Source organism: Micromonospora sp. NPDC053740, assembly GCF_040677775.1.
Classification (GTDB): Bacteria; Actinomycetota; Actinomycetes; order Mycobacteriales; family Micromonosporaceae; genus Micromonospora; species Micromonospora alfalfae.
This window is the reverse complement of sequence record NZ_JBFASO010000011.1, coordinates 1-57671: the sequence shown is the minus strand read 5'-3', so window position 1 is coordinate 57671 and position 57671 is coordinate 1. Positions and strand designations below refer to the sequence as shown.

General features: G+C 67.5%; 37 protein-coding genes and 3 pseudogenes (1 of these 40 running past the window's edge). 25 read left to right on the top strand and 15 right to left on the bottom strand.

Going from position 1 to position 57671, the window contains the following annotated elements; translation table 11 throughout:
• Together AB0K35_RS26240 and AB0K35_RS26235 are read right to left on the bottom strand one after the other, a co-directional pair.
• Positions 1–2251, bottom strand: the 5' portion of a protein-coding gene (locus tag AB0K35_RS26240) for a DUF262 domain-containing protein (RefSeq protein ID WP_363888399.1). 23 nt of this gene lie to the left of the window's left edge; the window shows 2251 of its 2274 coding nt (coding positions 1–2251); its start codon is at positions 2249–2251; the stop codon falls past the left edge of the window.
• 1003 nt (positions 2252–3254) lie between these two features.
• Positions 3255–4019: a hypothetical protein gene (locus AB0K35_RS26235; RefSeq protein WP_363888396.1), complete on the bottom strand. Its 765-nt coding sequence runs from the start codon at positions 4017–4019 to the stop codon at positions 3255–3257.
• A gap of 679 nt (positions 4020–4698) precedes the next feature.
• Here AB0K35_RS26235 and AB0K35_RS26230 point away from each other — a divergent pair.
• Positions 4699–4989, top strand: coding sequence for a hypothetical protein (locus AB0K35_RS26230; RefSeq protein WP_363888394.1), 291 nt, complete (start codon positions 4699–4701; stop codon positions 4987–4989).
• Positions 4990–5172: 183 nt separating this feature from the next.
• Complete coding sequence (locus AB0K35_RS26225; protein WP_363888392.1) at positions 5173–6438, top strand: hypothetical protein; 1266 nt, start codon at positions 5173–5175, stop codon at positions 6436–6438.
• 317 nt (positions 6439–6755) lie between these two features.
• Here the strand turns inward: AB0K35_RS26225 and AB0K35_RS26220 are convergent, their stop codons facing one another.
• Together AB0K35_RS26220 and AB0K35_RS26215 are read right to left on the bottom strand one after the other, a co-directional pair.
• A complete protein-coding gene (locus AB0K35_RS26220) occupies positions 6756–7190 on the bottom strand; it encodes a hypothetical protein (RefSeq protein WP_363888628.1) in 435 nt (144 codons plus the stop codon).
• A gap of 171 nt (positions 7191–7361) precedes the next feature.
• The gene (locus tag AB0K35_RS26215; protein WP_363888390.1) at positions 7362–7955 is read right to left on the bottom strand and encodes a DNA-binding response regulator; all 594 of its coding nucleotides are present in this window, start codon (positions 7953–7955) and stop codon (positions 7362–7364) included.
• A 104-nt stretch (positions 7956–8059) separates the two neighbouring features.
• Between AB0K35_RS26215 and AB0K35_RS26210 the strand changes: the two genes are divergently transcribed.
• The 6 genes from AB0K35_RS26210 to AB0K35_RS26185 all read left to right on the top strand — a co-directional run bounded on the left by AB0K35_RS26210 (position 8060) and on the right by AB0K35_RS26185 (position 20800).
• A complete protein-coding gene (locus AB0K35_RS26210) occupies positions 8060–8347 on the top strand; it encodes a hypothetical protein (RefSeq protein WP_363888388.1) in 288 nt (95 codons plus the stop codon).
• Positions 8348–8458: 111 nt separating this feature from the next.
• A complete protein-coding gene (locus AB0K35_RS26205) occupies positions 8459–11050 on the top strand; it encodes an AAA family ATPase (RefSeq protein ID WP_363888387.1) in 2592 nt (863 codons plus the stop codon).
• Positions 11051–11810: 760 nt separating this feature from the next.
• Positions 11811–13352: a DUF2397 family protein gene (locus tag AB0K35_RS26200; protein ID WP_363888385.1), complete on the top strand. Its 1542-nt coding sequence runs from the start codon at positions 11811–11813 to the stop codon at positions 13350–13352.
• The gene (locus AB0K35_RS26195; protein ID WP_363888382.1) at positions 13349–14653 is read left to right on the top strand and encodes a DUF2398 family protein; all 1305 of its coding nucleotides are present in this window, start codon (positions 13349–13351) and stop codon (positions 14651–14653) included. Before AB0K35_RS26200 ends, AB0K35_RS26195 begins: the two co-directional genes overlap by 4 nt.
• A gap of 137 nt (positions 14654–14790) precedes the next feature.
• Complete coding sequence (locus AB0K35_RS26190; protein ID WP_363888380.1) at positions 14791–19617, top strand: SbcC/MukB-like Walker B domain-containing protein; 4827 nt, start codon at positions 14791–14793, stop codon at positions 19615–19617.
• Positions 19618–19621: 4 nt separating this feature from the next.
• Positions 19622–20800, top strand: coding sequence for a TIGR02679 domain-containing protein (locus AB0K35_RS26185; RefSeq protein ID WP_363888378.1), 1179 nt, complete (start codon positions 19622–19624; stop codon positions 20798–20800).
• Positions 20801–21170: 370 nt separating this feature from the next.
• Here the strand turns inward: AB0K35_RS26185 and AB0K35_RS26180 are convergent, their stop codons facing one another.
• Both AB0K35_RS26180 and AB0K35_RS26175 read right to left on the bottom strand, forming a co-directional pair.
• Entirely contained in the window at positions 21171–23492 is a 2322-nt protein-coding gene (locus AB0K35_RS26180; RefSeq protein WP_363888625.1) for a zinc-ribbon domain-containing protein, read from the bottom strand.
• 48 nt (positions 23493–23540) lie between these two features.
• Positions 23541–23705: pseudogene (locus tag AB0K35_RS26175) on the bottom strand (zinc-ribbon domain-containing protein); the annotation flags it as partial.
• Positions 23706–24068: 363 nt separating this feature from the next.
• On the opposite strand from AB0K35_RS26175, the gene AB0K35_RS26170 reads away from it, so the two are divergent.
• The 4 genes from AB0K35_RS26170 to AB0K35_RS26155 all read left to right on the top strand — a co-directional run bounded on the left by AB0K35_RS26170 (position 24069) and on the right by AB0K35_RS26155 (position 29896).
• Positions 24069–24311: a hypothetical protein gene (locus AB0K35_RS26170; RefSeq protein ID WP_363888376.1), complete on the top strand. Its 243-nt coding sequence runs from the start codon at positions 24069–24071 to the stop codon at positions 24309–24311.
• A gap of 226 nt (positions 24312–24537) precedes the next feature.
• Entirely contained in the window at positions 24538–28107 is a 3570-nt protein-coding gene (locus AB0K35_RS26165) for an AAA family ATPase (protein ID WP_363888373.1), read from the top strand.
• A 350-nt stretch (positions 28108–28457) separates the two neighbouring features.
• Positions 28458–28934, top strand: coding sequence for a hypothetical protein (locus AB0K35_RS26160; protein WP_363888370.1), 477 nt, complete (start codon positions 28458–28460; stop codon positions 28932–28934).
• A complete protein-coding gene (locus AB0K35_RS26155; RefSeq protein ID WP_363888368.1) occupies positions 28931–29896 on the top strand; it encodes a tyrosine-type recombinase/integrase in 966 nt (321 codons plus the stop codon). Before AB0K35_RS26160 ends, AB0K35_RS26155 begins: the two co-directional genes overlap by 4 nt.
• Before the next feature lie 276 nt (positions 29897–30172).
• On the opposite strand, the gene AB0K35_RS26150 is transcribed toward AB0K35_RS26155, so the two are convergent.
• From AB0K35_RS26150 to AB0K35_RS26140, 3 genes are read right to left on the bottom strand one after another with little or no spacing between them, the layout of a single operon-like run.
• Positions 30173–30499, bottom strand: a complete 327-nt coding sequence (locus AB0K35_RS26150; protein WP_363888622.1) for a YnfA family protein — start codon at positions 30497–30499, stop codon at positions 30173–30175.
• A gap of 51 nt (positions 30500–30550) precedes the next feature.
• The gene (locus tag AB0K35_RS26145; RefSeq protein ID WP_363888365.1) at positions 30551–30841 is read right to left on the bottom strand and encodes a hypothetical protein; all 291 of its coding nucleotides are present in this window, start codon (positions 30839–30841) and stop codon (positions 30551–30553) included.
• Positions 30825–31271 (bottom strand): MerR family transcriptional regulator, encoded by a 447-nt coding sequence (locus AB0K35_RS26140; protein ID WP_363888363.1) that lies wholly within the window; start codon positions 31269–31271, stop codon positions 30825–30827. The genes AB0K35_RS26145 and AB0K35_RS26140 overlap by 17 nt, the downstream gene beginning before the upstream one ends.
• Positions 31272–31502: 231 nt before the next feature.
• Between AB0K35_RS26140 and AB0K35_RS26135 the strand changes: the two genes are divergently transcribed.
• The 9 genes and pseudogenes from AB0K35_RS26135 to AB0K35_RS26095 all read left to right on the top strand — a co-directional run bounded on the left by AB0K35_RS26135 (position 31503) and on the right by AB0K35_RS26095 (position 44789).
• Entirely contained in the window at positions 31503–32111 is a 609-nt protein-coding gene (locus tag AB0K35_RS26135; protein WP_363888361.1) for a hypothetical protein, read from the top strand.
• Positions 32112–32799: 688 nt separating this feature from the next.
• Complete coding sequence (locus AB0K35_RS26130; RefSeq protein ID WP_363888358.1) at positions 32800–33390, top strand: hypothetical protein; 591 nt, start codon at positions 32800–32802, stop codon at positions 33388–33390.
• Positions 33391–34545: 1155 nt separating this feature from the next.
• The gene (locus AB0K35_RS26125; protein ID WP_363888355.1) at positions 34546–37368 is read left to right on the top strand and encodes a condensation domain-containing protein; all 2823 of its coding nucleotides are present in this window, start codon (positions 34546–34548) and stop codon (positions 37366–37368) included.
• Positions 37355–38170 (top strand): thioesterase domain-containing protein, encoded by an 816-nt coding sequence (locus tag AB0K35_RS26120; RefSeq protein WP_363888353.1) that lies wholly within the window; start codon positions 37355–37357, stop codon positions 38168–38170. The genes AB0K35_RS26125 and AB0K35_RS26120 overlap by 14 nt, the downstream gene beginning before the upstream one ends.
• On the top strand, positions 38167–40110 hold the full coding sequence (locus AB0K35_RS26115) for an amino acid adenylation domain-containing protein (protein WP_363888351.1): 1944 nt from the start codon (positions 38167–38169) through the stop codon (positions 40108–40110). Before AB0K35_RS26120 ends, AB0K35_RS26115 begins: the two co-directional genes overlap by 4 nt.
• A 95-nt stretch (positions 40111–40205) precedes the next feature.
• Complete coding sequence (locus AB0K35_RS26110) at positions 40206–41360, top strand: cytochrome P450 (RefSeq protein WP_363888349.1); 1155 nt, start codon at positions 40206–40208, stop codon at positions 41358–41360.
• 131 nt (positions 41361–41491) lie between these two features.
• Positions 41492–42565, top strand: a complete 1074-nt coding sequence (locus AB0K35_RS26105; RefSeq protein WP_363888347.1) for a hypothetical protein — start codon at positions 41492–41494, stop codon at positions 42563–42565.
• A gap of 296 nt (positions 42566–42861) precedes the next feature.
• Positions 42862–43605 (top strand): annotated as a pseudogene (locus AB0K35_RS26100) (IS3 family transposase); the annotation flags it as partial.
• Between the two features lie 245 nt (positions 43606–43850).
• Complete coding sequence (locus AB0K35_RS26095) at positions 43851–44789, top strand: TauD/TfdA family dioxygenase (RefSeq protein WP_363888344.1); 939 nt, start codon at positions 43851–43853, stop codon at positions 44787–44789.
• A 79-nt stretch (positions 44790–44868) separates the two neighbouring features.
• On the opposite strand, the gene AB0K35_RS26090 is transcribed toward AB0K35_RS26095, so the two are convergent.
• Genes AB0K35_RS26090 through AB0K35_RS26070 form a run of 5 tightly spaced genes read right to left on the bottom strand, consistent with a single transcriptional unit; the run spans position 44869 to position 52848 of the window.
• Positions 44869–45783 carry a kinase gene (locus AB0K35_RS26090; RefSeq protein ID WP_363888342.1) on the bottom strand — a complete coding sequence of 305 codons (915 nt, stop codon included), beginning with the start codon at positions 45781–45783 and terminating at the stop codon, positions 44869–44871.
• Between the two features lie 9 nt (positions 45784–45792).
• Positions 45793–49029 (bottom strand): amino acid adenylation domain-containing protein, encoded by a 3237-nt coding sequence (locus AB0K35_RS26085; protein ID WP_363888340.1) that lies wholly within the window; start codon positions 49027–49029, stop codon positions 45793–45795.
• The gene (locus AB0K35_RS26080) at positions 49026–50294 is read right to left on the bottom strand and encodes an ATP-grasp domain-containing protein (RefSeq protein ID WP_363888338.1); all 1269 of its coding nucleotides are present in this window, start codon (positions 50292–50294) and stop codon (positions 49026–49028) included. The genes AB0K35_RS26085 and AB0K35_RS26080 overlap by 4 nt, the downstream gene beginning before the upstream one ends.
• A gap of 53 nt (positions 50295–50347) precedes the next feature.
• Entirely contained in the window at positions 50348–51820 is a 1473-nt protein-coding gene (argH, locus tag AB0K35_RS26075) for an argininosuccinate lyase (protein ID WP_363888335.1), read from the bottom strand.
• Positions 51817–52848 (bottom strand): cysteine synthase family protein, encoded by a 1032-nt coding sequence (locus tag AB0K35_RS26070; RefSeq protein WP_363888332.1) that lies wholly within the window; start codon positions 52846–52848, stop codon positions 51817–51819. The genes argH and AB0K35_RS26070 overlap by 4 nt, the downstream gene beginning before the upstream one ends.
• A gap of 1055 nt (positions 52849–53903) precedes the next feature.
• On the opposite strand from AB0K35_RS26070, the gene AB0K35_RS26065 reads away from it, so the two are divergent.
• The 4 genes from AB0K35_RS26065 to AB0K35_RS26050 all read left to right on the top strand — a co-directional run bounded on the left by AB0K35_RS26065 (position 53904) and on the right by AB0K35_RS26050 (position 57512).
• Positions 53904–55844, top strand: coding sequence for a non-ribosomal peptide synthetase (locus tag AB0K35_RS26065; RefSeq protein ID WP_363888329.1), 1941 nt, complete (start codon positions 53904–53906; stop codon positions 55842–55844).
• 33 nt (positions 55845–55877) lie between these two features.
• Positions 55878–56099 carry a phosphopantetheine-binding protein gene (locus AB0K35_RS26060; protein WP_363888327.1) on the top strand — a complete coding sequence of 74 codons (222 nt, stop codon included), beginning with the start codon at positions 55878–55880 and terminating at the stop codon, positions 56097–56099.
• 151 nt (positions 56100–56250) lie between these two features.
• Positions 56251–57387: an IS256 family transposase gene (locus tag AB0K35_RS26055; protein WP_363888324.1), complete on the top strand. Its 1137-nt coding sequence runs from the start codon at positions 56251–56253 to the stop codon at positions 57385–57387.
• Positions 57384–57512: a hypothetical protein gene (locus AB0K35_RS26050; protein ID WP_357236143.1), complete on the top strand. Its 129-nt coding sequence runs from the start codon at positions 57384–57386 to the stop codon at positions 57510–57512. Before AB0K35_RS26055 ends, AB0K35_RS26050 begins: the two co-directional genes overlap by 4 nt.
• 66 nt (positions 57513–57578) lie before the next feature.
• On the opposite strand, the pseudogene AB0K35_RS26045 reads toward AB0K35_RS26050, so the two are convergent.
• Positions 57579–57671: pseudogene (locus AB0K35_RS26045) on the bottom strand (DDE transposase family protein); the annotation flags it as partial.

Genomic DNA, 57671 nt, shown 5'->3' with positions numbered 1-57671 from the left:
ACTTGACGAGGTCGTCGCCGTGAAGCTGTTTGGTCGCGTTGCCGACGCGGACCCAGAAATCCGACGCGTCGGCGCCGCCCTTGGCGGGTCTGGCGAAGACGGGCCGGCCGGACGCCGCGACGCTGACCTGGCAGATCATCTTTCCTTCGACCTGGGGGAACCGGATGCGCACGGTGGGGGCGGTAGGGGCGGACAGGTTGTGGTCGAGCAACTGCCGGAGGAACAGCTCGTAGCCGTCGGCGTTCTGCTTTGTGCCGAGCGTGGTGAAGTCGCTCTCGATGCCTAGCACCTTGCCGTCGTCCTCGACGCCGATGAGCAGGACGCCGCCCTCGGCATTGAGGAAGCCGCACACCGCTTTGACGAGGATCTGCCCGAGTTTCGGGTCGTGCTGCTGGGTGTGGACGTTCCATCGGCCGCTGGACTTGAACTCCGTTGTCTGCGACTCGCCCGCCGCGATCAGATCCTGCGCGGTCGTCGGCACGTACCTCTTGCGCTCGCCGGCGAGCGTGTTGAAGGCGTCCCGGACGACCCGTGCGATGAGTTGGCGGCGGCGATCGAGGAAGGTTGGGTAGTCCAGTTGCTCCCAGCCAACCGGAAGCGCGTGCCAGCGGGACTGCCGGGCGAGGGTCTCCGGGTCGATCGTCTCCGCGATGCGGGGCAGATAGTCGCGCGGGGCGTCGGCGTTGGTGCGCTCGGCCGGTGGCCAGTCGACGTACGCCATGTTCGCAATCGCGTTGGTTTGTCGGGTGCCGGAGATGCCAAGGGATTCGAGGTGCCTGCGATGGAACAGCCGGTCGCGTTCGATGGAGCGGGGCGCGGCACCCGAGGGATCCAGTAGGTCCTTGACGCGCAGGTCGCTGAAGAGCACTTCGGCGTCGAGGATGTTGAGCGCGGCGAGGTAGGCGAAGAGCGCGGGGGAGCGGGACGAGGACGTGTCGAGCCGGTTCGGCAGTGAGATGTCCCAGTAGTCGCCGGTGAAGTTCGCGGCGACGATGCGGTCCAGCTCGGCGACGAAGGCGGTGCCGTCACCGGCGGTAAGGCCCGCGATCCGACCGAGATCCGACTCGAGCTGAGACTCCGGCGAGCCGGTATAACGACCGGTGGTGTGCGCCATGAAGAACCACCGCCCGATGACCGGGCGTAGCGCTGGCACTTCGAGGCCGAAGTCGTGTCGGCCGATGAGCCAGAGCGTGTAGCTGAACAGCAGGGCGTTGTCTGACGTGATCATTTTTCGGCTCCGGAAGCCGGCGGTGGCCAGGCACTTGAGGAATTCGTGCCAGCTGGTCAGGTCGAGCGCCTTCTCCTGCGCTGCGGCCAGCCGCTCGAACTGTTCCTGACGGCGCTCCGCGCTGACCCGGCCGGTCTCGAGGTCCTTGCCGCGAAGGATGTTGTAGACGTGCTGCAGGCGGGCGCGCCGGAAAGCGACCGCAACGGCGACCCGCAACAGCTGGTCCGGACTCGGGTCCAGGAACGGGTTCCGGGGGCTTGGCCCGGTCACCGTGGGGTCGACGGCGGCGCGGCTAAAGTCCTCGAGTTGCCGTCGGCCCTTTTCCGCGTGGACGGACATGAGGGTGAGGATGAAGTCCGACTGGTTGAGTTGGACGCCCTCGGAGTTGATTCTGACGAAGATCTCGGCCACCTGCTCCTCGTCGGCGGCCGCCCCCAGCTCGACCACCTGGAACCGGAAGTCACGCAGGTCGCGGACGCGGTCGATGCGCTCTTCAAGCTCATCCTTTGCGGCGTCCGGCATGTCCTCGGCGGTTACCTGGCTCAGCCGGTCGAAGAACTGGCGCACTGTGGTCTTGTAGCCGCTCGACCACAACGCGGTGATGTCCGGGATGAAGTGTGCATCTCGCTCGATGGCAGCGTCGGCCACCTCGAAGGTCTGATCATCGGGACGGAAGGCGATCCGGATGCGGCGCTGCTCGAAAGATTTGGTCAGCACCCGTCGACCGGTGAGCACGGCGAACAGAGAGGTCAGGCGCTGCTGACCGTCGACGATGAGCAACTGCGGCGACCGGCTGGCGGACTCCATGCCGATCTGGCGGGTGCCGACCTCCGCGCCCGTCTCCCAGAACATCAACGTGCCGATGGGGTAGCCGCGGTACATCGAGTCGAACAGGTCCCGCGTCTTAGCGGCTGACCAGACGAACGGGCGCTGGATATCCGGGAGGCCGATGCGCCCGACCTTGATGTCCTCGATCAGGTGATTCAGGGAATACCCGGTATCGCGATACAGAGTGGGCGGCACGGCCGATGCTCCTTGGGCGGACTGTCTCAGGTGGACGTGAGGCGCTTCGCGGTGGTCACTACTTCTACCATGCGTCATCCAGCATCGAGGTCCCTCGAGCCTCTGCGGACCGATACCTGGGTACCCAGCTGTAGCGGCACCCTCCGCTGGATCTCATCGCCCGCTGCCGCACGTGAGTTCGTCGCCCGTTGCAGGGCGGAGATCCAATTTCATCGACTGTCAGCGATGGATTGGTCGTGCGGCGAGTGTGGTCGTCTTGTGAGGGATCGGCTGCGACAATCCGGGGATGGGTGACAGCGATCAGGGCGCCGATCGTGCCGTTGCCGGCGCGGCCGGACGGATGCACGGCGAGCCGCGTCGGACCCAGTCGATCGCCTGAGCGGGCCGGCCGGCCTCGGCGAGTACCCGCACGATCCGCCGTACTGGTCGGTGCTGACCCGGGTCCTGCGCCAGCATTGTCATGTGCCGGTCCACCTCGCCGGAGACCTCCGTCAACTGTTCCCGCAGGTACCGCACCGCCCACCGCTGATGCCGATCGTCGGGCTCCGCCTCAGCGGCACGCGCGTCAACCAGCCGCGCTACCTCGGCCAAGCTCTTCGGCCCCAGCGCCGGGGCTCAGTCGCGCAGCACCACGTCCGACCAGCCGGGGCCCTCGCACACCAGGTTAACCAGCCAGGCCGCCAGCCCGGGCAGGCCGCGGCGGCGCGGCCCGGCAGGCCCGGGCGTGCAGGTCCATCAGGTACGCGAGGGTCGTCGCCAAGCCTCCCGGAGGAGCTATCCATGTACATCAGGGCGGCCGTCATCCGGTCGACCGCCTTCCGCAGTACTGGCACCGCGACTGTCGCCTCACCGGCGTCGAGCAGCTTCGCGCAGCGATCCGCGAGTAGGCATGGCCGCCAGCGTACGGCTCGCGACGGCGATCCCGCCGCATCCGGTCCAGTAGTACGGTCAACTTGCGCTCGTTACGAGCCATCTCCGCGACATCACATCAGAACGGCCGGAGCTACTCAGGTGAGCTGAGCAGCAGGACGAGGCCGCAGTCGAGCAACGCCGCCAGACGCTGAATCCGACGTATCGGAGACACGTTGATCGCTCTGGCGGATCCACGCCCTAGCATCTCGGCGCTCACCATCAGCTCCTCCTCCAATACGCGGACGCTCATCCTCTGACGGGGTCGCCCCTCCGTCGCCGCGACGGCATGCTCCTGCGCCATGGCTACCAGCCCTTCCCAGGAGACCCGGCGCTGCGGCGCTCGCGGGGTGGACAGGATCTGGCTGTTGCCATTCAAGTCCGTGACGAAGTGGTGTACGCCCGAGTCACCGCGGAACTCGCTCGGGCTCACCAGGCTCGACCTGTCGAGCACCTCACCCGTTGAGTAACAGGCGTCAAACTGCCGATCCTCATGGAAGGTCGGCGCAGCGTAGAAGACCTCGCCGATCTCGACGCCGGTCCGTAACCGCTGCTCGAGGTGAAGCAGCGCGCGGTGCTGGTGGCCGTCGGTGTCGATCGCGAACCGATAGTGGGGTCCGCCGACATGCGGCCACGTAGGCGACGCCGGATGCCGGCGGCTCACGTACTGGGCCCGCTTGAACTGGAGGAAAAGTGCATACTCCACGAATGGGATCTGGGCGTCCCATCCGAGCTGCTCCTCTGCCACCAGAGAGGGCAGGATAGGAGCCCCGCGCGATCGGTATACCTGCGCCAGCTCCGACTCCGCCTCGCGGATCGCCGCGTATCCATAGGAGAACTCCGAGAACGAGCATTCCATCCGTCGATCCTATTTGGTGCGGCACTGCGACGAACAGATGGCACCTGGTTGCTGCCGGCCCCTACGACGCCAGTCACCCACGCCCAGGTCGCACAAGTCAGCGGGGGAGAGCGCCGGTGTGATCACCCCGAAGTGCAACGGGTCACGCCGAAGCGCGATCATTGTGCAGCAACATGGGGACCACCCGACGTGTTCGCCGCATGGGCGGTTGGGTGCGAAGGTTGTGGGCCGGTGATCGTTTCCGATCGCTCGATAGGTGCCCGCGTCGAGATGCCGGGCGCCCGCCTCACTATCGGCACCTACCGGAAACGCATGACCGCCGCCTGGGGTGATCGGCCATTGGACGCAGCCGTCGCCGGTGACATCGAGGCCCGGCCGACGCTCTCGGCGAGGTGGGCGACGGCCTCGGAATGCAGCCACAGATCATCGCGACGCCCAATCGCCGCGCCAGCCGCAGCGGGCCGCCATCACCGGTCAACCACATCTGCTCGCCATCGCCGCGGGCAGCGCCAGCAGGACGCCGCCGACGGGTGCGTCATGGCCTCAGCCTTGAAAGTCCGTACCCGTGCGCGGTTGCCGGGCAACGGTAACGTCGTAGCGGCGCGAGACCTGCCGACGCTTCCGGCGGTCCGCCGCAGGCGGCAAGGCGAAACGTGGACACGACAACTGGGGGTAGTTGGTGCCGATACTCGTCTACGAGGGAGAAGAGTCGAACCTCAAGGTGCTGGCCGACGATCTGGCTGCCCACCCTGATCTGGCCGGCGTCTGCACTGTCACGATCACTCCGGCCGATGCGTCTGGCCAGGGAGTGCTTCGTCACGGGGCTTTGGCGGAAATCGCCATCACCATCGCGTCCGGCGTCGTGACCTCCGCCGTCTACGACACGATCCGCCTGCTGGCCGACCGTGCCCGCGATCGTGGCAAGGTGGTCGAGAAGACTGACCGGCCAGACGACGAACAGGACAGGTAGCGTCCAGCATTGAGCCGTCTCCGGTCTCCCTTCGGGGCGGAGCTGAACCTGCGGAGTCAGCTGCTGTTCCTGGACTCTCCACCCGGGCAGCCTCGGGACCTCGTGACAGCCGCTCTGTCCTGGCACTACCGCTACCTGCACGAGAGCAGCCACTGGGCGCGATACCACGGATCCTCCGTCGGGGTGCTGCTGACATTGCTGCGGCGCACCCGTGACTCACTCGCCACATACCTGCTGAGCCAACTGAGTCCGGCGGAGCAGGCCGCGGCCGCGGCGGCCCGTGCGGGCGGCGAGGCTCTGCTCTCGCTCCAGGGCGGTGCCCTCGCCGGGACGGACCTTGACTCGCTCAGCCAGGACTGGATCGACCTGCTGTCCACGTACCAAATGCTGATCGACCCTGGCCCATCCGTCGTGGAAACGATGACGCGAGAGGGCATGGCTCGGGCGCTCACCGTCACCTGGCAACAGTCCGCCGGCGAAGGAATGTTTCCCGGCACCGTGCCGGACGTGATCGTGACCGGGCCGGGGACGTGCGTTCATGTCGATGGTGCGCTTTTGACCACGCGTCTCCTGTTCGAATGCGCCGCGGTCCTCGATGAGCTCTACCCTCAGGCGCTGGGCGCCCTGCGACCCTTCACTGATCCGTCGCTGATGCGGATGCTCGGCCATACCCTGACCGGCGAGTACGGCATTCCTTACCGACTGGCAGAACGGCTCGCGGGCAGGTACATCGGCCCCGACGTTGTCCACGCGCTCATCGACTTCGCCCTCAACCCGGTCGTGCCTGGCCTCCACCCCGGGGGTGCCGTCGTCAAGTGGGCAGAACTCGACCCACCAACCCGCTTCCTGCACGCCGCGAGGACACTGTCCCGTCGGCCGGTGGAGCTGGAGTCCGCTCCGGCAACAGCAGCGACGGTAGCTTCCTGTCACGAGCAGTGGGAAGCCGAGACGGGCCTGCGGATCGGGCGAGTCGGCACCGACCTGACTGATCTATCGACGCTGCGAGAGGCGGCGCGACGACCAGCGCATCCGATCGAGGCTCTTCCGAACGCCACCCTGGTCTACGCCGCGAGGCTGCATCAGGAACGTGCCGAGACGTTGCACACGATCTCGCACTTCGGCCTGAACTTCGTCGGTGAGGGCGCACTGCGTTTCGTCAACCCGGACTCATTTGGTCATGAGGGCAACTGGTGGCTGTTCCCGCCGCTGCGCGTGATCGAGGATGAGTACTGCTGGCCCTCGGAGCGGATGGACCAGGACGACGCAACCAACCTTTTAGTCGGGGCCGCCGTGTCCGCCGCGCTCGACGACGTGCTGTGCGGCGTCGGCCCACTGCACATCGGACACCTGCCACTGGCTGTCCTCCGAAGCCCCGGTGAGCTGGCGGGGCTCAACAACATTCTGCGTTCGATCATCCGGATGAACATCGGATGGGACAGACCGCAGTGATAGTTGGCCCGGTCCGCCGTCGGATAACGGGGGCAGCGGCAGCCGCACCCTCTGCTGCGCCAGATGGTCCCGCAGCGATCAGATCCCGCGAGGGATAGCCGTCTACGGGCACCGGGACGGTGAAGAGCCGCCCATCCTGACACTCGCTGCGTCGGCGGCGGATCAGAAGCGCGTTGTGCTACCCGACGCCGCGAGTGACTTGCCGCGCTTCCCCGGGCGGGTGATCGATGCCAGCCGAACCCCTATCCTCCTAGGATGCTTTAGGGATTGGGTGACCAGCCGCTCGAGTTCGTCGGCTGAGAGCAGTTTTATCGTTTTCATGGTGCCCGAGCAGGTACGCGATGGTGTGTCGTTGCTCCAGCTCGGACGGGGCTCCCGGTAGGACTGCATCGGCTCAGACGCCACTGCACGGAATGGGAGCGCTGATCGTCATTCTCCAGAACGTCAGGCGCGGTGGCGGCGGGTTTTCTCGATGACGTCGCGGCCGTCGGGGCTTTGCTTGCGGGGCGGTAGTCGGCTTTGCGTAGGGCGGCCATAGTGTCGGCCGTGGTGGCTTGAATCGCCAGCACGGTCGGGGCGAGCAGACGCAGGTTGAGCTTGTCCAGCCGGTTGTCGGCGCAGATCTGCATCAGCAGCGCGGTGTCGTCGCTGACCAGGGTGCTGGCCACGGGTGCGACCCGTACAGATCGGTGTTGGCGGGCGACGTCGGCGAGCAGGTAGCCCAGCGGTTGCGGCTGTCCGCCTTCGGCGATCTTCGTCAGGGCCTTCGTTAAGCGGTGCTCGGTCCAGCCTGCGTCTTAGGCGCCGCGTACCTTAGCTGGGCTGAAGCGCCATGTCTTGGCTGGTGCGGGAGACGTCCAGTGCAAGGAGCCCCTGATAGCGTCCGTCTCCGCGAACGTCACGTCGGCTCGCCGCATAGGCAATCACCTGGAAAGCAGCCAGCCCTGTTCCTGGGCGCGGACAATCGCCTCGATCCGCGTACGGGCGCCGAGCCGTCGATACAGGGTCTGCAATAGGCGGTACATCGCGCGCTCGGAGTAGCCGGCCAGTCGGGCCAGTTCGGCGACCGTCATTCCGGCCGCGAGGTGACGTAGCCAGGTCAGCTGATCCGCCGTGACTACGGGGTTGGCCTCCGCTCCCGCGAGTGCGGCGGCCACTGCGGCGGGTACGACCGTTTGCCCGTCGATCGTCGCCTCCACGGTCCGTCGAAGTGCAGCCGCGGAGACCTCGCGGTGCAGCACCGACCGCGCCCCGGCGCGTACCGCACGCGCGCCCAGGCCTGCCGACTCCTCGCTCAATACTGCGATGACGCTGCGTTCCGGAGCGTCTTGCCTTACCCGTCCGAGTAGGTTCCAGTCCGTCGCGTTGGCCAGTGTCAGCAGCATCAGGCCGGCATGGCTCTGACGGGCCCAGGCCAGCGGGTCCGTCGGGATGCCGACCTGGTATCCGGCTGCGGAAAGCACGGCGATAACCCCGTGCCGGTACATCGGCAGGGGGTCGATCACCGCGAGATCCATGGCGACGAGGGTAGGGAGCGCGGCGTGGTACCGGCGCAGACCCGGCGGGAACCCGCCGCAACATGTCGTGGTTCTGCCCGGTCCATCGGCCCTAGCGTTAAAGGATGGTCGTCGACAACGACCTCGGGCTCGGGTCGTTTCTCCCGATCACCGAGGAGGACCGGGAGATCATCCGGCAGGCGAAGATGCTCAACATCCGGATCACGCTGCAAGAGCGAAATGAAATCTTGTGGGTCGCCCGAGAGCTCAGGGAGTGGCAGCACCTGCCCGACGGGGATTTCGACCAGCGGGTTTTCGACGAGGTCGCAGTCCGGAGGTATCCGCGGTCCGCGCCGTCGCTCTTGGACGTCCGGGTGGTCATGGCCGCCCTCCGCGCCGGTCACCTCTCGTAGCGACGGTCACTTGCAGAATGCCGGCGTGCGAGAGGAGTTCCGGCAGGCGATCCAGACCCTCATGATGGCACTATGGTGCGGCTAGTCAGACCTCGATCACTTTGGGTGGCCGTGGCGGCGCTCGTCTCGGGAACGGTCCTGATGGTCGGCGACGTGCCGCGATGGTGGGGCCTGCTTAGCGACGATCAGGACAACGGGCTTCTGCGGGCAATCGACCGCGGTGACAAGTTCGCCAGTATCCTGTCTTTATTGGTCGGGATCGCCGCCCTGCGGGTGGCGATCTCACAGCGTCGCCAAGATGGTCGGGGGACCGGTTCCACCTCGAGGGCTGCCGAGCAAGCCCGGCAGGTGCTCGGATTCTTCGTGGACCGTCGCGGCGAGCGCTTCAGGCTCCGGTGGGCGTTGCGTGACCCGCGTTCGCGGCTGATCGTGGTGCACGGCCCGGCCGGCGTCGGCAAGACCGAGCTTGTCCGGCGCGTCCTGGCCAACGTAAGAATCGACCACCGATGGTACTTGGTGACCCCGGCCTTTTCTCCAACCGTCGACACCCTGTTGCGCGCCCTGAAGACGGGCGGGGTGGATGCCGAGGCCGAGCTACCACTGGATAGTTCGCCGCTCGGGCAATTGGAGGCCATCTTGCGCGGCAGGACGAGGAAGCCGTCCATCATCGTGCTTGACTCGGTCGAGCGATTGCTCGATGACGACCACAAGTTGACCGACCTTGCCCTCGACGAAGCGCTCGACTTGATTGCCACTGGTCCGCGGCACGGCGTCAAGGTCATGTTGATCTCCAGCGTCGTCCCGATGGCGGGGGCAGGCGGGACCTGGGTCGACGCAGCCTGCCGGGTCGCGGTGGATGGCCTACCGCTTGACTACTTCCGCACGTTCGTCGAGAGGAGCGCAGGTGGCCGCGCCGGCCTGCTGTCCTCGCTCGACGAACGTCGGCTGGATGAAGTTCGCAGGGATCTCGGCGGCAGACCGCGCCTCGCCCAGCTGTTCGACGCGGTCCTGGAGTCGGACCAGGGCACGACGCCGCTCGACTTGGCCGGCGAAGTGCATGGCTGGGCTGCTCGGACCGGCGTGGACGGTGTCGGTGACCGTCTGCGGAGCCGGATGACCACGGCCTTCCGCTCCGACCGTCGGCAGGTTTACCGGGCCGTCGCCGCGTTCGCTACTCCGGTCGACGCCAAGGTGGTCACGGCTTTGGCCAACGAATTTCGCCCACCTGACGACCATCTCGAAATGGGCTTTGTCCGCAGCGAGTTGATCGAGCTGAGTCGACATGCTATCCACACTGACCGTCAGCAGCAGACGTTCTTCCTAGAGCCGGCCGAGGCGAGCCGGGTGCTGGTCTGGCGGGAAAAGATTGCCCGGGAGAGCATGGCTGCTGATCGGCGGCTGCTGATCGGTGCTGCCTGGCGGCTGCGGGCACGACGCCAGGCCGACCATCATGGGGACTGGGCCAATTCCCCGTCGTATCTGGCCGAGGTTGACGCCTGGCTGCGTGCCGACCGGGTAGACGGGGCCTTAAGGTCGATCGAGGATATAGAAGCCAAGGTCACAGATGGCAATCCCCTTATGCTATTTCGGCGGCCACGGCGGCTGATTGCGGAGCAGATCGAGGCCACCGATAGGCCGGCCAACTACAACGTCCTTGGCTACCTGCACCATGCCAGCGGTCACTTCGGACGTGCGGCGGACTTCTACCGGGCCGCGTACGCGCTTGCCGGCGACGACAAGCCTGGCTGGCGAGCCAGAATTTTGATCAATCTCGCTGGCCTTGAGTGGGCCCAGGGAAGCGTGGGGCACGCGTTCACCAACTTTGAGAAGGCGCTCAAGATGGCGCCGGACGACCCTGCGGTACGTGCTGGATCACTCGCCGGCATGGCCCGGTGCCGGCGACGCGACGGCCAGTACACCCTCGCACGGCGGTACCTGGCCCAGGCGCTGCGTGCGGCCGGGCCGCATCCCGGCCGCCGGATTCCGATCGAGTTGCGCCTGGCGCGTCTGTACGTCGAGATCGAGCAGTTTCGGGAAGCCGAGTCGCTGCTCGATGGCGTCCGGGACGAGACCGAGGAAGTTAAGTCGCTGCGGGCGGCCTACCTGGACGTGCAGGCAGACCTTCGGCTGGCTCAGGGCGACCACGACCAGGCGAGACGGCTCGCGCGCGACGCAGTGTCGCTGGCCCTTCCCGCCCACGACCCAGTGGTGGCCCTCCAGGCCCGCTCGACCCTCAGCGTGGTCTACATGCACGAAGGCCGGTTCAGCCAAGCTGCCCGCGAGGCCGCGATGGCCCGGCGGTACAGCGGCACCGACGCGCTGATCGTCCTGGCCATCCAGGGTGTCGCTGTCCGCCGAGCCAACGGACCAAGCGCGGCCCGATCTGTGTTCGCCGAGCTCGTCGACCAAGCCAACCTCCGCACCGGGCTCAATGACCGCGACTTCGCCGCCTGTACCTTGACGGGGATCGCCCGATGTGCCCAGGCCCTGGACACTCCCACCGGGTCGACGAAGCCCGCGCTCGACGACTTCACCCGCGCCCGGCATCCGTATGCCGAACCGGCACCTGCACTCACCAGGCTGATGACCTTTCTTCTCGAGACCATCGCCGCCGGCGATGAAGAGCGTGCCCGGTTGAAGCCCGCAGTCGACGACCTCCGCAGTTCACTGAGCCATTCCGCGCCAGGCCAAGGTGAACGATGACTCCCTAGCGGCGTCCCGCTGAGGAGGCTCTCGTGCTAACCAGGTCCCGGGCGATCGGCCCGGGACCCGTCAGGTAGCCCGTTTTTCGTGCGGGCGGAACAGCGCCGAAGGCGCAACCCGTGTTGGGCATTGTTTGCGTCTCGGACACATCATTTTCGTACGAAGCGTGATTCGTGTTCGCGTTTCGCGGGATCCCCGTCCCAATGGGTGGGGATTTCTGCTGTGCGGGTCAGGGCGCTCGTCGGGGCGGTGAGCGGGAAGACCACCGTGTCAGTTTCTATGGCTCAGGCGTCGTAGTAGCACAAGATGATCATGTTGTTGAGCCGCGGGTGGCCAGCGACGCTGTCTGCATCCTGGTCGCGCATCACCGGGTGGTGGCGACGCAGGCAACTGTCGTGTCGAATCCTGTCCAGGAGATGGTCGTCGGACGTAGAGGGGCTTCTGTCGTCTCGATGAGGTGGGGCGGGTGCTGGTGTTGCCGTGTCGGCATCGGGTAGCCGGCACGGTCGTGGACCCAGTGGGAGTCCATGATTCGGCCGCACACGACGCAGCAGATCACCCCGGCCAACAAATAGCAGCGGAGGACGCCGTCGGCTGAGGTCGGGGCGGTATGGATGGCCTGGACGGCGACGAAGTGTACTTCGCTGACCAGCGGAGTATGCGCGACCTCGCGGGAGATGCAGGGCCGGAGGATGTCGGAAAGTGTCAGAGAGTGCTGTGATGATGACGCAGTAGGTTGCGCCCGACGGAGAGGGGAGCCATGGCGAACCCACCGCGACTGTGGTGGCAGGACATCGATCCCATGGTGTGGCGGTGCTTCGGTCAACCGGATGACCTTGCACGGGAACGCAACACCGCGGCCCTCGCCGCCTTGGAGGAACTCGCCACCCGTGCGCCGATGTCAGCGCTGAACGACATCGAAGCGCAGATGCGCGAAGTTGGTTTCCTCGACGTGATCACCGATCGGGACCTACGCGACGTCCTCGACTACCTGACCAGCGCGCATCTGGTGGAGCCGTTCCGCGACTATGCCGCACTGAATTCCGGCTTGGACGCGGTGATGCGGCGCCAGGAGGCGTGGGCGTTGACCAAGGTTGGCCGAGCCGTGGTCGGTGCCGTGCGCTCAGCCGTCGTGGATTCTCGGCGAGCCTTGCAGCTGCCGACCCGGCTGCTCGACGGCGTCGACCGTACGCTGCGGACACTGCTGGAACACGCAGTGCAGGACCCGGGACTGCTGCCCACGGATCTTGACGACGTGCGTACCCGCCTGGAGGAGATGCAACGCGTCACGGCTGACTTCTACGCAGCCCTGGCGCAGATGGTGCAGTCCGATGTGACCGACGACCTGATCTTCGGCGAGAACCGTGACCGGGTCGTCGAGGCGTTACGTCAGTTCCCGCGCGAGTCCGAACGCGCGCTGCGCAGAGTGGAGTCGACCCTGGCCGAACTCAACACCGCAGGGCCAAGGCTTCTGGTGGAGGCGGCGGCGATGCACGCCGGTCTGATCGACCCCGGCGAACAGCAGCACTGGATCGACGAGCGGGCGCGTCGCCTGACGGACCTGCAGGCGTGGTTCGGCACAGACGGTTCGGTACAACGACTGATCTCGTCTGCCGCAGGAGCGGTCCACACCCTGCTAGTCGCGATCGACCGCCGATACACTGCCTTGCGCCGTGGCTCCGACTTGGCCGCCGACTTCCGGGAACTGGCCTACAGCCTGCACGCTCAGCCCGACGACCCGCAGGCGCGGCGGGTGTATGCGGCAGCGTTCGGCCGATGGCCCTCAGTGCACGCAGCGGTCGCCACCGCCGACGAGGAGGTGGCCTTCGCCACCGCCGCCGACGCGGGCATCAGCCGCCACCAGGTCGAGGTGGTGCTCCGCGAACACGAACGTAGCGGCCCGGCCGGCGGCCGGCCCCGTAAAGTCCCCGACGCCGGGGAAGCCCGGACCGCGGCGCTGCAGCGCGCGGCCGCCGAATCCGCCGCCCGGCGCAGGTTCACCGCACTGCTGCTCACCGACGGCGAGGTCCGCATGACCCACTTCTCCGGCCTGGAAACGCCGGCGCTGGCCATCCTCCTGAGCGCCGTCGAAACCGCCCTGCACACCACCGACCCTGTTACCGGCTACGGCGAGGCCCAAGCCGAGGGCGCGAGCGTGGTGGTGCGCGTGCGTGTCACTCGTCCGGGAGCGACCGTGGCGGTCCGGTTCGCCGAGGGCGTGCTGTGGGCCCCCGACCTGCTGGTGAGCGTCAGCCCAGCCGACACCGGTGTCCTACCGGCGCGGGTGGAGGGGGCGGCATGACCCAGCGGTCCCTCGACCCGGATCTCAGCGAAGCCGCGCGGCATCTCACGGTGATCTGCCGCATCACCGCCGCTGATGAACCGGTGCGCTACCGGCACGTGCTGCGCGGCCGCCGCGAACTCACCGAGTTCTTTCGCGCTGAACTGGGCTGGAGCCTGCACATCCACGATGTGTCCGGGGTGGTCCGGCTGCACAAACGCCGCGACGACGTACCCGCCGACCGCGGGCCGCATCTGCCCCGCCGGACCGGCCGCGGGGACCTCGCACCGGCCCACGTACTCGTGCTGGTGGCCCTGGTCTGCGAGCAGTTGTGGCGCCGCCCCCGCATTAGCCTGCGCGAGTTGTTGCAGTCGGTCGCTCAGGTGTGCGCCGCCGAAGCGGTGACTGGACGGCTTCCCGCGTTCCGGATCGTCGCCGCGGACGGTGTCAGCAAAAAGGAGGCGCAGGCCGCCCGCGAGAACATCGTCGACGCCATCCGGCTGCTGCAGGCCGAAGGCGAGATCACCGTCGACGCCGACTTGGAACGAGCGGTGACCGATGAGGACGCCGAAGTCTTCATCACCGCCGACCGCGACAGCCTCGCCAACAAATTCGCGTCGCTATCGCCGACCCTGCTGGCGCTCAACGACCGGCCACCCGACCAGCACGTCGAAGCGCTGACCGCGGTGTCGCTGCCCGATGCGGACCCGGTCGCCGCCGCGCAACGACGCACCGGCGTGGAGGTCCGCCGGTTGACGGCGCTACGGCGCGTTGCCGACGATCCTGCCGCAGACCCTGCTGATGATCTGAACGATGTGGGTTATCTCGCAACACTGACCGGCCGGGAGCGGGCCCTCAATGTCGCGTCAGCGTTGGGACTGGTCAGCACCGTCCGCCGCGACTGGTGGGAGATTACCGACCCGGCGGCATCAGCTACCACCGGTGCTTTTCCGCAGGGCCGGCGTATCGAACGGCAGGCGGCGCTGGCGCTGCTGGCCATGCTGCCGGAGCACCCCGACCGGTACGTGAGCGTCGCCGACATCACCACGATGGTGGAGCGGATCCGGGCCCAGACGCCACGGTGGGCCGCCGGTTACGCCGAACGCACCACGGCCCTTGCCCACGCCGCGGCCGCCGAACTGGTCGCCGTCGGGCTGCTGCACGCCACCGGCGGCGACGACCGCTGGCAGATTACGCCCGGGGTGCACCTGTGGCATGTACGCGTGCGGCACCGCGAGCGATCACGCACCCGCGCACCGGCCTCACCGGAGCCGGACAGCCTGTTCAGCATGACCACCACGGCAGGGGAGCAGCAGCAGTGAGTGTGATCCCGCACCAGGCCCGGCGCCTGCCCGAGCCGGCAGTCGAGGACGTGGCCGGTCTCGGTGTCCCGCGGGTGGTCGGCAGGTGGCAGCCCACCCGGGCCGGTGCGGTCAACTCATGGGCCTGGACCGACGAGGTGTTCCTGTTCGCCGACGGCTGGCTGGCCCTGGCCGGGCCGAACGGCTCCGGTAAATCCCTGACCGCGTCGATGCTGGTCACCATGCTCCTGGACGCCGACACCTCGCAGAAAGCCCTGTCGGTTTCGGGTGAGGCCGCCGGCACACTCATCGACCGGCACACCGACCGCACTCCCACCGAGGACCGCACCGGAGCCTGGTGGCTGGAGTACGGCCTGCGCACCGCCGACTCAGAGGACGTGCGCTACCTGACCACCGGGCTGTGGCTGCGGTCGCAGGGCGGCAGCCTGCAACGAGCGTTCTTCCTCACGCCCGGCCGGGTCGGCATCGACGTGTACCTGCAACGCGACCGCGATCCGGTCGCCGTCGAGGACCTCGCCGCGCAACTGGCCGCCCTCGACGGCCGGCTGTTCACTTCCCACGACCGGCTCACCAGCAAGGCGAAACCGCATCTGCGCGTCGCGGACGAAGACCAGTACCGCGACGCCGTCCGCACCACGTTGTTCGCCCCGCTGGATACCGTGCAGTTCGATGCGCTCCTCGGCGTTCTGCGCAGTCTGCGCAGCGTGCGCACCGCGGAGGCCATCTCCCCGAACGCCATGCGGACGGTACTGACCGAGGCCCTGCCTGCTCTGGATCCGCGGGCTTTGCAGTTCATCGCCGACACCATGGAACGCATCGCCGACCTGGAACGCCAGCTGCAACAAGCCCGGTCCGAGACCCGCCAGCTGGAGCAGGCCGAGCAGCAGTACGGGCGCTACCTCGACACGGTCACCGCAGTGGAGGCCGCGCAGCTCTCCCACGCCCAAACCGTCTTCGACGATCACGCCCGTCAGGTGCGCGCCGCCGAGGACAAGTTGAGCGAGGCCGCGCGGGCTGCAGCGGCCGTCGCCGCGCAACGGGCCGATCTGCGGACCACGATCACCGAACTGAAAGGCAAGCTCCAAGCGACCGACGCGGCCCTGCGCGACCACGCCGGCGCGGAACTGCCCCAGCTCGAAGAGCGCCTAACCGAGCTGCACAAGCTGCACGACGCGGCGCGGCAGCGACGAGACGACCTAGACGACGACGCGCAGCTGGCCGCCGCCGCAGCCGAGGAAGCGCTGGATCAGGCCGCCAGTGGGCAGCGGCATCTGAGCGAACTCGTGGCCCATCTGCTGGCCGGCGCCGCCGAGGTGGGTGCGCAGGCGTTCGTCGACCGTATCGCCGACACCAGCGACCATCTCACCAGCAGTAGGCCCGGGTCATCGGTGACGCTGACCGGTCTGGCTCAGCTGACCGGCACTCCCCACAGCTGGGTGCAGGCCCGTCTGGACGTCTTGCAGCGCATCGACGCTGCCATGCGTGAACTCGACATAGCCCACGAGGGCCAGCGCGGCGCCGCCGCCCAGGTACGTGCCGCCGAAGCCGACCGCGACCGGTACGACCAGGCTGCCGAGCAGGCCGTGACCGCGCGCCAAACCAGAATAGTTGAACTCGGCGCCGCGGTGCAGCAGTGGGACATCCGCCGCGTCGAGCTGCCCGCCGTACCCACACACCTGCTCGACACCGGCGAGAGGACCGACCCGGACACGCTGGTGAGCTGGCTGCACCGCGCGGGCACCAGCACCCGGCAGCGGATCGCGCTCGCCGCACGCGAACAAGACGTCCTCAACGCCGGCCGCAACGTCACCGCTGCGGAGACTGCCCTGAGCGTAGTGGCCGGCAAACGCGAGAAGGCGGCAGAAGCGGCGGTCGAGGCCGAACGCGGCCTTGCCCGAGCCCAGCAGCAAGCCGTTTTCGATCACGAGGCCGCCGACGAACGCGCCCGGCAGGACCACGCCGCTCACGAGGCCGCGGTCCACGCCGCGCAGCAGATCACCACGGATGCCGAACAAACACTCGCTGATGGCGGGGCTGCCGCCGCCGCCGCCGAGCGCACCTGGGCTCACCACGTCGCCGTATGGCGGACCTCGCTGGTCCACCTCGACTCGGCCGCCGTCGTACTGCCCGGCGACCTGGACATTGTCGACCTGCACCAGCCGGCACGAGCAGTCCAGCAGGCACATGCCACGCTCACCGCGCGGCTGCAGCGCAGCATCGCCGCCGCCGAACACGACCGCGACCAAGCCCAGCACACCGTGGACGACCTCGAGGCCGAGCTGCGCAACGCCCGTCGGCAATCGCCGGTACCCGCGGCACCGCCGTGGCGTGCCGTGCGGCACCCGGACGCCTGCGTCCCGTTCTGGGCAACGGTCGCGTTCGCACCCCAGACGGACTCAGGCCACGCCGACCGGCTGGAAGGTGCCTTACTGGTCTCCGGCCTGCTCGATGCGGCGATCACTCACGACGGGCGGCTCATCGGCGACGGTGACCTCACCCTGTCCCCCCACCAGCCGGTTCCCGGTCGCAGCCTCGCCAACTTGTTGACCGCGGAACCGGACTGCGGCATCGACCCGCACCGCATCACCAGCCTGCTGCGCAGCATCACCATCGACGACCTCGACAGTGACACGACCGCCGGACGTTTGCGCGTCGGCCCGCTGATCGCGACCGCCCCGCGCGGCTACCGTGCCGCGTTCATCGGCCGCACCGCCCGTGAACGGGCCCGCCTCGCCCGGGTCACCGACCTTGAACACCAGCTCGCTGCCGCCGGTGACATCCTCGCCGGCGCGCAGCAGCATCTGCAGTCGCTGCACCAGGCGGCACAAGCCGCCCAAGCCGAGGTCGACAGCTTCCCGGCGACCGACGACATCACCCGAGCCCGCGACACTCTGGTTCAGCTACGCCTCGCGCTCGCCGCCGCCGAGCAACGCACCACCAAAGTCGTCGCCGAGGCCGACGCCGTCATGGCCCGCGCGCTGGCCGCCGTCGCCGCTACCCGCACCACCATCGACCGCAGCGTGCTCGACGCCCGCCAACAGGTGGAATCCGCCGGTGACGCCCTGCACGCCGCTCTGGAAGCCGAGACCGCCGCCACCGGACACCTGGACACCATGCGCGCCGAACTGGCTACCGAGGTCGACCACCGTGATCTGGCCCAAGCCGCCGAAGACCGGTGCGCCCACGAAGAACACACCTTCCCCGACCTCGACGACCTACGACAAGCCCTACGAGACGAGGACGCCACGGAACAGGCCGCCATCGCCGCCCGAGCCCGCGTCACCGACCACGAGCGCCTGCACCGCGATGCCAGCACCCGTGTCGCACAGGCGCAGCAGGCCGTCAACACCACGGCCACGCAACCGGACAGCACCATGCTGCCCACCAGCGCGCAGCCCCTGAACCGGCACCGGCAAGCGGTCGAAAGCTTCGACCGTCAAATCAGCACCTGGTCCAACGCCGCCCAACGCACCCTCGACCTGCTCACCACCGCTCACACCAGCGGAAAAGCGGCCGGCCGCACCGCCGCCCAGGCGCAGGCCGCCGCGACCGAGGCGGGCAACCTGCAGCAGAACGCCGTTAGCCTGCAGGCCCGCGTCGAACAAACCCGAGCCCTGTACGGCGCCGAATACACCCACCTGTTGCGTACGCGCGAGACCCTCGAAGCCGAACACGACACCCGGCAGGCCGACGACGAAGCGCTCGGCAAGCAGCACGGCAAGCACGAGGTCGCCGAAGCCGAAGCCCGCCTGACCCTGACCAACCTTGCACCACAACGAGCCGAGACCGAACAAGCCCGGACCCGATACCACCACCGGATGGGTCTGCTGGCCACCTACGGCTTCGCCGACGTCCCGGACGACATCGCGCACGAGCCCGACGGCACCCCCGCCAATATCACCGCCGCGCTGAGCTGGGCCCGCCGAATCCTGGCACAACGACAGGGAACCACCCGCCTGGACACTCTCATCGGCAACCGCGACCGCATGCTGCGCCAGCTCGAAAACACCACGCGCACCGTCAACCAGGCCCTCGCCGCGTTCGACCAGCAACTCGACATCACCACCCTGGAGAACACCGACTGGCGCCGCGTCACCCTCGCCGCCCCAAACGCCGCAGTCGGCGACGACCTGCGCCATGCCACCGCCACCCTGCGCACCACCGTCGCGGGCCTGGAAGCCGACCTCCGTCACGACATCAAAGGCATCCTCAAAACCTCGACATTCATCCAGCTGCGCCGCGACATCCAGCAACGCCGCGAAGCCGCCCAAGAGCTAGTGCGCCAGATCCGCGCCACCCTGCAGAACGTACGCACCGGGGTCGCCCGCGTTGGCGTGCAAGTCGACTGGAAAGTCCGCGAGGACGACAACGCCCGCCAGATGGTCGACCTGCTCACCGCCCCGCCCTCCGACCAGGTCTTCGAGTCGATGTACGACGTCCTGCGCCGCCGGATGGAGGAAGCCGGCGACGAAACCTGGACCGACCGCGTCGCCCACACCTTCGACTACCGCTCCTGGCACGAGTGGCACATCAGCGTCACCCACAGCAGCTTCGGCGTCGACCAGTTCAAACCCGTCAACGCCCGCTCCAATCCGCTCAAGAGCCTGTCCACCGGCGAATCACGCCTGGCCACCATGCTGCCGCTGCTCGCCGCAGCCTGGTCCATGTACTCCGGCACCACCTACCAGGGCCCCCGCCTGCTGACCATCGACGAGATCGACGCCGCCTTCGACGACAAGAACCTGCGTCAGGTCCTGGCCCTGCTGCGCACCTGGAATTTCGACGTGCTCGCCACCACCCCGTCGATCGCCCCACTGATCAAACGCGAATCCCGCGACGTCGTCATCCACGAAGTCATCACCACTGCCGGCCGTCACCGCGTCACCATCCCCTGGCTGTGGAACGGCGCCGGCGAAGCCACCCCCGTCACCCTGCCGCTACCAGCCATCCGAACCGAGAGCTGACCCGGTGCCCACCGAATTGACCTACCTCGCCGCCGACACCGACCTGCACCCGCTCTGGCAGGCGATCCACGACCGGCTGTGCGCCGGCACCACCCCCGAAACACTCACCACCGTTCGCGTCACCGGCATGAACCACGCCGGCCTCGCCCAACTGCGAACCTGGCTCGACACCACCACCCGGCGCCGCCGCAGAACCTCAGCCGTCACCATCACCGTCGACACCATCACCGTTCCCGTCCGCGACCTGCTCACCGTCCTCGACCTCACCCCTGACCAACTCGTCACGATCGTGGAACTCGCCATCGACGCCCCGATCATCGACCGCAGCGCCACAGCCCGCACCGCAGCCGCCCACCGCGAACAGCTCTGGCAGTACGCCGCCGACCAGCTTCCCGGGCTTCCTCAGCTGGTCACCCGCATGCGCAGCGCCGGCCTCGGTGAAGACGACAGCGACATCCGCACCACCATCGCCGCCCTGACCGCGGTCTTGAAACAGCTGCCCGTGACCCCACTGAAGCCGCTGGCGAAACTGGCCCACGACACCGTCGGCGATCCGCACTACTTCGACCTGGACAGGCTCGCCGGCAGACGCCTCGTTGCCGCGATCGCCGAACACACCGGCCAAGCCGTACCAGCCCGACCCGACCTCGTACGGGCGCTGCTGGCCGAATCCGGCATCGTGGCCGACCGGTTGTCGTCCACCGTGCTGCTGTTCAACGTCCACACCACCGGCGACGGTCCCATCGACCGGCGACTACGCGACAGCAGCACCCCCGTCGCCCTCACCCTGCTCGACCTCCTGCAGGAGCCGCCAACCCTCGGCCCGCAAGTTCTTACCGTCGTCGAGAACCCGTCCGTGCTGGAGGTCGCCTACCTCAACGGCTCACCCCAGCCGCTGGCCTGCACCAGCGGACAACTTCGCGCCGTCGACCACACTCTGTTCCGCCTCGCCGTCCACCACGGTGTTCGCGTGCGATACGCCGGCGACATCGACCACGCCGGCCAGCACATCGCCGCCATCGTCGCCGATACCTACGGCGCTGAACTCATTGCTATGGACGCTGACACCGCCCAGCAAGCCCAGCAGCGACCACCAGCCGTCGCGTCCGCACCTGCCACGCAGGCCGACGCACCGGCGATCTACCAGGAACACGACGTCCTGCTGCACCGCATTCTCCAGTAGCGCCCCAGCTCAGCAGCGCGATGGCGGACGCTTAAATCCTCGCTCGCGGACTTCGTGAATCAGGCCAGTCCGGCGGCATCGGTCGACGCCCAGCCAGCGTCTGCGGCGGTTGCGTCGCTATGCACAAGTCATCGGCTTTCGTGCATAAGAAAGCCATAGGTTGACCTTGACACGCTTCGCCGGGCGGTCGTCGCGTAAACCGAACGGGGGAGCATCTTTCGCGCTGGTGGCATGACGTCGGCGCCCAACTTTCCTACGATGCTGTAGGCAACGTGATCTGCGCTCACGTTGAGCCCGCGCCCTCGATCAGCGTCGCGTTGTTCCCGTTCTCGGCATCGGATGGGCCACGACACCGCGCGATCGGCCACCCTCAGAACAATCGAAGTACGTCGAACTCTTGCCCGTCGCCCTTGCTGGCGACGGCGCCCCGCCTGGGCCTGCCGGTCCTCAGGCCGCGGCACGCTCCGCAGCCCTGCCCCTGGACTCGGGCTGAGACCGTCGTTTCCCACTCATTCGACCCGCAGCAGGGGCAGTGCCACCGGCAGCGGTCGTGGGATCCCGGGCGAAGCCGATCAGGCCCTCGATCAGGGTGGTCCAGGTTCGCCAGGAAGGTGCCCGCGATCTCGGGATGCAGGTCGGCCAGCGATCCACCTGGCGACGGCTGCTGTCGGGATGCAGTGCGCCGGCGGATGCCGCACGGCTGGCAGCCCCGCCCGGAGGTACGGGTGACGACCGGCGCCACCCACTCGTGTGCACAGTCCGGGCATCGCCAGAGCACTCGGACGGTCGACCCCCGAGCCAGGTCGAGTAGCTTGATGTCGCGGGTTTTGTCGACGTCGAGGATGCGCACGGCCTGGGTGAGAAGTTCGGGAGCGATGTCACGGACTCGGAGTTCGGCCCGGCTCAGACGGGCCTGGTAGGAGCGTTCCCGCTGTGAGCACGGCGGGCAGCCGGTGTTGCGGCGGGCGCGGCTGACCACTCGGGTGCGCCAGACGTGCTGGCAGGTCCTGCACTGCCAGACGCAGCGGTCCGCTGAGCCGGGAAGCAGCCACTGTGCGCTCATCTCCGGACGCGTCAGGTTCTCTACCAGTTCGCTCGCAAGCTCGGGGAACAGAATGGCCAGGCTCTCGTTGGGTGGCACGGTTTGAAACGCTTTCCACTCCTCGCGTGCGGTGCCGAGGCATACGGCGATCCGGTCATCGGATAGGGGCGGGCACGGGATGGACTGCGACCGCAGCCACTCCGCGAGGACCAGGAACCACTCCGTCGCGTCCTTGGTGCCCGCGGTCACGGTCGCTCCCGGAACCGGCGGGGTGCCGGGCTGCCGAACCCGCAGATAACGCACACCGAGCTTGGCCATGACCTCCGATTTGCGCAGGTCCCGAGCGTGGGCGGCGGCATCGGAGTGCCACTGGGCCGGGTCCAGGTCGATGTAGAGGCCAGCCGAGGGCAGGAAGAGGTCCAGCCGCTCCGCCGAGCGCCGGCCGCCGTCGAGGCGGACGTCCACCTCCACCTCGTCGCCGGTCGCGGCCGCCAGGAGATGGGCGAGCTCAAGTTCGAGGAGGCTGCGGCCGCGGCGGCGGCACCGGCCGCAGCCGTAGTCAGGTGATTTCGCGCGGTCGCGCACGTGCGCCTCGAAGAGAGCACCGCATTGGCAGCGCCAGGAGCAGAGTGCGCCGGCGCGCGGGTACAGCGCCGCTGGGCCGTGCCCGGGCCAGGAGAGGTTCGTTACGAAGGACGCGGCGACCTCCGGCATGAGCGTGGCGAGTGATTTCTTCTCGGGGGCGACCCGACTGGCGGCGCCCCTAGCCAGGTATGCGCAGGCGGCGCAGAGCAGCCGGGAAGCATGGGTGGCGACGGAGCGTTCGAAGTGCCCGGAACACTCCGGGCAGCGCCAGACGCAGATGTCGCTGGTCCCCGCGGTGAAGCTCTGCGGGCCCCGGCCGGGGTGGGACTTGTTGGCGACGAACATCGCGGCCAACTCCGGATGCGTGCTGTTGAACGGCGCGGCCTCGCCGGGGTCCCTCAGCAATTCGCCCGCCCGCTGTCGCCCGCAGGGCGGGCAGCCGTGGCCGGCGGTTCGGTTTGTCACGGTGGAGACCCATTCGTGCGCGCAGTCGCCGCAGCGCCAGGAGCATCGGTCGACCGAGTTTGGCCGGAGCAGGGCCGGCCCGCGCTCGGGGCGCCGCTGGTTGGCGACGAACTGGGCCGCGATCTCAGGGAAGAGGTCAGCAAGCGATCGACCCGGCTGCGCTGCACCGCCCATCAACGCAGCGCATCGAGGGCAGGGCCGGGCTGCGCCGACCACGTTGTACACCGTCTGCTCCCACTCGTGATCGCAGGCACTGCACCGCCATCGGCAGCGGTCCCTCGCAGATTTCGGCAGAGAGTCGGGGGTGCGGTTCGGATTGATGAGGTTGCGGACGAACATGTCGGCAACCGCGGGGTGAGTGGCGCGAAGCGGCGCGGTGGTCGGCGGCCGACGATTCGCGGCCCTGCACCGGGGGCAGGCGCTTCCCGCGACCCGGAGCCGGACCCTCGTGTGCCAGATGTTACCGCAGGCACAGCGCCACCAGGCCACCTTGTCGGAACGGACGCTCACCTCGGCAACCAGCGCCTGCTCGGCCGAATCCTCCCAGTGCAGAAAAGACTCGACGATCTTCGGGCACGCGTCGCCGACCCGGTTGGCCACCCGCCGGGAATTGGCATCGGACCGGCGCTTGCCCGCGCACGGCTTGCAACCGCCGCCCCCGGACCGGGTCCGCCGGACGATCGGGCCCACCCAGGAGTGGCCGCAGGCCGAGCAACACCACCGTGCCTCGGCTGAGGACTGGGCGCTGATCGTCTCGGGTGTGGCGGTCGGGTAGGTGACGCACTCCAGCCACTCAGCGGCCAGCTCCGGCATGACTTCCGCCAGGCTACTGCCCGGCTCCGGTGTCTCGGCCTTGCGCCGCAGACGGCTCCGGCAAGCCTTGCAGCCGGGTGCGGCTCGCACCCGCACCGCAGTTGCCTGCCACCACTCGACCCCACAGGTCGCGCACCTCCACCGGGCCTCGCGATTCGAGCCTCGGGGGAGGTCGCCCAGAGCCCTCATCCAACCCGCAACCTCGAGCAGCTCCGGCAGGAGATCTGGGCGGACGTTCGCTATCGTCTCCCGGGTCTTGGCAGCCACGCCTGCATCATGGCGACCGAGTACGACACCTTCCGAATGACTTAACGGCTGAGGCCGTCCCCACTGCCGCAGGCTCTCCTGGTCGCCGGACGTCAAATGCGCTGTCGTAAGCGGACCGGCGCGACGCAAGAGAACATCGAAGCGGCTGAGGTGACGCCGCCGCTGGGGCTCGGAGACGATGATTGCCTGTCGGTCGCGTTCTCGCCATTAGGTGATCTGGTCGCCACCGCTGAGCAAGAGACGTTGCGGAACTCGGTCGTGCCGCAGATGTTTAACCGCCGGGGCAGCCGGTTTCCCATCGTTTCATCCGGGGCGATCCGTCATGCGGGCGGGCGGTGACCGATCCGGTCCACCCCGGGCAGTCCGCTGGCCCAAGCGGAGCGGGGCCGCGTTGCTGCTGCCCGTGCAGCTCCCCGATGACGCGACGCACGGAAGCGTGGCCCGGGCATGGACGTTCCTGTTCGAGGTTTACTGCAAGGTCCCTGGTTGAGCCCCGTCGTTCTTGTCTCTGTCAGCTATCCGTCTCGGGCTAGCGAGCCGCAGCTTCTCGTAGTGCGATGGCCGGGTGGGGCGGGCATCAGGGGAGTACCGTCGCGAGTCCGGTGCCCTGCTGGGCGCGATCGCCGTCGGCCTGGCCATCAACATCCTGACGGCGCGCGCGGACAGCTGGCGAGGACCGTGGCGCTTTGTCCTTGATTACGCCTACCTGTGGCTCCCGCTATGCGTTGTCCTGTGGCTCGGCTGGCGGTACTTCCTACACCGTCGGACAGCGGTCACGTGGCGTGGCGCGGAAAGCCCCTACCCCGGCCTCGCGCCGTTTACGGCGGAGCGCGCGGGTGTCTTCTTTGGGCGCGACCGCGAAGCAAGGGACGTACTAAACCGACTAGAGCGATCAGGACCGGTGCCAGCGACCCGGATAGTCACTATCGTCGGCCCTTCGGGAGTGGGCAAATCCTCGCTGATCCGCGCGGGTGTCCTCGCTCGACTACCACGGCGGTGGACCGTGGTGGGTCCGCTACGTCCGGCCGCCGACCCATTTATGAGCCTCGCCGGGGCTTTAGCGGATGGCCCGGAGGCGGTGCTGGAGACGGCGCGACTGCTACGCGAAGAAGCCGTCTCCCCGGAGGCCCCACTCCAGGTTGTGCCAAGCTTCCTCGCCGTCGCCCGCTGCCCTGTACTGCTCGTTGTCGATCAAGCCGAAGACCTGTACACGATGACCGGCGAGCACGACCGGACCCAGTGGTGGACCCTGCTGACCCGAACGCTGACCGTGCTGCCGGAGCTGCGCCTGCTGGTGGCGATCCGGCCCGAGTTCCGCCGCCGGCTCACCGATCAGCAGGCCGGCTTCATCACCCGACCTGTGGCCATCGGTCTCCTGGATCCGCCCCGCATCCGACAGGCCATCGCGGGTCCCGCCAGGGCCGCCGGACTCACGTTCGAGGACGACCTCATCGACCGCATGACCGCCGACGCCACGGTCGGTGACGCGCTTCCCCTGCTCAGCCACCTGCTGCAACGCCTGCACCTGCAGTCCCATCGCCAACACATCACGGTGGCCCAATACGAACAGGCCGGGGAGGTGGGCGGCGCCATCGCAGCTCACGCCGAGCAGATCTACGAAAACCTCACCCAGCGGTACCCCGAACACGCCGTCGACTCTGCTCTGCTGCGCGGCATCGCTATGGAAGGTAAGGAAACCGTACGAAGGACGATTCGACGATCCGACCTCGACACCACCGCAGCTCGCATCCTTGAGGAGTTCAGGGCAGCCCGTCTGATCACCGATGTCAAGGACGGCACCTGCCTTGAATTGACCCACGACGCCCTGTTCCGCCAGTGGCGACGACTCGCCTTTCTGATCAGCGCCAACGAGGAGAGCCTGCACCGCATCACCCGGCTCGAGCACCGCGCGACAGCATGGCAAGTGGACCCACACACCGACGACCTCTTGCGCGGCCGAACCCTCGCCGATGCCCTCGTGCTCGCAGCCGAGGTGCCCCTCTCGACCGCAGCCAGACGCCTGCTCGACTCCTCCCAAGAGTTCGATCACCAGGACCGTATCCGACAATCCGAGCGGATCGCCGAGCTGGCACAACAGGTGCGCCGGCAGGACCCCGAACTGGCCGTGGCACTTGCCCACACCGCGCTACACGAGTTGCCACCCACCCCGGCAGCGGCGATGACGCGTTGGGCCCTAACCGCCACGTCACGCACACGGCACCTCACCATCGGGCACACCACCGGCATCACCTCCGCAGTCTGGCTGCCCGGCAGCCAGGGCCTGCGCACCGCCGACAAGATGGGACGCGTCTGCACCTGGGACGATGCCGGTCGCCTGACCGGGGTCGCCTTCGCCGCTGACATGAAAGCGTGCGGGCACACCATTCTGAGTGCCAGCGGCGCCCTCGCCCTCACCGAGCATGATCGGGGCGCCATGCTCTGGCGCGTCGCAGACGGCCGCAACCTGGGCAGCCGACGGGGGAGTCTTCCAGCGTTGTTCGACTCATTCTCGTGGTACGACGATGTCTGCTTCGCGGGACAGTTCGACTACCGAACCGTCGACGTCTACCGCTTGAACGATGACGTCCCACAGTTGGTCACCAGCATCCCGGCCACACACATTCGCGCCACAGCATGGTCTCCGCAGGGTGACCGGCTGGCCATCGCCTCGAACGACCTGCTGCTCGTGGTCAGCATCGGCGAGGAGGCGTCGGAGGTCCTGCGGCAGCAGGTAGCCTGGTCGCGCCCGGTGCTGTGCTGGGCACCCGACGGCATCCGACTCGCCGTCTCGGCCGATCCGGCATTCACAATGCGTCGCACCGACATCCTCGCGCCGAAGGCCCGCACGCTGTGGATCTACGACACCGACACCGGCCAAGCCGCCGAAAGCGCCCCACCCGGCATGACCGAAACCATGGCATGGTCACCCGTCGAGGACGTCATTGCTTGCTCCGTGCGTCGAACACGCCACCGTGACCGCGTGGCGCTGATCGACGTCGGCACCGGCCGTACAGTTGAGCGGCGGGCACGCCCCCACCAAATCAGCGTGATCGCATGGTCTTCCGATGGCAAACGAATAGGCTTAGGAACTTCACTTCACGACGTCGAGATTTGGGACGTTACCGGCCGAAGCTTCCGTCGCCTGCCTACCGGAAGCCTGCAGAGAATCTCCTGGTCCCCGGACCTCAGACGAGCCGCTGTAAAAAGGATCGGGAGGACGCCGGAGATCATCGAAGCGGACAAGATGGCACCGCCGCTGCGACTCGGAGACGACGATTGCCTGTCAATCGCGTTCTCACCACTCGGCGACCTGGTCGCAACCGCCAGACAGGAACAGGTCACCGTGTGGGACGCGCGATCCGGTAGGCCCCGGGTGCAGTGGGGCGCTCACCCGCGACGAATCCCGAAACGCAAACCGACATCGACGCCGCTTCCATGGGTTTACGGACTCGCCTGGTCCGGCGACGGCTCACGGCTGGCTGTCCATACACATTGCTTCTTCGATAGAACCGCACCCGCCCTCTCGGTCTGGGACGTGGCTAAACCGCAGCGTCTAGCGGTTCTCGACGGAGGCGAAGACAGCACCGGGACGATTGCCTGGTCCCCGAACTCAAGCCTCATAGCTGCAGTCGCCCGCGAACACAACGTGAGCTTATGGCGAGGAGACGACTACACCCTCGTCCGCCAATGGCAAACCGAAGGTCCCGACGAGGTAGCAGCTCTGGCCTGGTCGGATGACTCCACCAGACTCGCCGCCGCCGTCGGCAACCACGTCGAGATCTGGGCCGTAGCGCAGAAGCAAGTCACCTCACGCTGTCTTGGCCACACGGGCACCGTCAAACACCTCACTTGGGGAACCGACGGGCACCGCCTCGCGACCATCAGCGATGACCGCATGCTCTACATTTGGAGCGCTCAAGACGGGCGGCCTCTTGCCGCACTTGACATACCTCGTGGAGGAGTGCGCAGTCTGTCTTGGCGAGACAGCGTCATCGTCACCTACGACGACGGCACGATCATGAGCTGGGACGTCTGCAATGGCCCGGGGCAGGTTTTGACTGAAGGCGGTGAGCCGCGTGCACTGAGCGCCGAAGAACGCGAACGGTACGGCTTGCCGCCAACGCTAACCAGCTGAAAGTTCACAAGCGTGCAGAGCGGCTCTCGTGGTGCCCGCCGATGTCCGACAGAGCGGCGGCCGCAATCCAGCTTTATGGCTGCACGCTTACGCAATGTTATGGCGGTCGGACTTGAACCAGCCCTAACCGTGCCGTAACCTATGAGTATGCGCACCCTGAATGGCGCACAGGTGATACGTACAAGAGTTCGAATCCCCCCTCGGACACCAGAGTTCGTGGATATCCACGCGAGATCAACTCTCTCTCGCGTGGGGGACGCGAGCCCCGGCGACTCATATGTGCGCACCGAACCCATCGAGTCGGTGTCACCTGCACTGACACCCTTGCCCTCGTGCTGGCGGGGGACTAGGTGAAGCTCGGCCGCCTGCGCCCTCGCTGGCCCGATGAGCAGCTCGTCGAGGCGCTCGTTCCCACCCCACTGCCGGTCGCATCGCCGGAGCCGGCGCCGCTGCCGACTTTGCCTGCACCCGCCGCCCGCGCGGGTGATGGCGTGCTGTTCGACGTGGGCCGACCCGACGCCGCCGGCCGGGTCACCGCTCGGGCGCTGCTGCGGGCGTTGGGCTGGACACCGGGCCTCACGCTGCACATCGACGTCGTGACCGCCGCAATCCTGATCACCCGGGCCGCCGATGGCGCGCACGTCGTGGGCACTCGCGAAGAGCTGCCCCTACCGGCGGCCGCCCGACACCTGTGCGGTATCGCCACCGGCGAACCCGTCCTCCTGGCCGCCCTGCCCCGCCGCAACCGCATCGTCGTGCACCCCTCAAACACCATCACCGCGGTCCTGGCCGACCTGCACGCCCGCATCCTCGCAGAGCCCTCATGACCACGGATCCCGATCGTGTCGCCACCGCCCGAGCACTCCTCGCGCATCTCGGCCTCACCGCCGCCGACCTCACGGGCACCGATCAACCGGCCGTGCCGACATTCGCCGAGTACCTTCCTGCTGTCGTTGCCGCGGCGAGCCCGGGAACCCGACGCACCTACGGCAGCTCCTGGCGACGAATGGCCGCCGCCTACGGCGAGTGGCGTATCGACGCGGTGCGGGCCAGCGACCTCGAAGCCCTCATGCGCCAGGCCGCCGCCGGCGCCCGCCCTCGCCGCAACTCCCGAAACGGCCGGCACGCCGGCGAGCACCTCATCGCCGCCGCCCGCGCGTTCTACAACCGCGCCATTGCCGACGGCTACCTCACCGTCGTGGACAGCCCTGCCCACCGGGTTCGCAAACCTCGTCGGCTGCCCAACACACGCCGCGCCCTCACCCCCGACGAATTGGCCGACATCAACGCCGCCGCCCGCAGCGGCGGTAACGACATCGTGCTCGACGCCCTACTGCTGCGCCTGCACACCGAAACTGCCTGCCGGCGCGGCGGCGCCCTGGCGCTGCGCCTGATCGACCTGGACACCGACCACGCGCTGATCCGCCTGTCGGAGAAGGGTGGCACGCAGCGGTGGCAGCCCATCACGCCGATGCTCGCCGCTCGTCTCAGCGAGCACGCCCAAGCCCGCGGCGCCGTCACGCCCACCGACGCGCTGCTTCGCTACCGCAACGGCCAACCCGCCACCTACCGGCGCTACGACCTACTGTGGGCCCGCATCGGCCGGCGGCTACCGTGGGTCGCCGCCCAGGGAATCACCACGCACTGGCTGCGCCACACCACCCTGACCTGGGTCGAGCGGCACTTCGGCTACGGTGTGGCCCGCGCCTACGCCGGGCACACGGACCGCCGCGGACCCGCCACCACCACCTACATCAAGGCCGACCTCCAGGCGTGGCCACCGCTCTGAGCGCCCTCACCGGTCACCCACACCCACTGGCCATCGAACAGCGACATCCACTGGCTACGGGCGAAGCCTGACGGCCCGCCGATCCGGCGGACGCGACCAGTTCGAGCGCCACCTTCCCGAGCTACACGCCATCTCGAACGTCAAGTCGCTGACCTGCTGTTTCGCTTCTCTTCTCTGATCAAGAAGGGGCGCGTGTTGCGTGCTGGAGGCGACGTCCATGGCGGCCAACCGCGGTAAACGCCGGCTAAAGTTGTGCGGACCCGATGGTTGCCTGGGTCAGGAGCCGCTCGCGGACCGGTGCGCGTACATGATCAGGGCGACGCCGACCAGGCAGACGCCGGTGCCGATGATGTCCCACCGGTCGGGCCGGAACTTGTCGACGATCACGCCCCAGGCGAGGGATCCGGCGACGAACACGCCGCCGTAGGCGGCGAGGATCCGTCCGAAGTTCGGGTCGGGTTGGAAGGTGGCGACGAATCCGTACGCGCCGAGGGCGATGACTCCGGCGGCGATCCACCACAGGCCACGGTGCTCGCGCCAGCCCTGCCAGACCAGCCACGCCCCGCCGATCTCGAACAGAGTGGCGACGACGAACAGCAGGATGGAGCGGACGACGGCATTCGTGGACCGTACCGGCCTGCCCGTGACCCGCGATCACGCCGGTGAGCCGGTCGAACAGCCGCAGCCGTTCCCGCCGACACAGCCGCCACGGTGAGAGCGACGGCTCGCCCACCACCAGACTCCCCCGTTCAGGGCGGCGAGGGCGATAGCGATACCGGGCATCCACGCGCCGACGGTCGCCCAGCCGGCGCCGGAGACGATCCCGGCGGCGAGCAGCAGCGGGATGGCGCAGCACGCCGCGCAAGCGAGCCCCGCGAGGCCGGTCAGGTCGAAGGGCAGCCCTCGGCGCGCCCGAGCAGCATTCTGGTCAACGGTCTTCGGCATCGAGGACTCCTCTGACGGCGATGGTGGCGAACGGGATGGGGCAGCACGGCTGCCCGGCGCACGCCATGGGGTCGTCGCAGCCGGCGTCCACCGCGGCCCCCAGGGTGCCGGCGATGACCTGCAGGTCGGCGATCTTCGCCTCGACCTCGACGAGCTTTGCTCGGGCGCGGACCCGCAGACCGGCGTCGGGGTGACGGCCGTGACGGTGTTGGCGCGCGTCGAGCAGGTCGGCGACCTCGTCGAGGGTGAGCCCGAGCCCCTGCGCCGCCTTGATCACCCTCAGCACGGTGACCGCTTCGGCCGGATCAAGGAGATGCCCGCCCAAACTGCGGTCCGGTTCGGCGAGCAAGCCGCGGCGCTCGTAATAGCGCAGGGTCTGCGGATTCACTCCGGCCGCGGCGGCGACCTGGCTGCTGCGCAGCCCGCTCATGCCGTCATCCCGGCGGCGGCCCATTGCGCGAGCGCGTCGAGGACGTCAACGTGCGCGGCCGGCACCTGCACGTCGAGGCGCAGCGCGTCGGCGTCGTCGCCGGCCGCGACCCAGGCCAGGACACGGGCGGCGGATTTCCTGTCGGGGTTACCCGGCGAGTCGGGCGGTGATGTCGACGACCTGGCCTTGGCCGTGCGCAGGGAGCGGGAAGGAGGCCACTACGGTCTTGGCATGGGACCTGAGGATCTGTTTCTCGATACACTTGAGGATCTGCGCAGGCGCAGCGACCTGCGTGCTTCTGAGTACGACATGGTGCAGGTGGCAGGACTTGTGCGGCGGCTGTTGCTCGACGGTCAGCGTCTGTGGGTTGAGGCGAACAAGGCATATCGCATGCGGCCCGTCTGCAGCTGGAGCACCGTAGTGATCACAGCGGGTACGTACGAAGGTGCAACTGCCTGCATCTCCATGCACTGGCTTGACCCGATGCTGGAAGATCTAATCTTGGACTTGCGCTTGCCGTCGGGTGTGGCGCGCGAATCGCTGGTTCCACCGCAAACGGGCAACCTCGACGCCTTTCTCAGATACCGCGTTGCTGTGGCAGGGGAGCTGGGCGTAACTGCTTCGCAACTGGTGACTCACTACGCCAACCGGGAGGGCGGCGTGCATTACGACTCGACTCCGCCGATCCTGCCTCTCCTTGGCGCTCTTCGCGGCGACCATGATTACGCCCTTCGGCTGACGGTGCTAGCGATTGGCCGCATCGTGCACCGTGCCTTGGAGCCTTTAGCGGCCCGTATCGTCTTGTCGAGAAATCCTCACCCCTATGGCCTCATTTCATGAGTATGCCGCCAGTTGGCTGCCCATCAGGCGATCGTGCAAGCGTTAGAGATAGTGGTAGTGCCGTGGCGTGGAGAGTGATCGGAGTCCCGGGCAGACCGGATCCACAGCCAGCATGATCAAATAACCTCGGGCGCAGCGGGGACCCGTCTGCTCGGGCGCGAGTATTGACCGCGGTACGGCTGCGCCGCCGTCCGTTTTCAAACCTCTCACCGGCATCACCGAAGACGCCGATCTGGGGCGTGCCACCGCGTGGCGCCGCGCATTTCGCGGTGACGACAAGACGCGAGGGCCCCGCAACCTAGGGCGGTCGTCGAAGCCTGGTGCCGCCCTAGCTCGACGGACGGAGAGGCCACAGATCAGGATTCTGTGACGATGCGACATGAGGCCCGGGTGCCGATGTCAGTCCGGTCGCCGCCTATCGGACCAGGCGAGGCGGCCTGGGTTAGCCAGTCTCATACCGGGTAATGCCGGCGCTCCCCAGCTGCCCCTGCCGGGCGCTCGTTGGCAGGGGCAGTGGATTCGGGCCGCCGCAGGTGGCCAGGCGGCTGATCTCGTAGAAGCGCGCCCGATCCTTACCGTGCCGCCAGGCTGACCGGGTGGCCCTTACCCGCTGCATCTGGCGGAGTAGCCCGATCATGGCACAGCGCAACAGGGCTAACGTGTCCGACGTGGTCCGTAGTCTTAGTTCGTGCCGACCTACGACTGGCCGCTGATTCAGCATCGAAGCGGAGACTCCATCGAGTCGCTCGTCGCGACTCTCCTGCGCCGCGAGTACGGCGACGCGCGGCAGGTCAATCCATCACAGGGCGACGGCGGGATCGACATCCTCCGATCAACGATGGATGGCCTTGAGATTTGGCAGGTCAAAGGCTTCACCACAGCGATGACCGATAGCCAGTTCCGCCAAGCCAAGAGGTCCTGGGAACGGTTCGTCGAGGAACACGTCACCCCCGGCGCATGTCAGGTTGCCCGGTACCACCTCGTCACACCCTGGACGCCGACCGAGGAGCGCATCACGCAGTTCAATAGCCTCACCGAGGGCGTGTCGTTCCCTTGCCAGTGGGACAGCGACGCCTTCATCGCCGGGCTCGCGGATCGCTATCCCGAAACCATGCGGCGGTTCACTTACGGGGAAGGGGTGCTGGACCAGTTCATTAGCCAGATGGCCCGTACGGTTGAGGACCTCCTCCAGCAGGTCACGGCTGAACCGGGCGGACACCACACCCAACCCGACATGGTCAGTCAACCGACCCCACGGCCGTTTCTCAGCCACCAATGACGTCACGGTCAGCAACCGTACCGGCCTCCACAATCGACGTCAGCTCACTACGCTGACCTCGACAGACGCCTTACCTGAACGGCATTGCATCCGGAGCGCCGATACGCACCCGACCCGCCAAACCAGGTATCTTCTTCACCGAACGGGTGTCCTTCCCAGAGCGACGCATTGGTGTCTCGACAACCCCAATTGTCCCTGCTGGCAAGGCATCCGTTCATCTATGCCACGCGGTGCGGCACTCCTATCCACGGACCCGGGTCTGAACATCTGCACGAGAAATAGTCGGCGCTGGGGGCGTCGACCCGCTTGATCGCCCCTCTCGGGTGGCGGTCCCTACGCGTTCCGGTCAACAGCTGGGCCTTGCTCGACGGACCGGCCACTGGTGTGGGCGGGCCGCCTCGACATACCACCGTGGCATTCGGCGACAATGGAACACGACAGCGTAGCGAGGCGATGGATGTCGGGAGGGCGAAAACACTCCCCTTCCCTGGGCAAAGCCACCAGACGTCCCCACCCGCAGCATCCGGAACATCGGCCATTCGGGTGAACCAACGGCTTCCCCGCCGGCCAGGCTTCACCAAATCCACATCCTTCCACTGTGAACCGTGGGGTGTCAAGGCGTTGTGCCGCCATTGACATCCGCCAGCATGGCTGCAAGTGTGAGATGGTCTTGGGCCCGAGTTGTCGGTCCGATGGAATGACGACGTTGGGCCGATCTCGGCCGATTCGGGCGCGACGGTCCGGGACGACACCAAGAATTGGATCACTAGATCGATGTCAAACGGGGTGGCAGCATGGTCGCACTTTGTCGGGTCCAAGGTTGTGGGGATCCGCCGCGTTCGCCCACGCTGTCTGAGAGCTCCGGGCTGCACAGGACCGGCTTGGCCGGTCGGCGTCAGACGGCCGGGCACCCGGTAGAACGTTGGAGTCGAGCTCACCGTCCCGACCCCACGGATGACCGGTTCGGATAGACCGGCATCGCACTCGGATACGACCACTCGGCAGGGTTCGTCGAGGCCGGCCGACGACACTGGTCCGCCAACCAATAAATTCGGGCCCACGGTGGTCGCGCAGGCGATCGAATCGAAACACGCGGTCCGGCCGTGATTCGGGCGCGCTCATGATGTCGACCTACCTCAGAGATCACTTTCTGCCTTGACAGGACAAGGCAAGCAGCTGGATACGGTTCCGCGACGAGGGAACCTACGGGCAACGCCTTCAACGAGTCTGAATCATCCGTTTAATTCTGTCCGGCTCAGCGAACCATGGCCGGCCTCGTCGGGTTGCCTCGAGCGGCGGGAACCGGTACGCAAAAAAGGGGGGGTGTTGTTGTCCGAGTACCGCCGGATCTCGCCGGAGACCGAGCTCATACGTTGGGTCTACGCCGACGTGTTAGGGGTGCCCGAAGTCGGGCCCCACGAGAATTTTCTCGATCTCGGTGGCCAGTCACTGCTTGCGGCACGCCTGGTCGGCCGAATCCGACGTGTTCTCGGCGTCGAGACCAGCATTCGGGCGGTGTTCGCCGCGCCGACACCCGCCGCGCTGGCGGAACATCTGGCCAGCAACCAGGACGCCGGCCGCCCCCTGACGCCGAGCCAGCGGTCCCAACGTATCGGCCTGTCGGCCGCTCAGCGCCGGTTGTGGTTCCTCAACCAGCTCAGCCCCGAGCGCACCGGTTATCTGGTGCCCCGGGCACTGAAGCTGACCGGCGTACTGGACCGTGCAGCGTTGGCAGCGGCGCTGCGGGACGTGCTCGGCCGGCACGAGGTGCTACGAACCGTCTACCCGGCGTGCGACGGTGTCCCGTACCAGGTGATCGCGAACGTGGAGGCCGATCTCGTCCACCGCGTCTGCGCGCCGGACGCGGTGGACGACGTGGTGGCGCAGGCCTGCCGGGAGCCGTTCGACCTGACTGTCGACCGGCCGGTCCGTGCGACGCTCATCGAGCTTGCTCCGGGCGAGCATGTCCTCCTGCTGGTCATCCATCACATTGCGTGTGACGCCTGGTCGATGCGGCCGCTGATGAGAGACCTGGAGACGGCGTACCTCGCCCGACGAGTGGGCGCCGCTCCGGTGTGGGATCCCCTGCCGGTCCAGTACGCCGACTTCGTGCCCTGGCACGAGGCGCTGCTCGCGCAGATCGGTGCCGCCCAGCGGGCATTCTGGCGTCGCCAACTGGCTACCGTGCCGCACGAGGCGTCGTTGCCCAGTGACCGACCGAGACGCCCGACGCGACACCAGGGTGCCGTGGTCTCGACGCGATGGGACGCCTCGATCCGCTCGGGCGTCGTCAGCCTCGCGAGGGCCACCGGTGCGACACCGTTCATGGTGCTGCGGTCGGCACTCGCGGTGGTGCTGAACGGGATGGGTGCCGGAGCGAAGGTTCCGGTCGGGGTGCCGGTGCTCGGTCGTGACGACGTCGCCCTCGACGATCTCGTCGGCTGCTTCGTCAACACGCTGGTGCTGCGCACAGACACGGCAGGCAACCCGACGTTCCGCGACCTCGTGGCGAGCACCCGGGACAACGATCTGCTTTGCTATGCCCACCAGGATCTGCCGTTCGACCAGGTGGTGGAGGAGCTCAACCCGCCCCGCTCGCCGGCCGTCCATCCGCTCTTCCAGATCATGGTGGCCATGGAGTCGGCCGACCCGCCGCTGCCGTGCTGGCCCGGCCTCACAGTCACCGAGGTCCCCGTTGCGACGACGGAGGCGAAGTTCGATCTCATCGTCGACTTCGTCGATCGCGGTGACGCTCTCGCCGTCTCGATTACCTACGACGTGGACCTCTACGACCAGTCCACGATTTCGGCCGTCTGCGCCGCGCTGAGCTCGCTGCTGGAGGCAGTCGTGGCGAGCCCGGACGACAGGGTTGAGGACATCGCCCCGGTAATGCCGGAAAGGGCGCTCACCCTCCCGGCGAGTCCGGTGCGTTCCGGGCCGACGCGGGTCGCCGGGCACGAGCAGGCCGAGTGCGACCGGCTCCGCGGGCTGTTCGCCGAGGTGCTGCGCCGCCCGGATGTGGGTGTGGACGATGACTTCTTCGGCGCCGGCGGATACTCGCTGCTCGCGGTGCGGCTGCTGGCCCGTGTGCGCTCGACCTTCGGTGTCCATCTCGGCATCGCCGACCTGTTCGAGAACCCGACGGTGACCACGCTGGCGCGGCGACTCGGTGCCGCGCAACCACTCGACGGCCTGGATTCCCTTGTCGCCCTCCGAACCGCCGGGGACCTGCCCCCGCTCTTCTGCCTACCGCCGGCCGCCGGCCTGGCCTGGGGATACTCGGGACTGCTGAGCCACCTGGAGCCGGACCGTCCGGTGTACGGGCTGCAGTCACCGGTACTCACGGGGATGAACCCGCGACCGACCTGGGACGAGTTGGTCCAGGACGCCGTCGCCCACATCCGGTCGGTGAGTCCGGCCGGGCCTCACCACCTGCTGGGGTGGTCCCTCGGCGCGTTGTTGGCGCACGCCACCGCTGCCCGATTGAGCGCGACGGGCGGAACACCGGCGTCGCTGACGTTGCTCGACGGATATCCGGAGGCTACGCCCGCTGTCACGGACATGACCTACACCGGAGTGCGCCGCGCGTTGCTGCTGTCGCTCGGCCACGACACGCACGACGTCCACGACGTCGGCGACAGCACTGTCGCACGAGTCCTGCACACGTCGAGCGGGCTGCCCGAGGCCTCCGTTCCCGCACTCGTCCGGGCGTTCGCGTACAACCGGACGCTCGTCGTGCCGGGGCCAACTGAACGCGTCAACGTGGTGGCGCTGGTTCTGCGGGCCACGAAGGACAAGGATGAGCACTCGCCCAATCCGCACGACTGGCGGCCGTACGTACGCGAGCTCACCGTCCTGGACGTCGATTGCTCGCACGGGGAGATGACGAACCCGGCCCCGATGAACGTGATCGGCAAGCTCGTCGCGGCACACCTCGCCGCGGTCGATCAAGCGGGGAACGCGCATGGCCAGAGGTGACCGACCCGCGACGGGACGACCCCGGGTATTGGTGGTCGACTACCCCGGCAGACGTGACGCCGCTCGAATAGCGGACCTACGACCCGACTCCATCGGGCTCGACGTCGTCGACTTGATCGGTCCACGGTTTCCGCGCGAGTGCCGTGCCGCGGCATACGCCACCGAGCTACTCAGGGACGCGAATGTCGGCCATCGGCCCCTCGCCGTCTTCGGGTACTGCATGGCGGCGCCGATCGCCCAGGAGGTCGCTGCGTTGGTGAGCACGGACCGGGAGCCGGTGTCACTCGTGCTGTTCGATTCGCGACCGGCGACCCTCACCGCGGTGGAGGACCAGTATCAGGCTGCGGCCCGTCAGCTCGTAGGACAGCTCGGTCCGGCCCTCGACAGCACCGTCCCACTCGAGACGAGCCTGATCGAGAAGGCGCCGGAGCAGGCCGTGTCAACGATGCGGGCGAACCTGACCCGGTTGGGCACCGCCGGGATCATGGCGAGCGGGGAGGACGCGGTGGACGCCGCGGAGATCGCCGCAGGCCTGACCGAGCACTACCTCGACTGGCTCATCCACCTGGTCGCCGCATACCACTGCGGGTGGCCGAGCTGGGGCGGTGCCGTGCTGCATCTGATGTCCGAACATCACCCGTTCACCGACGCCTGGCCTGGCGCCACCTCGACCCGACAGGCCCGCTTCGACGTGGCTCGGGTCGACCTGTTGCACAGCGCTGCGGTCCGCCGCGTCCTGTGTTCCTGGCTGGAGCGGCAGTCGACGACGGACCTCAACCTAGCCCCTGAGGAGACTCGATGACGGCCGAGCATCGACGCCGGTTCACGCTCGTGGTCAGCGACGCCGGGGCCACCTCGATCTGGCCCACAACCCTCACCGTGCCCGCCGGATGGCAGTCGACAGGCTTCGTCGGTGACCGGTCGGAGTGCCTCGCCGAGGCGCTCCGTAAGGGTGAGCCGGCCATCGACCGTCGAGCGGAGTCGGGCGAGACCCTGCTCTCCCTCGTGGCAGGAGCAGCGACACGTTTCCCGGGTCGGACCGCTGTCAGCGACGACACGACCGCCCTGACCTACCGCGAGCTGCTCGACCGGGCGTCCGCGGTCTCTCAGGCGTTGATCGGGCACGGTGTGCGCCGCGGTGACCGGGTTGTGGTGTACCTACGGCGCTCGGCGTCGACTGTGGTGGCGCTACTTGGTGTCCTGGGCGCGGGAGCCGCCTATGTCGCAGTCGATCCCCGCTACCCTGCCGGCCGCCGGGACATGATGATCGATGGTAGTCGGCCCAGTGCGATCCTCGCCGAGCCGGAATGGGCCGCCGGACTGACACCGACGGCGGCCACGGTGGTCGGTTGGGACGAGGACCTGACCGCCTCCGTCGGCGCAGTGCCGGTTACGGTGAGCGCGAACGATGTCGCGTCCGTCCTCTTCACCTCGGGATCGACCGGCCGCCCGAAGGCAATCGAACTCGAGCACCGCAACCTCGTGTACTTCGCGTCGAATGCCGGGCTGCCGCCCATCGATCCGGCCGACCGGGTCGGGCAGGTGTCGAGCGTGTCGTTCGACGCATACCACTTCGAGGTATGGCGCACGCTCGCTTCCGGTGCCACCGTCGTGATACTACCGGAACTCGTCGGCGCCATCGGCGCCGACCTGCAGCGGGAGCTGCGACGGCGCCGGATCACGGTGATGCTCGCCCCCACCATGGCGGTGAACCATGTCGTGTACGACGACCAGGAGGCCTTCGCACCATTACGTCTCCTGTACACCGGCGGGGACGTTCTGCAACGTGCCGCGTGCGCGAAACTGATCGAAAGTACTTTTGCCGGTGAATTCCTCAACCTGTACGGCCCCGCCGAGGCATCTACCGCCTGCACCGCCTATCGGGTGAACGACCTGGCACCGGATGCGACCGCCGTACCGATCGGCAGGCCGCTGCAGGGCGCCGCCGTGTATCTCCTCGGCCCGGACCTCGCCCCGGTGCCAGCCGGCGCGGTCGGCGAGATCCATATCGGTGGACGGGGGGTGGCCCGTGGCTATCTCGGGGAGCCGGACGCCACCGCGTCCCGCTTCCTACCCGACCCGTACGGAGTGCCGGGCAGCCGGATGTACGCCACCGGCGACCTTGGCAGGCAGGGACAGGACGGCCTGCTCATGTTCACCGGCAGAGCCGACAACCAGGTCAAGATCCGCGGATACCGCGTCGATCCAGGTGAGGTCGAGCAGGTTCTGTCCACACATCCCGTCGTGCGTGAGACGGCCGTGGTCGTCACCGGCTCGGGACAGGACCTGTGGCTGATCGCACTGGTCGTGGCCGACAAGCCGCTGCCTCCCCAGGAACTGCGTGCGTTCGCCGCCGACCTGCTACCCGACTACCTGGTCCCCTCCGCCTTCGTTCAGGTCGCCGAGATCCCCGCGACCGAGCACGGCAAGCGTGACATGGAGCGGCTGCGTCACCTCGCAGCGGACCAGGACCGCAGGCGGCGCGAGTACGACCCACCGACGGACGACACGGAGCGGTACCTGGCACGGGTATGGGAGCAGATGCTGGGTGTGGAGTGGATCGGTCGCACCGACGACTTCTTCGCCCTCGGGGGCAACTCCCTGCTCGCCTTCCGCTTGCAACGCCGCATCAAGCGCGACCTCGGCGCCGTCGTCGAGGTGCGCGCGTTGCTGGCCACGACAAGCCTCCACCGTCTGGCCGAGCTGGTCCGGCAAGCACCGAAGGAGGCTGAGGGCCAATGAGTACCCGCGTCCCCACCATCGACCTCACCCGAGTGGATCCGTTCGTCCAGGAGGAACATCACGACCAGCTCGCCTACCTCAGAGCACACGACCCCGTGCACTGGAACCCGACGAGCGGCGGCGGTGGTTTCTGGGCACTGACGCGGTACCGGGACGTCGCCGCCGCCTACAACGACCACGGAAATCTCAGCTCGGCGCGGGGGGCCATGCTCGGTGGATCCCTCCGCAGTGAGGTCGACACCGCGTCCGGTCGCATGCTCGTCGCCTCCGACCTGCCCCGGCACCGTCTCCTGCGGCAAACGCTGCACCGGGCCTTCGCCCCGACCGTCATGTCCCGCATGCGCACGCAGGTGGGCATTCTGGTCGACCGTGCGGTCAACGACATGCTCGCTCAGGGTGGGTGTGACTTCGCCGCCGACATCGCCCTGGAACTCCCCCGCGGCGCGCTCATGGCCATCATGGACATCGACCGCGAGCAGGCGGGCCACCTCATCGCATTGACGAGAAGGATGATCGGCTACCGAGACCCGCATTTCGGCGCCGACCCGGCTGAATCCGTGGACGACCAGAGACTCCGGCTGGGGGCGATCCAGGCCGAGATCTTCGGGTTCTTTCTCGACCTCATCGAGGAGCGGCGTGACTCCGCCGGCACGGACCTGATCGGAATGCTCCTCACCGCGGAGGTGAACGGACGACCGTTCTCCGAGGAAGATTTGATCTACAACTGCATGAACGTGGCTGTGGGTGGGAACGAGACGTCCTCCTACACGGCGTGTTCGGGCATGCTCGAACTGGCCAGGAATCCCCGACACCTCGCGCTCCTCGCCGGGAGGCCCCAGCTGACGGACTCGGCGGTCGACGAGATGGTCCGGTGGGCATCCGTCAATGCGTACGTGCAACGGGTGGCTCTGCGGGAGCTCGAAATCGGCGGGAAGACGATCCGTGCCGGCGATATCGTCACCTTGTGGAACGCTTCAGCGAACTACGACGAGGACTTTTTTCCGGATGCCCGGGTCTTCGACGTGACGCGGTCCCCGAACCGACACCTCTCCTACGGCTTCGGGCTGCATCGCTGCATCGGCGCCGCCTTCGCCCAGGTCGAGCTTGGCGTCATGCTGGAGCGTCTGGTCGCGACCGGCCTCCGATTCGAGGTGGCCGGTCCCGTACGCCGGCTGTGGTCCAACTTCATCCTCGGCATCACCGCCCTACCCATCGCTGTGTCCGGCGAAGCCGTCAGGACCGGGGCATGAGCCTGCCCCGCCTGGCCGTCGTATACGACCTCGGTGCGGCGGTTCCCCTCGACATCCTGACCGACCTTGAGGGGATCGCCGAGCCGATCTTCGTACTACCCGCCACCGAGTACGGCCGGAAGGTCGCCGGGATGCTGACCGACCTCGCCGACATCTGCGGTGTCGACGAGGTGAGCGCCCACCGTCCGGACGGCATCACCACGTTCAGTGACTTCCAGATGGACACGACCGCGCGACTTGCCCAGGAACTCGCTCTTCCCTTCCACTCGCCGGCGACCGCAGCTGCTATCACCCGTAAGTTTCTGCAACGGGAGACCTTGAACGCGCATGGTGTCGGGTACGCCGCCACCGCCCTGATCACCGACCGGGCGTCCACCGAGGAAGCCCTCGACCGGGTGCCCCTGCCGGGCGTGCTCAAGCCGAACCGAGGCGTCGGCGGCACCGACACCTACCTGGTCCAGTCTGCCGACGAACTACTGCGTCTGGTCGACGACCTCCTCGGCGACCGGCCCCGCCATCCCGATGCCGGGTTCGTTCTCGAGACACGCCTGGTGCCCGAACCTGTTGCCGAGCCATGGGGCGGGTATGTGTCCGTGGAGTCGATGGTCCGCGGCGGGCGGGTACACCAGCTGGGGATAACGGGGAAGTTCGCCCTCAGCGCTCCCTTCCGGGAACATGGTGGCTTCGTTCCACCCGTCCCGGGAAGCGTCGACGAGGAGGCGGTCTACGGCCTGGCTGCTCGAGCGCTCGATGCGCTCCGGGTGGGTGACTCGGTCTGCCACACCGAGATCATGATGACCAGAAGCGGACCTCAGATCATCGAGGTGAACGGGCGCGCGGGCGGCAACATCGTGGACCTGTTCCGGCGGGGTCACGGCATAAGCCTCATCGAGTTGGCCGCACGGCTGGCGCTGGGTCACGAACCAGAAGTCGCGAGTCGGTCCGCGGACCAGGTCGTCTTCCACTATTTCGGCCTGGCCCCCAGAAACGCCCGGGTGTTCAGCGAGGCAGCCGGCCTGGAGGACGTGCGCGGGATGTCGGAGGTGGAACGCCTCGACGTCATAGTACCTCCCGGTTCGTCGCTAGACTGGCGACGTGGGTTCCGCGAGCGCGTCTACACCTGCGGCGGCTCGGTCGCCGACCACGATGCGCTGGCGGAGTTCCTTCCCCGCATGGAGCGGCTGCTCGATCTGACGTACGGGTGAGCAGTGGCCTTCCGTCGGAGGTCCCCGGCCCGGCCGACCTTGCGAGTATCGAACGCGCTTCCAGGCGGGGGCCGTCCCGGTCGATCAACACGCGGCCGACGAGAAGAGATCATTTCGAGTAGCGACTCAGCATCCCTTGGGAGGCCTTGGGAGGCCAGCGTCCGGTAGTCGTCGGGGCCGAACAGGCGTGGCTGGTCAGCGACAAGCCGGCGAAGGATCACCGCGGCCCTGCGGGTGTCGCCCCCGGCCCCGTACCAGCGGGCCAGCTGGTGGCGGACCGCACAACCCAATTCGTGATCGCTGCCGAGCATGACGGCACTTACGGAGCACCGCGGATCACCGCCGAGCTGCGCGATGCCGGACAACCGGTCAACCGTAAGCGGGTCGCCCGGGTGATGCGTCGCTTCGGCGTGCAGGGTCTACGACTGCACCGGCGAACTCGTACGACGGTGCAGTCGTAGACCCGACCCGGCCGCGGCGAAGGCCCCGGACCTGATCGGCCGTGACTTCACCGCCGGCGCTGTCAACCAGCGCTACGTCGGTGACATCACCTACCTGCCGGTGGGTGAGCGCGGGTTCCTCTACCTGGCCACCGTCCTCGACCTGCACTCCCGGCGCCTCGCCGGCTGGGCGATCGCCGATCACATGCGCACCGACCTTGTCATCGACGCCCTCCACGCCGCCCGACGCACCCGGGGCTGCTCGACGGGGCGACCATGCACACCGACCACGGAGCCCAAGGCAATACACCTCTCGGGCCTTCGCCGAGGCCTGCCAGGCAGCCGGGGTCCGGCAGCCGATGAGCGCGGTCGGTAGCTCCGCCGACAACGCGGTAGGGATCGTTCAACGCCACCTTCAAACGCGAAACCCTCCAAGGCCGCCGCGCTTTCACCGACGAACGCGAAGCACGGCTGACCACCTTCCGCTGGATGCACCGCTACAACACCGCCCGCCGCCACTCCCGGCTCGGACAGCAGTCACCGATCGCCTACGAAAAGAACATTCGGCAAGCGCCGGCTACGCTGGCCCCGGCCGCATAAACCCCGTGTCCAGGATCAGGGGTCAAGCCCCGCGAGCTTCGATAGTGTGAGCGGGCACCAGCGCATGCTCCGCGACATGGAAGCGTTGTCGGAGTGGCCCCGGTCCATGGCCCTTCAGGTCATGACCACCTCAGGGTGTAACCGGGTGACCGTCGACCCGAAGAGATCGGGCGATGCCCTCCGCGCAGCACCGTCGGAGGCAGTATGAATACCTACCGAATGCCCTCAGAGAAGCGGTGATCTTCATGTCCGAGCAGCACACCAGCCTTCTCGCCCGTTTGCAGGCCGGTCCCGTGGGCGACGCCGAGTCCTGGATCAACGAGAACAGCACACGCATCCGAAGCTTGGTGGCCACGCACGGGGCCCTCCTCGTCCGCGGCCTGCCGATCAGCAGCCGAACCACAGCTGTCGCCGCCGTACGCGCGGCCATTGGCGACGGCATGGCCGAGCGAGAGGGATTTGCCCCGCGCGAGGCCTACGGCGGCGGTGTGTACTCCTCGTCGTACTGGTCCGCCGACCAGCCAATGTGCATGCACCACGAGCTAAGTTACGTCCACACTCCGCCCAGGATCCTGGCGTTCGCCTGCGTCACGCCGCCGGAAAGCGGGGGCATCACTGCCCTGGCCGATGCGCGTGCGGTCCTGAGGGATCTACCGACCGACCTCGTCGAGCGCTTCGAACGAAACGGCTGGCGTCTGACCCGCAGCTACAACCCTCTCGTCGGTACCCGTTGGCAGGATGCCTTCGGCAGCGAGGATCGTGCCGAGGTGGAGCGGTACTGCGACGAGAACGACCTGGAGGCGGTCTGGCAGGCGGACGGGACTTTGAAGACCGTTCAGAACCGCCCCGCAGTCGTGGCCCATCCGGACACCGGAGAGCGCTGCTGGTTCAACCAGGTGGCGTTCCTCAACGAATGGACGATGGAGCCCGAGGTGCGGGAGTTCCTCGTCGAGGAGTTCGGCCCGGAAAGCCTGCCGTTCAACACCTTCTGCGGCGATGGATGGCCCCTCGACCGGAGCAGCGTGGACGACATCAACAAGGTGTACGAGGCGCACACCGTGCGCGAGCCATGGCAGCGGGGCGACCTCCTGGTCGTCGACAACATCCTGACGGCGCACAGCCGCGAACCTTACCGAGGTGAGCGGGAGATCGTCGTGGGTCTGGGCGAGCCGTTCCGCCTTTGAGGTTTTCGAGCCGTACGGAAAAGGGAGTGCGCCCCACAGGTGCGCTCCCTTTTCCCGTCGCCGGTGTGGCTGGGTGGCCTCAGTCGAAGCTCAGCGTGCGGTAGACCGTCACGTTTCCGGCCAGCTTCTGGCATGCCTGAGCCGCAGTCGCCAACTGGCCGGGGCAGTCCGGAGCCGCCGTGTCCAAAAGGATGCCGAGCGTCGTGCCGCTGTGCCCGACCACGACGCCCAGACCATCGACTGAATCACAGATTCGGGTCATTGCCTCGAGTGACCATTTGTAGCGGAGGGGCTGATTCATCCAAGCGCTGGTCGTTGCGACTCGGCCGACCTCGGCCAAGTCGCGACGGGTCACCGCTTCGGTGATGCGGTCGAGCAGGGCTGCATATGTCCGCTTGTCGCCGGCGGTGAAGGGCTTGGCGATGTTGTTGAACGCGACCGTGTCGACCTGACCCCCCTCGTCGATGCTGACGACCGCCATTGAGGGCAGTGAACCCAGGCGGGCCCGCAGTCGGACGCTGCGGTGGTGGTACGCCACCACCGACGGATAGAGCACGCCGTCGGTCGGCTCGATCTTAAATAGATAGCTCTCGATGCGTTCCGGGGGCATGGGCTCATCCAGAGCGTTGGCGACGGCTCGGGCCGTCGCCACGAGGTCGGCCGACGAGCTTGCGAGACCCTTGCCCTCGGGCAGCACACTGTCGATCTTCAGTGATCCACCCGCCGGCTGTCCCACGTCCTTGAGGATCATGGAGATGAGCCGGAGGGCCTTCGTCTTGTGCGGTGGCCTGACCTGCAACTCGCGGCTCTGCGGGTGGAATTCGAAGCGGGCCATGGCCCAGCGTGCGATGGGAAGAGTCACCAGGAAGTCACCATCGTCCTCAGGCAGCACCCCTTGGAGCAACTCCCCGAAGGTGCCGAAAGCCGAGCTCACTCCGGTGGCGGCCGCGCGACTGTAGTTCGGGCGCGCCGCGACTGCCCGGAACGTGGTCATGTGGCTTACCTAACCCTGTCGATCCGACGCCCTGCAGGCGGTCCGCACCAGTTCTGCGGCATCCGTCGGTCGTGTGCTGACAAAGTAGTGCCCTCCCTGCTCCAGCTCATGCAGCGTCACCCGGTCGGAGACGGCCTTCCATCCCTCGTATGCGCCTGCGGACCGCGCGGTGGACGCATCGTCCCGCGCGAGGACGACCTCGACCGGTGTGTCGACTCGGTATGCCGAGGGGTCCTCGTGAATCCGGAGCAGGTGGCTGTTGGACGTGAGGACGTCGTGCCGGTAGGCGCGGCTCACTACATCGGCACGCTCCGGCTTGAGCGCATCCAGCTCGACATAGGCGTTGTCGGCGCGCAGTCGGTCGAGCAAGCTCCTGGCGCTGGCTGCGGACACCTCGGTCATCTCCTCGCGAAGGGCCTCGGCGCTCTCCAGCAGGAGCGCGCCGACGAACACCCGTGCAGCGGGAACTCCTTCCAACTCCAAGAGCCGGGCCGTCTCCAGTGCGGGCACAGCGCCCGCGCAGTGCCCCCAGAGCAGTACGGGGGTGGATACCTTTTCGGCGATCTCGTCGCAGACCCGGCGGGCGAGGGCGAGCACGTCCTCAAGTGACTCGGCGTCGCCGGTGAAATCGTGCCCGGGAAGTTCTACACCCAGCACCGCGATACCGTCGCGTGCCAGCTCGGTAGCCAGGGAGCGGAAATTGACGGCGTTACCGCCCGCGTAGGGGAAGCACACCAGAGTGTTGTGCGGGGTGTGCACGGACGACAGCGGCTGGAGCAACCCGGCCACCGCGTCCTGCGTGTCGCCGCGGTCACGCTCTTCGAGGACCCCCGCGAGGTCGGCGAGGACCGGATGGGCGACCAGATCCTTGAGTGAGAGGGCCCGGTCCAGACGGACCAGCAGGCGGACCGCCGCGAGCGAGGTACCGCCGAGCTCGAAGAAACTGTCGGCGCGTCCGATCCGTTCGAGCGGCACGCCGAGGACCTCCGCCCACAGCGTCGCGAGGCGCCGCTCGGACGGGGATCCCGGTGCGACATACGGGGCCCCGCCGTGGCCCAGAGTGCCAGCCAGACGCCCCAGGGCCTTCTTGTCGATCTTGCCATTCTCGGTGAGCGGGAGGCTTTTCAACTGGTGGAAGTAGGTGGGCATCATGTAGACAGGCAGGCGCGCCGAGAGAAAGTCGCGAACCCGCTCGATGGGCACCTCTCCGGTACCGCTGAAGTACGCGACGAGATTCCGTGATTCCCCCGATTCGCCGTCGATGACGACCGCGGCCTCGCGGATGCCTTCCACGGCGAGGAGCTTGCTCTCGATCTCCCCGATCTCGATGCGGAATCCGTCGATTTTGACCTGTTCGTCGCGGCGTCCGCGGTATTCGATGCGACCCTCCGGCAGCCAGCGACCGTAGTCGCCGGTGCGGTACATGCGTGTGTTCGCGCGGAACGGGTCCGGGACGAACGCCTCTCGCGTGCGCTCGGGGTCATTGATGTAACCGCGACCAACGCAAACACCGGAGAACGCGATCTCTCCCACCGAGCCGAGTGGCACCAGGTTTAGGTTCCCGTCCAAAATGTACGTGTTGACATTTCGCAAGGACCGCCCGACGCTGACGAACTCTCGCTCCGGAACCCGGTCGAGGATCTCGTGCATCGTGTCGTCGGACACCTCAGTCGCGCCGTAGGCATTGGCCAGCTTGATCTCCGGACAAACGGTGAACCAACGCTGCACGAGCTCGTACTTGAGTGCCTCCCCGGTCACCGACACGATCCGCAGTACCCCGAGGTCGCGCGGGTGCTGCTCCAAATGTGTCAGCAGGACCTCCAGGTAGGAGGGAACGATCTGCGCCACGGTGACACGCCGGTCAACGATCACGTCGAGGAACCCGCCGATGTCCAGGAGCACCTCGGTGTCGACGATGCAGACGGTGCCGCCGACCAGCAGCGGCGCGGCGAACTGCCACAATGAGATGTCGAAGCACTGCGATGCGGTCTGCGTGACAACCTCCCCGGCTCCCTCCTCCATCCCGAGGTCTTCGACCTTCATGTAGAGGTGGTTGAGCATGCCTGCGTGCTCGCACAAGGCACCCTTGGGAGCGCCGGTGGAGCCGGAGGTGAAGTAGATGTACGCCGCCTGTTCAGGGGCCACCGCCACAGCCGGCGGCTCAGTGGGGCCGTTCGCCGCGTGGATGCCCGGGATGAACAGGACAACCGGCGGTGCGGCCAGCCCGGTGCACGCCGCCTGGATGAGTTCCACACTTTCCGGAGCGGCGAGCGCGAACGCGCAGGCGCTCCGCTCCAGCTGGGTGGCGACCCGATCCGGGGGGAAGTCCGGCCGCACCGGCAGGTAGACGCCGCCCGCCTTGAAGACGCCGAGCGCGGCGGCGATCCAGTCGAGGGCCCGGTCCAGAACGACCGCGACCACGTCTTCCGGGCCCGACCCAGCGGCGATGAGCGCATGTGCGATCCGGTTGGCTCTCGCGTCGAGTTCGGCATACGTCCAGCGCTGGTCACCGTGCTCGGCCGCCACGGCGTCAGGAGCGGTGCGTACCCGCTTCTGGAACAGGTCGACGAAAGTCAGCTCCGGCAGTTCGGTCCGGGGCCCGGCGAGTCCGTACAACTGCTTTTCGACCTCCGCCGCGGCCAGCAGGCTCTGCCGGTCATGCCGCTCGCCCGGATCGGCCACGAGCAGCCGCAGAGCGGTGAGGTGGTACCCGGCGAGCCGCGCAGCATACGTCTCGTCGAGCACTCGGCGGTCGTACATGACTCGCAGCGCGAGCCCGTCGCCGTCACGGTCCCAGACGACGCGGAGGACCGTGTCTTCGTGCAGGTCTTCGTCCGGGGTGCCGGCGGCACCCGCAGCCAGCCCCGACAGGTCGAGCACGGATTCCGGACGTGTTTCGGTACGGTGCCGGGCAGTCGTCGCCGCAGCCGCGGCGGTGACCAGATCCGTCCAGTTCGATGGGCTGACGGTCAGGTGTAGCGGCGCTTCGACGTGCTCGGGTCCCTGCGGCACAAGGCCGATGACCAGTTCGCGTTCAGCGGTGACGGTCGCCAGGACGCGCGCGTGCGCGGCAAGCAACAACGGGGATATCGTGGTCATGCCCAGTTCGACGGCGGTGCGTTCGATCTCGCCCGCCAGTTCCACGGACAGCCGCGTCCGGTGCACACCGATGCCCTGCTCGCCACCGGAGGGCGCCGTCCATCGCGGAATACTGGTGGACGTACGCTTCTTCGTAACGTCGGTCATCGACGCGGCTCCTTCTTCGGTAGACGCAATGTATCCGGGGCGGGCGGTTCGTCCGCGCTCGCCGGAACCTCCAGGCGGACGTCGATCATGCCTACGGCGGCCACGGCACGCTGTGCCGCCTGTTCCGGATCGGCCCCGGTGGCGACCACGCAGCCCAGGCGGTCCTGGAACGAGTTGGTGATGAGGACGCTGCAGCCCGCTGCCGTGCTGGTGGTCGCGGCTACGACTCCGGGGACCGCCCTGGCGCGCTCGGTCCCCTGGACGGCCGCAATCCGTCCCTCCTGTTCGGCCCGGAGAAAACGGACCGCAGCATGCCCTGTACCGGGCGCCGCGGGCGCCGGCGCCTGGCCGGACGCCCGCGCGACGACCGCGTCGACGAGGTCGATGCCGGTGGCGGCGTGCACGGCGACGGGGATCATGCCGCCCGCGAGGCGCGGATTGACCTCGATGACAATCGGGCCTTGGGTGGAGAGGCGGAGCTCTGTGTGGGCCGCGCCCCAGCCGAGGCCGAGCGCGACCAGCGCCCTCACGGCGGTGTCACCGAGCACCGTTGCGGTCGCGTCCGGCACAGGCGCGGGCACGTCGTGCCCGATCTCCACGAAGTACGGCTGCGGTCCGAGATGCTTGGCGACGACGGCCACGACGGAGCTGTCGAACGTCTCAACCGAAAACTCCGGCCCCGTGACGGCCGCTTCGATGAGGACCCGTGTCGGCACCGGATTGCCGCGTTCGTCGGTGGCCCGGCCGAGCAGTTCGCCCGCCCACCACGCCGTCTCCTCCAGGTCACGACAGAGTCGTACTCCGACCGAGCCCGACCCGCTCACGGGTTTGAGTACGACGGGGAGACCGATCGCTTCGGCTACCTCTACCGCCTGCGCCACGTCTTCGACAGCGGCGAACCTGGGAACCGAAACGCCGCCGGCTTCCAGTGCCGCGCGTTGGACGTCCTTGAGGCGGCAGCGGGCCAGGGCGTCCGCGTCTGCCGCTGGCAGCCCGAATGTGGCGGCCACGCGGGCAGCGTCCGATACGAAGTACTCGGAACTGGAGGCGACCCCGGCGAGGCCCCCGTCGGCGACGAGCGCCCCGCAGGCGTCAAGGATGGCCGCCAGGTCGCGGGTGTCGAGGACCCGGGTGTCGATACCGTCCTGGGACACGTACGGATAGCGCTTGGGATCCCGGGTCAGCAGTACGGGCCGCAGCCCGCGCGCCCGCGCGGCGACACAGAACTCCCGCCCGGTACCGGTGGTGTTGCTTTCGAGAAGCACGAACCAGGCCCCGTCGGGGCCGTCCGCACGCGGGCCCCCAGGGGTTGGCACACTCACGCGCTGCCTCCGGATCCGTGTGTTGCGACGACGGCGTCGACCGCCGCCTCCAGATCGCATGCCGCGTCCCGCAGACGAGTCCGGTAGGCCGTGAGCCAGCCGCTGTGGACGAGGAGAGCCTGTCGCAGCACGCCCGCGATCTTGTCGCACTCGCCGGGGCCACCTCCCCGGTTGTGCCCGGCAACCACCTCGGAGAGCGAGGGAAGTGCGCTGGGCACGTCGGCAGGCTCGCCGTTCGGCAGGCTGATCATGGCGAGCTCCATGGCCCCGGAATCGGCGGCCTTCCGGACAGCGGCACCGACGACGTGGTGTGCGGTTCGGAAGGGCACGCCCTGGGCGACCAACCGGTTGGCGATCACGGTCGCGGTCACGAACCCCTCTTTGGCCCGTTGTTCCATCCGGGTAGCATTCGGGCGGGCCCCGGTGACGAGAACCTGGGCGAGCAGTACGCCGTCCCGCACGGCGTCGAACCCGGGCCAGGCGGCGGCGACTGCTTCTGTGCCGACCTCAATCGAGTTGGTGAAGGGGGTCGACTTCATGGCCGACGCTGACGCGGTCCAGGCTCCGATGGCCGCTGCGGCCTTTGCTTTGAGGTGTTCGAGCAGAAACGCGTTGCGCTTCTGCGGCATGGCCGAGCTGCCACCGACGAGCCGCTCGGGGAAGTCGATGAACCCGAACTCCTGGGTGCTCCAGAGCTGAAGATCGGTGGCGAGGCGGCTGAGGGTCAGTCCGGCCGAGGCAACCGCGGCAAGCGCCCGGAGCGCGGTGTCGCGCGCGGCCACCGCGTCTGTGGCGTGCAACGGCGGCTCGACGAAGCCCAACAGGACGGCGGTGCGCGCCGGATGGATGGGCAAGTCGGTTCCCGCCACCGCTCCCGCGCCGAGGGGGCAGCGACGTAGCTCGTCGACCGCGTGCCGCAGCGCGGCGATGTCACGGTCGAAAGCGGTGGCGATCCCCGCTAGGTAGTAGCCGTAACTAATGGGCATCGCCGGCTGGAAGTGGGTGTAGATCGGCATGACGACGTCTTGATGAACCCGGGACCTGGAGAGCAGAGCCGCTTGCAGCCGTAGCATCTCGCCGATGAGGTCCGTCAGTTCGGCGCGCAGCCGGATCGCGGTGGTGGTCGCCTTGATGTCGTTTCGAGACCGTCCGGTGTGCAGCTTGCCGCCGATGTTCACTCCGAGTTCGGCCACGAGGTGTGCCTCGTACATCAGGTACAGGCCACGTGGAGCGTCCAGACCGGACAGCTCGCGGAAGCCGTCCGCTCGGAGGCCCCTGATGTGGGTGAGCAGGGCGGCGGCGGCCGACCCGGGCAGCAGCCCAACCTCGGTCAGCATCACGATGTGCGCCAGGTCGATGGTGCTGATGGGGTCCAACTCCCGTCGGATATCCTCGGGGCTGGGATCGCCGTACACGATGCCGCGGGTGCGCCAGCCTATGGTGCGGCTGAGCCGCCCGGTGTTCGTCACGACGCGGCCTGTCCGGCGTGGGCGCCGGCGAAGCGCGGCACGACCCCCGGCACTTCCTCATAGGAGCGGCGGCCCCAGGCGAGCCTGGTCCAGCGGTTGTCGGCCTCGCCCGGAGCGTTGACGGTGATCGGATCGATGCGCCGGTCTGCCTCGGCGAGCAACTGCCCGTTTTCCGCGAGCCAGGCATCGTCGTACACGGTGGCCTGGTAGCGGTAACCCTCGTCAGGGAGCATCACGACACATTGCTGCTCCGGGTGACGCTCGGCCCACCATCGGGCGACGAGGTAGGCGGCGCCGCTCGTGGGTCCCTGGAAGAGGGCGTGCCGCGCGTGCAGCTCGCGCGTGCAGGCAAAGGCGTCGGCGGCGGAACACCAGTGGATTTCGTCGAAGACACTGTGGTCCAAGTTGGCGGGCCACAGGCTGTTGCCGATGCCACGCAGCGCGCGTAGCCCGTCGGTCTGTCCGAACAGCACGCTGTGATGGCTGTCGACACCGATGGCCAGTGTGTGCGGGGTACGCTCGCGCAGACCGGACACGGTGCCGCACATGGAGCCGCCGGAACCGACCGGGCCCACGAGACAATCGACCGTACCCAGTTCGCGTGCAAGCTGCTCCGCGATCGCTGCGTACGAGCGCGGGTTGTCGGGGTTGCTGTACTGCTCCGGGCAGAACGAGCCAGGCACCTCGGCGCGGATCTCGGCGAGCCTGCGCAGTCGCGCCTCCTGGAACCCGCCAACGGCGGCGGGCTCCGGGCAGATCTCGATTCGGGCACCGAGATCGGTCAGCCTACGATAGAGATTGGTATCGATGGTGGGATCGCTGACCAGGATCAGATCCCGCTTCATCAGCGCTGTCTGCATCGCCAGGGCAAGCCCGAAGGTGCCCGATGTCGTCTCCACGATTGTCGTTTCGGGACCGAGCTTACCCTGGTCCTCGGCGCGCTGAAGGATGTACATGGCGGGCAGCAACTTCATCAGGGTGAAAGCCGCGCCGTACAGGTTGGGACCGAGCCTGATCAGGCGCGGCATCCTCTGTGCCTCGGTTATCGTGTGGTATATCCGTGTAGCCACCGGTGTGGGGCTCCTCTGATTCGGGCGGGCAGCAGCACAGAAACCGGCTCGGCGCCGCCTGCGGCAGCGGCATGCGGGCGCGCGCCTACCGCCTCACCAGGCCATCCGTGCGGATCTTCCGCGATCTCTGAGTGCATCACACAACTGAGGTTTGGTCGGAGGCGGTGGTCCGCGCGGCACCCGGAGGGCATGGCCAAATACCTCGGCGCCCCCGGGCTTAGGACGTCTCCGCCGATCGCACCGGCGCATCGTCGTCCGTCAGGATCATGACGGTGGTGGCGAGGCAGGAGCCCTCTGAGCGGCCTGTAGCCCCTGTCGGGCGGAGTCTAGGGCTCTCTATGCTCAACTCGAGCATGGCGTGCATCGATTCCCCCGCTGTCGTGGTCATCTCGGTGGCGAGCGGCGCTGCCTTTGACGACAGTTATTGCATGCACCACCATGTGACGAGCCGCCGGAGCGGTCTCCGCGGTTACTCTAACTAGACCGGTGCGCGCGCGTCCACTCCGGATATCTCGTAGCCAGTCGGCTCGGAGCCATCTCGGCCCGGCCCGCAACGAGCTCTTTCGCAGCTTCCTGACAATGGTCCGAACGTACGAAGGGCCAGATAGCTTCTTCACCTACCCCCGGTCTGGAAGAGGCCCTACGCACCTCGGCATGAGGCACAGTCCCGCCCCGGACGCCGTGCCCGATGAGGGGGACGAGTGGGTTCGAACCCTACACAAGAGTGTAGATTCGGCCACATGTCAAGCCGCCGCTTGTAAACGTTCAACCCTGGCGCAATTCAGACGCTTCTGTTAGATTTCCGTAAAGACTTCCAACGGGTTCTCCCGTCCGCCTGTGACGATTGCCGCGCATCCGACCCTCTGCGGCATCGCACCAGGCGTCCAGAGTCGGCACACCGCCCGCTCGTAGGTCGCCGCGGCAACCTGCGGGGAGTCACCGGTTCTCTCTGCTCGTGCTGCGCGCAGCACGAGCAGAGATCTATCCGTTCTCAAGCACTTTGCGAGGATTTCATGAAGATTGGTGATCTGAACCTCCTGCCAGACGGTGAACGGGACAGGCTCATCGCACTCGGCAGGGGCGCCGACCGCCCCTTTCTGGCGGAGAAGACAATCGCCGATGTCTTCCGAGAGCGGGCAAGCGCATTTCCTGACTCAACCGCAGTGCTGTTCGGTGACGCGCAGCTGACTTACCGGGAACTGGACGAGTGGTCCGACCGGGTGGCCTGCGATCTCATTGAGGAGTACGGCATCGGGCCGGACCGGCTCGTCGCGCTGTGCTTCAGCCGAAGCCTCGAGATGACCGTGGCCATAATGTCCGTGTGGAAGGCTGGCGGCGCCTATGTCCCCGTCGACCCGGAAACCCCGGACGGCCGCGCGCGGTACATGCTGGAGGATGCTGCTGCCCCAGTGGTGCTCTGCGGTGAGGAGCACCGCGGCCGCATGGAGCGGTTGACCGCGCCCTCGGACGGTACGGCCGTCAGGGTCTTCAACGGTCCCTGGGAGCGTTCTCGACAAGGCAGCGACCGTCCGGTGCCGAGTGTCACTGGTGCCAGTGCCAGTGATCTGGCCTATGTCATCTTCACCTCCGGGACCACTGGCGCGCCCAAGGGGGTGTCGATCGAGAACCGTTCCGTGGTGAACCACGTCTGCGTCAGCAGCGCCCGGTACGGGATGGCCGGCCCGGGTGAGGAAGTCGTGCTGCAACTCCTCAACTACGCGTTCGACGGCGGGGTCTACCCTATGATCCTCGCCCTGCTGACCGGAAACACTCTCCTACTGACGCCAGATCAGCTGTGGGGGAAGAGTGGGGAGTTCACCGAGTACCTCAACGCGCACGGGGTCACACACATCAACGGCACACCGACCTTCTTCCAGCACATCGGGCTCGGCGAAGTCCCCAGCCTGAAGCGGCTGGTGGTCGGAGCAGAGGCCCTCGACTCCGCCTGCTTCCATGAGATGACGCGGGCCAACAAGGTGCCCGTGTTCAACGAGTACGGGCCCACGGAGGCCACCATCTCGACGGTCTCGCACGCCGTGCGGGAGTTCGACCTGGCGATCGGCCGGCCCCACGACAACGCACATGTGCTGGTGCTGGACAAAGCTCTGCGACCGGTGCCGACCGGCGCCGTGGGGGAGGTCTTCCTCGCCGGCCCAGGGCTGGCACGCGGCTATCTGAACCAGCCAGAGCTGACGGCGGAGAAGTTCGTCCCGAACCCTTTCCAGACCGACGCGGAGAAGGCCGACCTGTCGCACGGCCCTCAGGGGCGCAATGCCCGCCTGTACCAAACGGGGGACCTCGCCCGCTGGCGCTTGGACGGGGTGCTGGACTATGTCGGCCGCAGCGATTCCCAGATCAAGGTCCGCGGGTTCCGGGTCGAAGTCGCCGAAGTCGAGGCAGTCATCGGCGAGTTTCCAGGTGTGACGCAGAGCGTGGTCCTGCCCGGCACACCCGCAGAGCGCCACGCGGAAGCAGCCGGGGTCGACTTCCTCATCGGGTTCTACGTCGCCGACACCCCGCCGGTTCCCGAGGAACTTCTCCGGCATCTGGAACTCAAGCTGCCCTCATACATGGTCCCCGACGCGCTGGTGCACATCTCAGAGCTGCCGATGACAGCAAACGGCAAACTGGACACCCAAGCCCTGCGCGATCACCAGCCAGCGGCCCAGGGCGACGGCGCAGCCCCCCAGACAGAGCTTGAGACCCAGTTGCAGGCACTCGTCGCGGAGATCATCGGTATGGAACCCGAGAGGGTCGGCCTGGAAGACGACCTGTTCCGGCTCGGCCTCAACAGCATGCTGGTCATCAAACTCATCAACCGGCTTGAGACCGACCTGCAGATCGGCATCACCATCGCGTCGTTGTTCGCATACCCATCGATCGCGGAACTCATAGCAAGCCCCGACTTCGCCAACGCCACGCCGCCGTCCGATCACGCACCCACCACTGTCTGAGTGCCCGCATCACACGACCGAAGGAGGGATTTTATGGAGACCGCAGATTGCCTGGCGGTGGTGCTCACCACAGCGACCGAAGTCTTCGGCACAAAGGTCAGCGCCGCTGACAACTTCTTCGATCTTGGCGGAAACTCGCTTGTCGCCGTACAGCTGACAGACCAACTGGAGGAACGCCTCGGCAAGGAGGTCGACATCATCGACCTCCTCAGCGCCCAAAACTTCGAAGAATTTTCGATGGCTATGACGAAATAACTCGGTCACCGGTGATTTCCTTGTTGCACGGGTCTGTCAAGTTAACGGCTGATCTTGGTTGTTGAGGTGGTGGGACTGCGTAGATTTCCGTGTTTGACCTGGGTGTGGTCCGTTGGACAGGAGGTCGATCCTGTCCGGGAAGGACCACGTCATGGCAGACAAGAAGAAGGCGGTTCAGCTTCCTGAACCGACGGCGGCTGAGGTGGAGTTCGCGCAGCAGTTGGTCGAGCGTGCGAAGGCAGACGGAGTCTCGTTGGTCGGCCCGGGTGGCCTCCTCGCGGGGATCACCCGCACCGTCCTTGAATCAGCGCTCGACGCTGAACTGGATGCCCACCTCGACGAGGTCGGCGTCGACGAGGTCACCGGCCGGCGGAGCAACATCCGCAACGGGCACGGGGCGAAGACGGTGCAGACCGAGGTCGGGCCGGTGCGGATTCAGGTTCCGCGGGATCGGGCCGGGTCGTTCGCGCCGCGGATCGTGCCAAAGCACGTCCGCCGGTTGGACGGGTTCAACGAGGCGATTCTGTCGCTGTATGCCAAAGGGTTGACCACCGGGGAGATCGCCGCGCATCTGGCGGATGTGTATGACGCCGACGTGTCCCGGGAGTTGATCAGCCGGGTCACCGACAGCGTCGTGGAGGAGATGGAAGCCTGGCGGCAGCGGCCCCTCGACAGGATCTATCCCGTGGTGTTCATCGACGCCCTGGTGATGAAGATCCGCCAGGGGCAGGTCGCGAACCGGCCCGTCTACGTCGTGGTCGGTATCAGCCTCGACGGGGAACGCGACGTGCTCGGTATGTGGGCCGGGACCGGCGGTGAGGGCGCCAAGCAGTGGGCCGGTTACCTCACCGAGCTGCGCAACCGGGGCGTCGAGGACGTGTTCATGGTCTGCTCCGACGGCCTCAAGGGCATGACCGACGCGATCGAGCAGGTCTGGCCGCAGGCGGTGCACCAGCAGTGCGTCGTGCACCTCGTCCGCGCCAGCCTGCGCTACACCAATCGCAAGGACTGGCAGAAGATCACCCCCGCGTTGCGGGAGATCTACACCGCCCCCACCGTCGCGGCTGCGGAGGCACGGTTCGAGGAGTTCGCCATGCAGTTCGGTGACCAGTACCCGGCCGTGATCCGGCTCTGGCGCACCTCCTGGCCGCAGTTCGTGCCATTCCTGGACTACGACCACGAGGTCCGCAAAGTCCTCTACACGACCAACATCATCGAGAGCCTGAACGCCCGGTTCCGTCAGGCCGCCCGCCGGCGGGGCACTTCCCGACCGAGCAGGCCGCGATGAAGGTCCTCTACCTCGTCGTCCAGCAGAAACGTAAGGGCGGCGGGAGCATCACCGGCCGGGTCTACGGTTGGGCCAAGGCCCTCAACGCCCTGATCCTCGCCTACGGCGACCGGATCGCCATCTAACAGCATCGATCACACCACAGGCCCAAACACGGAAATCGACACACTCCCGTTTGTTGGTCACGGCACTAGCCAGCGGGCATGTTCGCGTTGGGTGTGTAGCGCGTCCGCGGTGATGACCGCCCCGGCCAGGTCGAGGGTGTCCAGCATGGGCACGAACCT

Excerpts from the sequence above, each read along its gene's own strand:
- AB0K35_RS26155 (WP_363888368.1), top strand. The coding sequence starts at position 28,931 with ATGACCACGGATCCCGATCGTGTCGCCACCGCCCGAGCACTCCTCGCG.
- AB0K35_RS26235 (WP_363888396.1), bottom strand. The coding sequence starts at position 4,019 with ATGGAATGCTCGTTCTCGGAGTTCTCCTATGGATACGCGGCGATCCGC.
- AB0K35_RS26085 (WP_363888340.1), bottom strand. The coding sequence starts at position 49,029 with ATGACCGACGTTACGAAGAAGCGTACGTCCACCAGTATTCCGCGATGG.
- AB0K35_RS26135 (WP_363888361.1), top strand. The coding sequence starts at position 31,503 with ATGGGACCTGAGGATCTGTTTCTCGATACACTTGAGGATCTGCGCAGG.
- AB0K35_RS26120 (WP_363888353.1), top strand. The coding sequence starts at position 37,355 with ATGGCCAGAGGTGACCGACCCGCGACGGGACGACCCCGGGTATTGGTG.
- AB0K35_RS26090 (WP_363888342.1), bottom strand. The coding sequence starts at position 45,783 with ATGACCACGTTCCGGGCAGTCGCGGCGCGCCCGAACTACAGTCGCGCG.
- AB0K35_RS26195 (WP_363888382.1), top strand. The coding sequence starts at position 13,349 with ATGACCCAGCGGTCCCTCGACCCGGATCTCAGCGAAGCCGCGCGGCAT.
- AB0K35_RS26145 (WP_363888365.1), bottom strand. The coding sequence starts at position 30,841 with ATGCCGAAGACCGTTGACCAGAATGCTGCTCGGGCGCGCCGAGGGCTG.
- AB0K35_RS26065 (WP_363888329.1), top strand. The coding sequence starts at position 53,904 with ATGAAGATTGGTGATCTGAACCTCCTGCCAGACGGTGAACGGGACAGG.
- AB0K35_RS26070 (WP_363888332.1), bottom strand. The coding sequence starts at position 52,848 with ATGCCGCGCCTGATCAGGCTCGGTCCCAACCTGTACGGCGCGGCTTTC.
- AB0K35_RS26095 (WP_363888344.1), top strand. The coding sequence starts at position 43,851 with ATGTCCGAGCAGCACACCAGCCTTCTCGCCCGTTTGCAGGCCGGTCCC.
- AB0K35_RS26050 (WP_357236143.1), top strand. The coding sequence starts at position 57,384 with ATGAAGGTCCTCTACCTCGTCGTCCAGCAGAAACGTAAGGGCGGCGGG.
- AB0K35_RS26115 (WP_363888351.1), top strand. The coding sequence starts at position 38,167 with ATGACGGCCGAGCATCGACGCCGGTTCACGCTCGTGGTCAGCGACGCC.
- AB0K35_RS26140 (WP_363888363.1), bottom strand. The coding sequence starts at position 31,271 with ATGAGCGGGCTGCGCAGCAGCCAGGTCGCCGCCGCGGCCGGAGTGAAT.
- AB0K35_RS26215 (WP_363888390.1), bottom strand. The coding sequence starts at position 7,955 with ATGGATCTCGCGGTGATCGACCCCCTGCCGATGTACCGGCACGGGGTT.
- AB0K35_RS26170 (WP_363888376.1), top strand. The coding sequence starts at position 24,069 with ATGCGCTGTCGTAAGCGGACCGGCGCGACGCAAGAGAACATCGAAGCG.
- AB0K35_RS26055 (WP_363888324.1), top strand. The coding sequence starts at position 56,251 with ATGGCAGACAAGAAGAAGGCGGTTCAGCTTCCTGAACCGACGGCGGCT.
- AB0K35_RS26105 (WP_363888347.1), top strand. The coding sequence starts at position 41,492 with ATGCTGACCGACCTCGCCGACATCTGCGGTGTCGACGAGGTGAGCGCC.
- AB0K35_RS26200 (WP_363888385.1), top strand. The coding sequence starts at position 11,811 with ATGGCGAACCCACCGCGACTGTGGTGGCAGGACATCGATCCCATGGTG.
- AB0K35_RS26210 (WP_363888388.1), top strand. The coding sequence starts at position 8,060 with ATGGTCGTCGACAACGACCTCGGGCTCGGGTCGTTTCTCCCGATCACC.
- AB0K35_RS26060 (WP_363888327.1), top strand. The coding sequence starts at position 55,878 with ATGGAGACCGCAGATTGCCTGGCGGTGGTGCTCACCACAGCGACCGAA.